Below are 55960 nucleotides of genomic sequence, written 5' to 3'. Positions count from 1 at the left end.
CGGCCTGTCACGCCGGGGGTCGCGGGTTCGAGTCCCGTCCACTCCGCCACTTATTCGAACACCTCGCCTAGTGCGAGGTTTTTTCGAATTTGAAGTAAGATAAAGTTTTAGGGGTGTAGCTCCAATTGGCAGAGCAGCGGATTCCAAATCCGCGTGTTGGGAGTTCGAATCTCTCCACCCCTGCCATATACGAAGCCTCAGCAGAAATGCTGGGGCTTTTTTGCATCTGTTGCTTCTACGAAGCAATGTTTGGATCTGGATCGCCAACCAGGTCGAATCTCCGGAGTGCCGGCTCATACCAATCTAAGTAAGAATGTGATCAAATTGAAACTTTCCAGCTCAACGTAATATTGCAATGGATAGCTTCAATAATATCGACTTCAAAAAAACTTGCTAACCAACAAAGATCCGTCCAAATGAAGAAGCGATTGCTAGCACTTGCTCACTTGAAAGACGGACATTCAATAACTCAAATAGCAAAGTTCCTTAAAGTAAACAGAACCAGTGTGAATAAATGGGTCAAGTTTTTCTCGATGAAGGACTCGAGGGGTTACAAGAAAAGCCTCGAACAGGGAGACCTGCATCTTTGACGCCTAGGCAAAAAGAACAATTAAGCCAATTTCATAAAAATGAGGCTGAAAATCCGTCTGGAGGTCGACTGACCGGCCATGATATTCAGACATATATCGTCCAGGAATTTGGTAAACACTACCACCCTGACTCTATCTATTATTTGCTAAGTCATATAGGATTTTCATGGATAACATCGCGTTCGAAACACCCTGATGAAATCCAAGAGGATTTTAAAAGATTCAAAATAGAAACGATCCTTAAGGCCCCGGCCACATTGGGCTGGAGTATGTTGATATCTGGTTTCAGGACGAGGCTAGATTTGGGCAACAGAATACAACTACTCGCTTGTGGGCTGAAGCAGGAACACGCCAAAGGGTGATAAACAGAAGCAATTTTGTTCGGCTCCGTTTGTCTTAGTAAAGGAGTTGGAGAATCTATGGTTGTACCTAGGGTCAATAAGGACATTATGACTGAGCACTTAAAAAATAACCGAGATCACAGACGAAGGAAGACACGCAGTGGTAGTTATGGATGGTGCTGGCTGACACACAGATGATATCGCTAACGGGTTTAATAACGTCAGTATCATCAAGCTTCCTCCATACTAACCAGAGCTCAACCCAATAGAACAAGTTTGGAGTTGGGGTGCGGCAACGCTGTCTAGCGAACCAAAGTTTCGAAGACTATGATGATATCGTTTCCAAAATATGTGTCGTATGGAATGGGTTCTGGAAGTGCCAGAAAGGGTCTCGAAGGTGTGTTCAAGAGGATGGATAGACCTGAACAGTTAATTTTCCAGGTTGGTATTAGAAAGCTATGCTTGGAATAGCAGGGCTTTTTACGTTTCTAGGCTACCCCCGTCCTTAAATGTGTTTATAGATTGAAGACTCATTATGACAATTCCAAAACATACCCTACGTTAAGCGCATTCTGCGTAATGATTAAGCCTCGCTTCAAATAGCGAGTCGTTGTTCTATCTCCGTGTTGGTTTTGTCTAGAATCTGAACTCCATAGCCATAAATTCCTTTCTTTAGTCTTGAACAATATAGGATGTTATCTAGGGTAAACTGCAGATACAAAAAAGCCGATGCTTGGCATCGGCTTAATGTTAAGTGTATTTTCTTAAGCTGGCTGAACTAGAGCGAGTGCCTTACGAGAAACTTCGTGAGCTGCTTTGGTCAGGTTCTGCTTCTCTAGTGCATCAGATAGGTATCCGTAATCTGAAACATTAGAGCGAAGTGCTAGTGCTTTCTCGAAGTGACTTTGCGCTTCAGCCCATTTTTGCCCTCTTAGGTAGAACTGGGCTAATGCGCTGTGCGCTTCTGCATTGTTATCATTTTTACTGATAGCGCGCTCTAACATTACGACAGCTGGGTGGTTGTCGGCAAGGTTAAGCTCAGGGAGCAACATGTAGAGCTCATTTGAACCACTCTTCGCAATGTTCTCTTTGATCACTGTGAAGGCTTCTGAGTCAGCTTTACGAGCGATAAGTTGCTTCACAAAGCAGGATACAAGATGCGAACTTTGTTTCTGCTTTCTTGAAAGCTTGTTCCAATGGCTGATTAAACCTTCGCTACCTTGTTGTTGAGCCACATCATGAAGCAGTCCACATTGTGCTTTCTGTTCTAATTCACGTTGCTCATCAGCTGTTAGAAGCTTGTTCTTAACTAATTTAGGCGTTAACTCTAGCAATGGCTGCCATAACTTCAGTTGCAAGTAAGTGGCTTTTAACAGGCTAAGTACCGCTGTGTTGTTAGGGTATGTGCCTTTTAAAGTAGAAAGCGTATCGAATGCAGCTTCGTAGTTTGACTCACTGATTTGCTGTTTCGCTTTGGTTAGTTCAACAGCCAGTAGAGAGTCCTCTTGTTGACTAGCAAGTTCGATGTACTTATCTCGCTCTGCAGTATTGCCTTGTTCATGCGCGGCTTGAGAAGCCACTAGGTAACAAAGTAGAGGCATGTCGTGATGGTTAGCCCAACGAGTTACCTTCTTCTCTGCGCCTTTCCAATCACCTTCAAGAAGTTTGATGATGCCTTCATTGGTATAACGACGAGAGTGTTTCAGTTTACGAACGCTGAACCAGTTCCAAGTGGTTGAGCTCGCGTAAATAAGCTTTTTAAATAGGTATTCCAAGCCAAACAGTGCAGCTAAAAGGGCAATCACAAAGATAGCCATTGTTGTCACACTCATTTCAATCGTCTTATTAGCAATTGAGATGAGTACATAACCTTGTTGGCCAGAGAACTGTGTACCGACAAACAAACCTACACCTAGAATGAGAAAAAGAAAAATCAAACGAATCATTATTTCTCCTCCGAGGTCATTACCGTCACCTCACGGCGTAGACGTTCGCGAATCACATCAGATAGCTCATTTTGAGACTCAAGTTTTACCGGGTATTTAACCGAGATGTTCTGCTCACTTAATTGCTTAATCGCCTTCTCAAATTCAATGACCGAATGGTTATCTTGGTTTAGGTATGATTTCGACCACTCGTTAGCTGTTTGCAGTGCTGCACTGTAGATATCGCCTTGTTCTTTATAGACTGCGCGAATGGCTGTCTCTAGTTTACCTTTGATATTTTCACGTAGGTAGAAGTGCTGTTCTGGTGATAGTAGAGGGATAACTTCGCCATCACGACTGCGGAATGTGATGAAGTTTTCTGAGAAGTCTTTCATCGACGTCATCAGGTTGTTCTGCCAATCATTAATATCTTGCGATACTGCTTTTTTCTCAACAACCGCAGTTTCTGGAAGAATCGCATTGGCAAGCGGCAGTGTATCGACTTGCTGTTGCAGACTTGTGATGCGTAGAACTAATCCGTCACGGTCGATCAGAGGAATAGTGCGAAGCTTAGTAATGTCATTGGTGATTGATTGACGAAGTGACACTAAGCTCGGGTCATTCAGTGCTGCAATACGTTGATCGGCGCTTTCCATTAACTTGGTGGCGCTAACGGCATCATGCTCTAGGAACAGTTTACGTCCTGCTAGTTTCACAAGGTAATCGGCTTCGGCAAGTAGCCAGTCGTTCGGGCGACGACCTTTCACGTCAGCCACTGCTAACTGCAGGCTTTGAATGCTCTTCTGCTGTTGAGACTGCACGACCTGAGTTTTCTCCACCACGAGTGACGCTTCTTGGATAGTCTCTTGCTTAATGGTTTGTAGGTCTTTATTTACTGCAGATTGGGTGTTTTGCAGTTGTGCTTGAAGAGCGGCGATTTGAGCCGAGTACTCGGCACTCTTTTGCTGCATTTGAAATGCGATACCGCCACTGAAGATAATAGAAATAGCGATCGCAATAGCGCCTAGTTTGACACCGCGCTTACCTTGCTTTTCGGCTTTCTCTATTTGCTCTTTATGTTCAGCTTGAGGCTGCTCACTTTTAACGGTATTTGAAGCAGAGGCATCAAGCTTCTGTTCAGGTTGTTTGGTCTCTGTAGTTTCAGCTTTTTCGTCTTCAACAACGACTGGCTGAGTGTCTTGTTTCTGTTCAGGTTCAATATGCTCATTATTTTTTTTGCTTGTCATGCTTATTTCCTGTTTCTAGCTAAGGCCGGAGAGCAGCCAGTAATATTTGGTTCGTAGCACTTTGAGTATTAACCACATTGGAGAACCCGAGCTGTTGTGCTCGTTCTGCTATGCGCTGACTTGGGACAAATAGTTGTCTTGTTGAAAGCCAAGCCAAATACTCGTCAGGAGTTATTGAGCAGAGGTACTCCAATTGTTCCTGACTAGTGATGACAACTTTAGATGTTTTTTTGTTGACCCATGTTTGATAGGTATTGTGGTCGTTAATAGGAATATATTCTCTACGGTAGGTCTCACAATAAGAGACTTGTGCACCTCTCTTGATTAAAGAATCCCTAATAAGCTCCCGCCCACTATTGCCACGCAATATCAAAATGGATTTATTATTTACGCTATTAAGTTCAGCCAGTTTAAGAAGGTGTTCACTATCACTCACCTGAGGGTAGTTTACTTTTTGTTTGCAAGACTTGCTTAAAATATGCGCGGTTTTTTGACCGACGCCAAGATAAAGCGGCGAAGTTGGCCAAATAGATGAGGTTTTCGAAAGGATGCTCTGGGCAGCAGTCACGGCATGGTGACTGACTGCAATAATGATATCGCTACTATTAAGCTGGGTACTTAAATCCACTGAGTCTGGATTATCAACGATACGAATAAGCGGATGATGGATTGCTTGAATCCCTTCATCCGCGAGTTGTTGGCAAAGCGATTGCCCCTCAGTCCCGGGGCGAGTTACCAACACGGTCATGATTATTCTTGGTCTGCGTAGAGCTTGGTTAAGATTTCTCTCGCACCGTCATCCAGCAATTGATTTGCTAGAGTAGTGCCCAGAGCTTCAGCATCTTTACGAGAGCCTGAGATCTCGCCGCGAACCATTTTAGAGCCATCAGGTTCACCAACTAATGCACGTAGCCAAATGTTGTCGCCATCCAATAGTGAGTAGCTACCGATAGGAACCTGGCAACCACCTTCCAGAGTCAGGTTCATTGCACGTTCGCATAGCACACGATCAGCGGTGTCTTTGTCATTAAGTGGTTCAAGAAGTTTAATCAGTCGTTCATCATCAAGACGACACTCGATCCCTACCGCACCTTGTCCAACGGCAGGTAAAGATTGTTCTGGTGCGATGAAGCTGCGGATGCGTTCTTCTAGTTTTAGGCGTTTAAGACCAGCCGCTGCCAGTACGATAGCGTCATATTGTCCATTATCAAGTTTACCTAAACGAGTCCCCACGTTACCACGCAGTTCTTTAATGATTATATCAGGACGGTATTCGAGTAATTGACACTGGCGACGCAGGCTACATGTACCAACGATAGCACCTTGTGGTAGTTCATCGATGTTGTTGTAGGTATTTGAAACGAAAGCATCACGAGGATCTTCACGTTCACAAATTGTCACCAAACCTAGACCTTCAGGAAAGTCGACAGGGACATCTTTCATGGAATGAACGGCTAGGTCAGCACGACCCTCTAGCATTGCCACTTCGAGTTCTTTTACGAACAGCCCTTTACCACCGACTTTAGCAAGCGGGGTATCGAGGATGACGTCACCTTTGGTCACCATAGTTACCAACTCAACCTCTAAACCAGGGTGAGCAGCTTGAAGAGCATCCCTTACAAAGTATGCCTGCCAAAGGGCAAGAGGGCTTTTTCTGGTGGCGATACGGATTGGTGCTGAATTTGTCATGGTGTTTCCGGTATAGGTTCTTTAATTGCTCAATCCTATCATTGTGAAAAGAAAATTTTTACTGTTTGATCATCCCATGCTTTGATAGCTGACGGATTTTCATTAGTTCACCAAAATAGTGTGATTAGTGTCTCATTTGAAACATGGGCTATTATTAGAAATAGTCAATAAAGAGGACACTACGGCGCCGTGAGTTTTACTTATTGTCATTAAGGAATTGATAGGCGAGACTGGTTCCTTTGCTTTACCATTAAAGGTAAAAGTGTTAAATTGATCACGTTTTGTTGCTTGTATCGTTTAGTAACTAAACAGATGTGCATTTATCTTAAACCAAGGACTTACCTTGCAGGCTTACACTCAGACTTTGATTCAACGATTGGACAATCTAAACCAACAGCGCATTGATCGAGCGTTGGCGTTGATGAATTTGCAAGGCCAGCAAGTTTTCAACCTAATACCTGCACTGCTTCATTTTAATCATCCCATGATGCCTGGTTATTACGACGAGCAAGTTCCTTTTGGAATACGAAGCTTCACCTTAAACTCATTCCAAAAGCAATTTGTCTCTGATACTGAATTAACGCTGGGTGGTAAACTCACCGAGGCTACTGAGCCTGCTATCTTGGGTTTGTACACTATGGGTAGCACTTCTTCTATTGGCCAAAGCACCTCTAGTGACCTCGATATTTGGGTCTGTGTTTCGTCGGATATGGATGGCGCGTCACGTGATAGCCTGACGAATAAATGTCTGCTTATTACGGACTGGGCTGAAACCTTAGGCATTGAAGCTAACTTCTTCCTGATGGACGAAGAGCGTTTCCGTTCGAATCATTCTGAAGAGATGACTGGAGATAATTGTGGCTCGTCTCAGCACCTATTATTACTTGATGAATTTTATCGTTCTGCGGTTCGTTTGGCTGGTCAACGCCTGTTATGGCAAATCATTCCGCCAGAAATGGAGGAGTGCTATGACGAGTATGTTCAAGGCTTATGTCAGGGTGGGGCTCTTGATTGTTCGCAGTGGATTGATTTCGGTAAGTTGAATAGCATCCCTGCTGAAGAGTATTTTGGGTCCAACTTGTGGCAACTGTATAAGAGTATCGACTCACCGTATAAATCGGTGTTGAAGGCGATCTTGTTAGAAGCTTATTCTTGGGAATATCCAAATACACAACTTCTAAGTATTGATACCAAGCGTCGCTTTTTTACGGATGAACCTGATCTCTATGGTATGGACAGTTACTATCTGATGCTCGAGAAGGTGACTCGTTACCTAGAGCGGATAAACGATCATATTCGATTGGATCTAGTGAGGCGCTGTTTCTACCTGAAAACCCATGAGAAACTGTCACGTGAAGCGGGTATGGGGTCTGTGGCCTGGCGTCGTGAAGCTTTGACTGAGATGACAACATCTTGGAATTGGGGGAATGAAATCATTGCAGAGCTCGATAACCGCCGTAACTGGAAGGTTGAGCAGGTTAAAGTTGTGCACCATGCACTGCTTGATGCATTGATGCTGAGCTATCGTAACCTGATTCAGTTTGCTCGTCGTAATAACATTACTTCAGCGATTAGCCCACAAGATATCAGTATCCTAGCTCGTAAGCTTTATGCGGCTTTTGAAGTGTTACCAGGTAAAGTGACGTTATTGAACCCACAAATCTCACCGGATCTTCATGAGCCGGATTTGAGCTTTATTGAGGTTCGCCAAGGCCAAGCTAACAAGGCCGGTTGGTATCTGTATAAACAACCACTGGTTGCCCATCGAATCCTTGGTCAGCCATCGCTCGAGCACCATGAGTACTTGAGTAAGTTGGTGGCTTGGTCATTCTTTAATGGTTTAATTACGGAATCAACTCGTTTGCATTCTGTCGTTCGTGATGCTCATATTGATATTGATAAGTTCTATCAAATGGTGAGTGATCTGCGTAATACGTTTTCTTTGCGTAAGCGTCGTCCAAGTATGCAAGCGCTCGCGAGTCCGTGTGAGATAAGCCAACTGGCGATGTTCATCAACTTCGAAAACGACCCGACTTCGGAGTTAACGGGTCGTGCATTGAAAGTGGATGTGAAGAACGCTGATATTTTCAGTTTTGGAGAAGAAGGCAAGAGCTTAGTCGGCAGTGTTGATTTGGTTTATCGAAACTCTTGGCATGAAGTGCGTACACTTCATTTCCAAGGTGATACTGCAATGCTAGATGCTTTGAAGACGGTACTTGGAAAAATGCACCAAGATGCTTTACCTCCAGAGTCTGTTGATGTTTTCTGCTACAGCAAAAACTTGCGCGGTGTGATGCGTAACATGGTTTATCAATTACTGGCTGAGTGTATTGATTTACGCTTGAAACCGATCGAACCAGAGAAACGTCGTCGCTTTAAGGCTATCCGCTTAGCGAACAAGATGTTCGGTCTGTTCTTCGAACGCCGTGGAGTATCGGTACAAATGCTCGAAAATTCGGTTGATTTCTATCGTAGTATTTCAACAAATAAGTTGAAGGGCTCACCACTATTGATGCTCGATAAAGAACAAGAATACCAACTACCAGAAGTGGTGGATGGTTTTGCGAGTGAAGGTTTAATTCAATTTTTCTTTGAAGATACGGATAAAGGTTTCAATATTTACGTATTGGATGAATCTAATCAAATTGAGGCTTACCACCAATACAATGGTGAGAAAGATGAGATGATTGCGAGCGTGAACTCTTTCTATACCTCGGTAAAAGATGAGACAAAGGTGTCATCTAAGTTGATTAATTTCAATCTACCTCAGTATTACCAAATTGTTCATCCGGAAGAAGGCAGCTCTTATGTTGTGCCTTATCGCAATGATGCTATTTTGTCTTCGCGGAGTTCAAAGATAGTAAATATTTAGGTTTATCTCAGCGGGTAGATATTAAAAAGGAGTGATTGATTCACTCCTTTTAGTTTTTCTTACAAATGATTAAACCCAATCAATTTCTTCACCTGCGTGCTTCACGCACTCTTCTTTAACCATCTCAAACAGTTCCATACCAGTCTTTGAGCATGTCCACTTGTCGCCAACTAACTTGAAGTGAAAGCCTCCAGATTTCGACGCTAACCAGACCTCATGCATTGGTTCCTGGCGATTGATGATGATCTGGCTGCGGTCTTCAAATTCCAGCGTCATCACGTTGCCTGTCACTTCGTAATCAACATCTGCCTCTGATTCATCGATGGCTTCTTCGATGTTTTGCATCTGTATATCGACCAGTTGATGAAATTCAGTATCGTTCATCCTTTCTATCCTATTGCTTTTCCTGAGTGTGGTGCGATTATAGGGGGCATTGAGTTAATAATCACGATATGCAAAATGAAAAAATTAATTACCGCTCTGTTTATGGTGTCCGTTATTGGACTTTCTGGTTGTGGTCAAACAGGTCCGTTGTACGATCCTGATGAAGTACAACAGGCAGAACAATCAGAATAAGTGAAACACGCAGAAATCGTTATTTATAAGGGATAAGAACTTTGGATTACTTCAACTATCAGGAAGATGGCCAGCTTTGGGCTGAGGACGTCGCACTTTCACAACTCGCAGAGCAATATGGTACACCGCTGTATGTATATTCTCGCGCAACATTAGAACGCCACTGGAACGCGTTCGATTCATCAGTTGGTGAGCATCCGCACTTGGTGTGTTATGCCGTTAAAGCTAACTCAAACCTTGGTGTATTGAATACTTTAGCTCGCTTGGGCTCAGGTTTTGATATCGTTTCTGGCGGTGAGTTAGAGCGTGTGATTGCTGCCGGTGGCGATCCGGCAAAGGTTGTGTTCTCTGGTGTCGGTAAAACAGCCGCTGAAATGAAGCGTGCGCTTGAGTTGAACATTAAGTGTTTCAACGTAGAGTCTGAACCAGAACTCGAACGGTTAAATAAAGTGGCGGGCGAATTGGGTGTTAAAGCGCCTATTTCACTGCGTATCAACCCAGATGTTGATGCCAACACTCACCCTTATATTTCTACTGGTTTACGTGATAACAAATTTGGCATTGCTTTCGATCGTGCTCCTGCAGTGTACGCTTTTGCACAAACACTCGATAACTTATCTATCCATGGTATCGATTGTCATATTGGTTCTCAGTTAACGGATCTCGAACCATTCATCGATGCAACAGACCGTCTGCTTGCACTTATTGATCAACTGCGAACTGATGGTATTAATATCAAGCACCTCGATGTAGGTGGTGGTTTGGGTGTGGTTTATCGCGATGAATTGCCACCACAACCTTCCGATTATGCGAAAGCTCTGCTTGCTCGATTAGAAAATCATTCTGATCTGGAGCTGATTTTTGAACCAGGAAGAGCGATTGCGGCGAACGCTGGTGTATTATTAACAAAAGTCGAGTTCCTGAAGCCAACAGAACATAAGAATTTTGCCATCATAGATGCAGCAATGAATGATTTGATGCGTCCCGCGCTTTATCAAGCATGGCAGGATATTGTGCCAGTGAGCCCACGTCAGGGTGAGTCTGTGACCTATGATTTGGTTGGCCCTATCTGTGAAACGGGTGACTTCCTAGGTAAAGATCGTGACCTTGTTCTTGAAGAAGGTGACCTACTAGCAGTTCGCTCCGCTGGTGCTTATGGCTTCGCGATGTCATCTAACTACAACACTCGTTCGCGTGCGGCTGAAGTGATGGTGGATGGCGATAAAACTCATTTGGTTCGTCAGCGTGAAGAGCTTACGAGTCTGTGGGAACTTGAAAACATTCTTCCGGAGTAATTTTAAGCGTTATGCACTTCCACTTTTCTAAAATGCATGGTTTGGGCAATGATTTCATGGTCGTGGACTGCATTACTCAAAATATCTTCTTTTCTCCAGATTTGATCCGTCGTTTGGCGGATCGTCACACTGGTGTGGGCTTTGATCAACTGCTTGTCGTTGAGGCTCCTTATGATCCAGAAACTGATTTCCATTACCGTATCTTTAATGCGGATGGTAGTGAAGTGGAACAGTGTGGTAATGGCGCTCGTTGTTTTGCACGATTCGTTCGAATGAAAGGTTTAACGAATAGATACAGCATCAACGTGAGCACCAAGAAAGGTAAAATGGTTCTTAAGATTGAGGATAATGATCAGATCACCGTCAATATGGGGGTGCCTGAGTTAGAACCTAGCAAGATTCCCTTTAAGGCAAAGCAGTCAGAGAAGACGTATATCCTAAGAACGGACGAGCACACTTTATTCTGTGGCGCCGTGAGCATGGGTAACCCACATGTCGTCACGGTTGTTGATGATGTGGATACTGCTGATGTTGAAACGCTAGGTCCACTTCTTGAATCACATGAACGTTTCCCTGAGCGTGTGAATGCTGGCTTTATGCAAGTGGTTAACCGTGAAGAGGTTCGCTTGCGTGTTTACGAACGTGGTGCAGGTGAAACTCAAGCATGTGGCAGCGGAGCATGTGGCGCGGTTGCGGTTGGTATTATTCAAGGCTTGCTGGCTGAGAATGTGAAGGTTCGTTTACCTGGCGGTGACTTACACATTAGTTGGCAAGGCCCGGGTAAGCCTCTGTTTATGACAGGCCCTGCAACACATGTGTTTGATGGTCAACTTTCTTGTTAATAACGATTCATCACTAATAGATTCATAAAACATAAAGGATAGGTTTTGTCTTACGTTGAAGCCGATGCACTCACCGCAGAAGTGGTCGCGGAATATTTACGTGATAACCCAGATTTTTTTCAAGATAGGAAAGGTTTGGTTGATCGCCTTGCTATCAATAATATTGAGCAGGGCGCTGTTTCCTTAGTTGAAGTCCAGCTAAAACGACAACGTCATAGAATTGAAGAGCTCGAAGAAGAGATCACTGGCTTGATGTCGCTGGCGGCGAATAACGATAAAACTTTCTATGAGTTTATGGATCTTCAAGTCCAAGTACTGAAGTGCAACGACTTTATGCAGGTGATAAAAGCCGTTGAACAAAAAGCGTTAGATCTTGGGCTTAAGGCTCATGTTCGAATTCTTTCGCAATCTGGCTTTTATCAGTTGAGTGCTGAGGGTTACTCTAAGTTTTCGCTTAACCACTTCAACGGCAAAGATGCTTATCTAGGGCGCTTGAGAAAAGCCGACAGACACGATTTGTTTGGTGATTATCCAGTTCCAGAGCTAGGCTCTTATGTAGTACTACCACTTACTAAGCAGTCTCCGTTGGGGTTGCTCACCTTTTCTAGTGAAGATGGTGGTCATTTCCAACCGTATATGGATACGCTATTTTTACGCCATTTAGCGCTTGTCGTTGCGCATTTGGCGGACACCTTACCTTGGCAGATAAATGATGAGCCTAGAGCCCAAAGCACCTCTTCCTAATCGTCTTCAAACTCCACTTTCTCGCTTTTATGAGTACCTTAGAAGCGAGAAGGGGCTTAGCCTACACACTCAACGTAATTACAAACAACAGCTTGAAACTATGGCCGCACACTTGGTCACCCTCGGGCTGAAAGATTGGGGGCAAGTGGACGCGGCGTGGGTAAGACAACTTGCTAGCAAAGGCATGCGTGAAGGTATGAAAGCGAGCAGTATTGCAACACGCTTGTCTTCACTGCGTAGCTTCTTTGATTTCCTTGTGTTGCGTGGCGAAATGACCGCCAACCCTGCCAAAGGGGTCTCGGCACCTCGCAAGCAGCGTCCTTTACCTAAAAACCTCGATGTCGACGAGGTTGGTCAGTTGCTTGAAGTAAGTGGAGATGACCCATTATCGATTCGTGACCGAGCTATGATGGAAGTAATGTATGGTGCGGGGTTACGATTGGCGGAGTTGGTCAGCATCAATCTAAAAGATGTGTTGGGTCGACAGGGTGAAATTCGCGTGGTTGGTAAAGGCGACAAAGAACGCAAAGCGCCTTTTTCTGGTTTGGCTAAAGAGTGGGTCGATAAATGGCTAAAAGTACGCGGTGACTTAGCTTCACCGGGTGAAAACGCTTTGTTTGTCTCTAAGTTAGGAACGCGCATCTCTCACCGTAGTGTACAAAAACGTATGGAAGATTGGGGTAAGAAGCAATCTGTGGCGAGCCACATAAGCCCTCATAAACTTCGCCACTCGTTTGCAACGCATGTGCTTGAGTCTAGCCAGAACCTTAGAGCTGTCCAAGAACTGTTGGGGCACGAAAATATCTCGACTACTCAAGTGTATACCCACTTAGACTTCCAACACTTAGCCCAAGCGTACGATCAAGCTCACCCAAGAGCACGTAAGAAGAACAAAGGTTAGATAAGGGTTTACTATGCGAATTTATCGAGGGTTAAAGACCATCAAAGCGATGACCTTTGACTTGGATGACACCTTGTATGATAACTGGCCTGTGATAATGAAAGTAGAAAAAGAGATGGCGCAATGGTTGAATCAAAAACATCCGGTGTCGGCTTCTTTATCACAAGAAGAGTGGCAGGGGGTGAAACAACAGGTCGCTGCTGAAAACCCCAATTTAAAGCACGATGTCACCGTATGGCGCGAGACTCAGATTAAGGTCGGCTTACTGCAGTTGGGTTATTCACAGCAGCAAGCAGAGCAAGCTGCCCGTGAAGGAATAGAGCATGCTTTATGGTTACGTAATCAAGTCGATGTCCCTCAAGAAACGCATCGAGTGAGGAAAGAACTCAGCCAACGCATTCCTTTAGTTGCGATTACTAATGGTAATGTGGATCCTCATCAAATTGGTTTGGGGCAGTACTTTCAACTAATCCTTAAAGCTGGCCCAGATGGCAGAGCAAAACCCTACCCAGATATGTTTGATAAAGCCCAGCGAGACTTAGCGTGTGATGCTGAGAACATTCTTCATGTTGGCGATCATCTTAGAACCGACGTCTACGGTGCGAAGCGAAGTGGTTTCCAAGCATGCTGGTTTAATGACATTGGTTCCAGTTTATACCTATCTCCTAAGGCAAGAGTGCTACCTGATGTTGAAATAGACCAACTTAGCGATCTCGTGCGACTGATTTAACCGCTACTGTAAGCTCATTACGCCGCATTTATAATATGAATAGCTAGATTAGTCGCTATTCAAACTTGGTTTAGACTAGGATTATTGGTACGGCGTTATTCGCGATTCATTTCAGTCATAGCAGGTTATTCACTTTACTCGATTTTGAACAAGGTTCGGCATGCAAACATTTACATTTCTCGCACATACTGAGGAGTTATTCAAATCTCAATTCGATCAGCGAGAGTGGTGTGACAATAAACAATACCTTATTCAACTTTTCTCAGATCAATCCTCGGATGTCGCTCGTCGGATTGCGAGTATCGCCTTAAATCATTTAAACCGTGCCACTTTAATCGGGCAGAGTGCTCGTCATGTGATCTGTGATAACACTCTCAAGAGTGCATGTACCTTAGTCATTATCAGTGAATTTAATGAAACAAGTTTAACCTCTACCGTTCAGCCTTTTACGGGCAATCCCTTTCATGACAGCCAAGTACTGTCTTCCCAGTTGGGTCTATCTAAAGATACCAAAGCAGTGATAAGTCTGTGCGATCAGATTGAAGGTCGTGATTACCCTATCTATAGTGCCTTTGAAAACTTACCTTACGTATTACCTATTGCTGGTGGATTGTGTCAGGAAAACGAATTTGGCCGTTGGGTTTTACATAACGAGCAGACCTACCAACACGCTTGCGTAGCAGTGGCTTTGACTAACCCTAAACTGAAAGTGTGGTCGGATGCGTACTCTGAGTGGAATCCGATTGGGGTTAAATTTAGAGTGACTCACGCGGTGGGAAACCGTTTATATTCGCTGAATGATAAACCCGCGATCGATGTATTCAAATATTACCTTGCTGACGGCAAAGATCTCCCTTTCAGTCAGTTGATGAGTTTTCCGCTCTATCGAGAGTTAGGCAGAAAGAAGGAGATCTCGACACCGCGGCACATTCATGATGATGGCAGTATTGAGTTTGATAGCCCTTGGCATACCGGAGAGGAAGCGCAGTTTTGTTATAATCACCCATCTTTGAGCGCAGAAAAAGTTCGTCATGGCGCGAAGGTGCTTGCTATGCATCAACCTGAATCTGTGATCATTTATAACTGTGTCTCTCGGCTGGAATTTATTGATAGTAAGCTTGAGTTGAAGCCATTTGAGGGGATAGTGGATGCGTGCGGTGCATACTGTATGGGGGAGTTATATCGTAATGAAGATCGCCAAGAGATACTTCACCACAGCCTCACCTACATTGCGATGCGCGAGTCGGACGAAATCAAAGAGTTTCACAGTGAAGATTTTCAGTGTGGCTCAACGGTGTCGCCACTGCTTAATCTTGTCAGAAATGCAGTCGCCGATCTCGGTAAAGTGAACACTCAGATGGAGAAAAAACTTCACCTACAGGCTCGAAAATTAACGGAAAGCTATCGGATTGATTCTCGTACTGGCTTACCGAATCGTATTGTATTAAAAGAACGTCTCAATACGATTACTCTCACTGAACATTTGCTGACACTCAAGTTAACCAACTTTCATCAGGTTAACGAAAAATATGGTTACCAAGTTGGGGACCAGTTGTTACTCGATTTGTCCAATCACTTTGTTGAGCGATTGCAGCTTCGTGTGGGGAAGGAGTCTCAATTAAAAGTAGAACTTTTCAGTATTGGTGTTGGCGAATGGGCGATCATCTTTAACGCGAGCGTTGATAGCGTAAAGATAGAGCAAGGTTTCATTGAGTTTGCTGATGATATTGAACACATTAATTTTGAGCCGTATGGATTAACCGATATTGATTACCTGTCAGTTTCTCTGTGTGGTGGCTTCGCCAGTCGTTGCGACTTCTTTACCGACACGGGCGATGAGATTTTGTTAAAAGCGATTGAGGCTCGACGTTATGGGGTGCGTAACAATACTCATATTACTAACGCCAAAGACATTCAAGTTAGTGAAGAGGATCGTAAGGAACAACTCGGTTGGTTGAGTTGCGTAAGCCGAGCGATCTTAGATCAGAATATTATCACTTACTCACAACCTATTGTGGCATCGGGCACTCACGAAATGATTGGCCAAGAGTGTTTGGTAAGAATCATGGAATCAGATGGTACTATTGTCCCACCAGGTAAGTTCCTACCTATGATTGCTGATACGCATCTCTATACTCGACTTAGCCGACACATGATTAAGAACACAATAGGTTATATGGCGGATAAGCAGAGCCCGTTCTCGATCAACCTTTCCCCACAAGACTTGTTGAGTGATAAGACTCTTGAGATTCTCGAGGCTGCCATCTGTGGCATCAACGATCCCACGAGACTTGGTATAGAAGTTATCGAGTCAGAACAGATTAAAGATTATGGCCGAATGATTGAGGTGTGTGATCACTTCCGTGCTCTTGGGGCGAGAATCATTGTTGATGATTTTGGTTCTGGCTATTCCAACATTGATGAGATCATCAAGCTTGAACCACAGATTATTAAGCTCGACGGTAGCCTGATTCGTAATATAGACAAAGACCAAAAGCAAAGAAGTATTGCTTCTCAGTTGGTTCGGTTATGCCAAGTGTTTAATGCCAAAACGGTGGCTGAATTCGTCCATAATCAGCAAGTTTGTGAGATAGCTGAGCAAATGGGTGTCGACTACCTACAAGGTTATTACTTTGGTGAGCCTCAACGTTTGTTCTAATAGAGCGTTTCACGTGAAACACAAATTGGTTCAATAGATTAAAGTACGATGTAAAAAAGGGTGAGCTTATGGCTCACCCTTTTGGATTACGCTATTTATCTCAAACCTCTGTACTTAACTATTTGAGTGAGTGCCCACATTTATCCGCTTGGAATACTTTGAGATAATGTTGATAGTAATCGTCAATCAGTCTTGCAGGCTCTTCTTCACCTAATGCTTTGAATAGTTCGACACCCACCTCACAGGTACACAGATGACCACTGTCTTGATTGCGGCGTAGGGTATAGGAAGATTCACTCGTAATATCGAGATGAACCTGAGGAATGTTTTTTAACCACGGGCTCTTGTTGATCATCTTCTTCGCTTCTTGCCATGTGCCATCCAAGATGATGAACAACGGTTTTCGGTCATTCGTTTCGTTCAATACCGCTTGCTGACACTCCATACTCTTTTCACTTGGGAACAACAGAAAAGGTTGTAGCGTGTTATCGTCAAGCAATGATATTAAATCAGCTGGCGGTGTTTTCCTTTGCCATACGAATGACTCGCACTGCTCAAGCGATTGTTGCAGCAGCTTCCCGGTATTGGTGTCGCGTGATAGTTCATTCTCATGAGTGAGCAGTACCAGAGCGATTTGGCTTTCAACACTAGGTATCAGGTGACAAATACATTGGTGAGTGAAGCCACAACTAGGGCAAGCTTGTTGGTTACTCATGTTTACAGCTTGACTCCACTTTGTGCGGGTGAGACGCCATCAGCAAATAACACCACGTCGCTGATATTAGCATCATCGGCGACTGGCGCGACGCTTGGGTTGAGTGGGTAGCTAACCCCAGTGTAAGACAGTACATGTTTTGCAGGTGTTGCTCCGCCGCCGCTGACATTGAAGATCAGATCCTGCCAGCCGTGATTTTGAGTCTTACCTAAGCGTATATCGCCCTTAACCAATGTTACTCGGCTATTGAAGCGCCACTTGTCTTGGTGATTTTCAAAGATAAGCAGTGTACAGCCACCTGAACCACACCAATCGAGTTGAGCAAACAGTTCTTTTTTGCCATCACCGTTGAGGTCATAGGTAAGCCAACGGTACTTAGTGTTGCCCGGTGAGGTCTTGTTGATCTTAAAATACTCTCGGATCGCTTGGTCGACTTTTGGATCAAGTTGATCGCTCGAGTTTATCTCCTTTGCAGCTAGATCAACGTTTGTGGTCGCGTTCACTTGCGCCTGCTTGCTCTTGGCTTCAAACAATACCAACCCACCATTGGCAATCGGGTAGACGACATTGCCTACTTTCTCTTTCTCAGCGGTCAGCTTACCGTTATCGAGCGTAAAGATACGCTCAGAGATTAGGTATTGCTGCTGGTGGCGAGTCATCACAACTTGAACCTGATTTTGGTTGAGTTGCTGCCAGAAGCCTTGTTCAACAATCGAAGGGTCTCCATTGCTGTATGAGTAGGTCGTGATTGCGCTGTGGTCATCGTTGAGTTCTAGGTTGATAGAGAACCCTGAGTTTTGGGTTGAGCTTGCGAAGTAGAGTCCGCTCCAGTCTAGCGTAGGATCTTGGTTAGATACTGTTGCACAGCCGTTGTACTTGCTGTCATTAAGATTGAGTTTCGCTTCCCAGCCATAGATAGAGTCGCTCATGCCGTCGCTACAACTCTCTTTCGTCAGGTTGAGCTCGCCTTGCGCTGATTGACCTTCTAGTTGGTAGTCACGAGTGCTTGGTGTAGTGCGGCTTGATTCGATATTGAGTCGCTGTGGCTGTTCGCCCATTTTGGTGTATTTGAGTTGGTCTTTATCAAAGGTCGCAGACCAGAATGGTTCATTGCCGAACACATGAGTAGAGCGCAAGGGTTGGTCACAGCGATCAGGGTTCTCTGCGGTTAGGATATTGACTTGGTCAACCACGAAGCGCGCGGTGAAGTCGGCATTATATCCAGTTTGGCTTGGTACCGTTAGGTGGCCGATGAGCTCACCATACAAGGCTTGATAAGGTCTGGTTGCTAAGCCTTGCGCTTCAAGTGCCAACTCTGGCGATAAATCTAACCAGTATTGTTGCTGGCTACCGCAAGGGGTGAAGGTTCGGCTCTCATGGCCAACCACAACCTGACCACGCATGATGAAGGTTTGCGGTTGAATGCTGAGTGGCTCATCCAAGGTTGCTGGTGGAACTTCAGGTTGTTGCGGCGTATCTGGCGCCGTTACACAACCTTGTAGCGCGAATGCGACTAGCCATGTCACTGGGTTTTTCATTACCTTCATGTTATATCTTCCTCGAAGCAACCGTTAATTGGATTTATTATGGCATATTGGTTATTTAAAACAGAACCCGACACCTTTTCTATTCAAACTCTTAGGGTACAAAAAACCTCTTGTTGGGAGGGGGTACGCAACTATCAGGCTCGAAACATGATGCGAGATGACGTCAAACTTGGAGATCTGGTGATGATATACCATTCATCATGTAAAAAAGTTGGCGTAGCGGGGATCGCGAAAGTAACCAGAGAAGCCTACCCAGACCATTTTCAATTCGAGCCTGAGAGTGATTACTACGATCCTAAATCTTCACCAGACAACCCGCGCTGGATTATGGTGGATGTCGAGTTTGTGCGAGTAACCGAGCGATTGATTCCTTTAGCAACATTGAAAGCCATGCCAGAACTATCAGAGATGCCATTGGTTAAACGAGGTAATCGCTTGTCCATCATGCCTGTTACCGAGCAGGAGTGGCAGACTATTTTAAGTAAAGAAGTTCTCAGTTCTCGTTAACGTTAGAGGAAGGTTTTAGCGTAAGGTTCAAAAAAGCAGCCAGTGGCTGCTTTTTTATTTACTCAGATGGCTTCGATTAGACCTGTCTAGATTAAAGCAGGTGTTTTTCTAAGTAGTGAGCAACCGCATCGTCTGCGTTGCTGCCAATCACTTCATTGTCTGGCAGGGCTTTCATCACTTTCTCATGCGATGTGCCCATGATCAGGCCTTTACCTGCCATAGCCAGCATCTCAGCATCATTCATACCATCACCAAAGGCAATGCAGTTATCAAGTGTCAGGTTCAGAGATTTCGCGACAGCGTCTAACGCATGGCCTTTAGATACTTCTGCTGCCATCACTTCTAGACACCAAGGCGTTGAAAAAGCGATGTTCAGTTTGTCGCCAAACGTATCTCTTAGCTTTTGCTCAAACGTTACTAGGTATTCATGGTCTTGCTCTGGGTGTGTGAAGAAGACTTTCGCAATGCCGTCACTTGGTGCGTTGTCCGCTTCGAAGCGCTTGTAGCTAAAGCCAGACTCACTGTGAAATTTAGCGAGCATCTTATCTTCACGATCCAGCAACCAATCTTCATCCTGGTACATGTGAACAAAGATGTTTGGATCTTGGCGAACAATATCAATAACCGGTTGTACTAATTCCTGAGGCACGTTCTGGCTATACATTAGTTGATCATTCTGGTCGTGCACACGTGCACCGTTTGAAGTGATCATATAGGCCGGAATCCCAGCTATCTCACGAATACCTGCCACATCGACATGGTGGCGACCTGTTGCGAAGATAAAGGTATAACCTTGGTCGTGTAACTTCGTGAGTGTTTGTTTAGTAAAATCGCTGAGCTGATGATCAGGTGCTAGTAGCGTACCATCTAAATCAGAGGCAACGATTTTCACGGAATCTTTTAGTGCAGGAATAGTCATTTAACCCTCATTGCAAAATGTTTAGCTGATATCGACACTAGCTAGTGCTAGCGTCCTCTAAAGTACAATATCTCTATGCAGAAATTGTATGCCAAATCTGCGCAAGAAAAGAGGGCAAAGCTCACTTACTTCTCTTCCTCTTTAGCGCTTATCTTAGTTGTAATTAATCTCTCTTGGTGTGCTGAGCTAAACAAAAAACTGAATAATGGCATCCAGAGTTTGGTTACGGTATTTATCTTGTTCAAATAACACCTCATGCCTAGAGCCTTCAATGACTTTTAATTGGCAAACGGGGTTGGTTTTTCTTAGCTTATTGATGAACTTTATTTGAGCATAGTTACTGACAATCTTCTCTTCCCCAGCCTGAATCAACAGCAACGGAATTTTGATTTGACGAGTTTGCTGGATTGACTGTTTTGCCGCCATTAACCCTTGCCATACCCAACGGGTACTCGCTCCGCCTACTTGTAATGCGGGAGACTCTTCATATAAGTTTCGGAACCATTGATAACGTACCTGACTGTGGCTTAGCAGGTTAGTTTCAAATGGCTTTGAGTTGTACGCTTGTTGACCTGGAGCATAGACAGGCTTGATATGGTAGGCGGTGAGTACTTGTCCAACAACCATCGCGATCGGCTTAAGATACCACTCGGTATTGATACCAAACATCGGAGCGCACAGGGTGACTTTGTCAAACGGCTGTTCGGGGTGTGTTTGCAAGTAGCGTGTAGCAATAGTGCTGCCCATTGAGTGAGCCAACAAGTAACGATTGTCATACTTGCTAAGGTCAAAACTGTCAATGATGTCAGACATGTCGGATACATAATCATCAAACTCATGAATGTGACCAATGTCAGAGTCTGTTACCATTCGTTCTGACTGACCTTGACCTTGGTGGTCAAATGAATAAACGTCATAACCTTGCTGGTAGAGATCATAAAAGAGTTCTTGGTATTTTAAGCAACATTCGATACGACCATTGGCAATCACAATGGCTTTGGTGTGTGTTGATGAGGTTAAGCTACACCAATACAGTTTCTTTTTACCAGATGATGTTATATACCCTTCTTTTCGTTGTTGCCAAAGGGTAGGGATCAGGTGTCTAATCGCTTGCTCGAACTGAGGTTCTTGCGTGTAAGAAAACGGGGTGACACTGTGGTTTTCCATGGGAAGTTACCTGAGCTAATACGTGTGAGAGCTTTATTACTACTAATGTTATTAGATTAAAGAACTAGTAAGGAAATGCAAATGGATACTCATGTTTGGCTTGCTTATGTCGTTACTGCGATTTTGTTTAGCTTGGCTCCGGGCTCCGGCACCGTGAATTCGATCAGTAATGGGCTAAGTTATGGCACCAAGAAGTCACTCGCATCGATCGCAGGCTTACAGCTTGGCCTTGCATTTCACATCATGCTGGTGGGAGCAGGTATTGGAGCATTAGTGGCTCAATCTGCATTGGCGTTCACCATCATCAAATGGGTGGGCGTGGTGTATCTACTTTGGTTGGGCATCCAAAAGTGGCGCGACAACTCTAGCTTAGTGGCTTCTGAAGAGAGCTCAACGCTATCAAGTGGCAAACTGCTGAGAAATGCTGTGCTTATCAACCTTACCAACCCAAAATCTATCGTGTTTTTGGTGGCTCTGTTTCCTCAGTTTATCGACCCGACACAACCGCAAGAACCGCAACTGTTAGTGTTAGGTGTTACGACGGTATTTATTGATAGTGTTGTTATGTTGGGTTACACCTCATTAGCTTCACAAATGGGGCGTTTTATCCGTTCAGATCGCATAATGGGTAAGATAAATAAAATATTTGGTGGTATGTTCATGGGCTGCGGTGCCTTGCTGGCTGCTGCCAAAGCATAGTGAAAGCAATAGAGTTCTCGTTAAACCAATTAGAGTTATCAATAAATGACCGTTACGTACGTTGCTCGACAACCTATCTTAAATCGTAATAAGAACACGCTTGGTTATGAACTGTTGTTTCGCGATGGAGAAAGGAATGCCTATCCAGCGCATATTGAGTCCAATCGAGCAACGTATCGTCTGATTGTTGAGAACTTCTTGTCGGTTGGACTCAACCCTTCGATTCCGTCTTCACGTTGCTTTGTTAATTTTCCGTACCAGAGCCTGATTCGTCGGCTTCCTTTAAGCTTGCCTAAAGACAAGGTCGTGGTGGAAATTCTTGAAACCTGTACACCGACCGATGAGCTCTTAGAGGCCGTTAAAGAGCTCTATCAAGCGGGTTATATGATTGCCCTTGATGATTTCACCTCAACACCTGAGTGGGAACGTTTTCTCAGGTACACGCATATTGTTAAGCTCGATATTATGCAGATGGGTTTGGATGAGGCGTGCGATTTGGTGAAGGATCATCAAGGGAAGAAGTTTAGCTTTCTTGCTGAAAGAGTCGAAACCGAGCAAGAATTCCAGCAAGCAAAAGAGGCCGGTTTTAAGTTCTTCCAAGGCTATTTCTTTAGTAAGCCAGAAATTATCAAGACTAAGTACATTAGCCCAGAGCAAGTGATTGCCATGGAGCTATTCCAGGAAGTGTGTAAGCCTGACGTTGACTTCCAGCGTGTCGAAAGCATCGTAGCTAAAGATATCGCTTTGTCCTATAAGCTGTTGCGTTTTGTGAACACTATGTCTCCACGACTTGAAGTTACCATTTCTTCATTCCGTCAGGCCTTGGTTTACCTGGGGCAAGATAAGCTGAAAATGTTTGTTTCGTTGGCGGTGGCCTCTTATGTCTCTGATAAAAAACCAAAAGAGCTATACGGTTTGTCTTTGCAGCGCGCACAATTTTGCCAGCGTATGTCTCGCTACCAAGCATTTGAAGGGCACCAAGAGCAAGCCTTTATGATTGGTTTGTTTTCGTTGTTGGATGCGCTGCTCGACCTGTCGCTAGAGAACCTTGTCGAGCAGTTACCGTTATGTAAAAGCATCAAAGTCGCTCTGCTTCGTAGAGAGGGGCCTTATGGCACATTATTGGCGCTTGAAGAGAGTTTTGAACATGCAGATTGGCAACAGATCGATGAGCATTGCGCAAATCTAGGGCTGAACGTGGAGCAGGTTAAAACAGAGCTCACTGAGGCTCGACGCTGGAGCCATACGATCACCAACCAGCTTTGATTTATCTTTGTTAAACTTTAATGACAATTGAAACGCACGCCTTGACGTGCGTTTTTTTATAACTAGTATATATGTATATCCATATATGAGTATGTTTTTATGCTTCCTCACCAATTTTTTAAATTACTGTCCGATGAAACGCGAGTGCGTTGCTTAATGTTGATAGTTCGCAATGAGTGCTTATCGGTTGGTGAGTTGACTCAGGCATTGCAAGAAAGTCAGCCAAAGGTTTCACGCCATCTTGCGCAGTTGCGTTCAAATGGCATTTTGACTGACGTTCGCCAAGGGCAATGGGTGTTTTATCGCTTGTCACAAGATTTACCGGGTTGGATGCTAAAGTTAATTGATGACCTTATCGTATCGAACTGTTTGAAAACTGAATATCAACAAGACATTGAACGACTAGAAGCCATGACTTCACGCCCTCAATGTTGCGTTTAAGTACATTAAAACTTATTGCCGAAATAGTTGGAGTTGCAGCTAGGCGACAAGTGAACTTATCCCTATGAGCATAGATGTCCTATGTGATTAGGGTAAGTGAACGTAATCAACAACGCTGCGGCTTCAAAATATGAAGGCAATTAACTGAGAGAATAGAAAATGACAGTCAAAGTAGGTATTAATGGTTTTGGTCGTATCGGCCGTCTAGCACTTCGCGCAGCATTCGATTGGGATGAGCTAGAATTTGTTCAAATTAACGATGTTGCTGGCGACACAGCAACGCTGGCTCACCTTCTTGAGTTCGATTCGGTTCAAGGTCGTTGGAACCATGAAGTGGCTGTTGAAGGCGATGAGATGATCATCAACGGTCAACGCATCAAAACCACCAAAGAGCACGACATCGACGCGATCGATTGGTCTGGCTGTGATGTCGTTATCGAAGCGACCGGTGTTCACCGTAAGACATCTTTCCTAAACAAATACCTAGAGCAGGGCGTGAAACGTGTTGTGGTATCAGCGCCAGTGAAAGAAGAAGGCATCGCAAACATCGTTGTTGGTGTGAACGACAACATCTTCGACCCGGCAGTGCACCAAATCGTAACCGCAGCGTCGTGTACAACAAACTGCATCGCGCCAGTGGTTAAAGTGATCAATGAGAAGCTTGGTATCGAGAATGCCTCTTTCACGACCATTCATGATCTAACCAACACGCAAACTATTCTTGATGCGCCCCACAAGGACTTACGACGTGCACGTGCATGTGGCATGAGCCTTATCCCAACCACAACGGGCAGCGCTAAAGCGATTGTTGAGATCTTCCCAGAGCTGGAGAATCGTATTAACGGCCACGCAGTTCGTGTACCACTAGCGAACGCTTCTCTGACAGACATCATCTTCGAAGTGAAGCAAGACACAACAGCAGAAGAAGTTAACGCGATGCTGAAAGAAGCGTCTGAGAACGAACTGAAAGGCATTCTTGGTTTTGAAGAGCGCCCACTGGTTTCTATCGATTACAAAGGCGACCAACGTTCAACTATCGTAGATGCACTATCAACCATGTTGGTAGGTAAGCGCATGGTTAAGATCTACGCTTGGTACGACAACGAGATGGGCTACGCGACACGTACCGCTGAGCTTGTACGTACAGTCGGCCTTGCATAATACTCTCCATACTTGAAGCTGCAGCGTTGTTAACTGCGTAAGTTCACCCTAATCACATAGAGCCCCTATGCTCATAGGGCTGAACTTCATTCCTTTTTAGGGAAAAGGCTGCCTACCTGCAACTCCAATTATTTTGAGTATTGGTTCTATAAGAATTTAAGAGATTACACAATGACACATCCAACATGGCAACTAGATTTAGAAACTGGTGCGTTAGTGCTTACTCCGTGCCCAGGTACCAAAGAAGCTGACCTAGATGCATCTCTGGCTCAACTTAAAGCGCAAGGTGTAGAAGCGATTGTGACAGCTTTAGACAGTCAAGAACTGGCGAGCAAGAATGTTTCTGAGCTAGGTGACAAAGCGCAAGCATTAGGCATGCAGTGGTTCCAGATCGAGATTGAAGACGATTGTGCGCCAGGCACTGATTTTGCTGCGAAATGGCAGGCGGCGAGCCCTGCGTTACACCAAGTGGTGGATAACGGCGGTAAGGTTGCGATGCATTGCATGGGCGGCTCAGGCCGTACTGGTTTGTTGGCCGCACACTTGTTGTTAGAAAAGAGCTGGGATCTGAGCAAGATTGTTCAAGAAGTACAGTCACTTCGCCCGGGTGCCTTCACTAAACCAATCCAGGTTGAGTATATTAATGGCGTAGCGAACAGCTAATAAGCCATCATTGTTATCCAAGGAGCTTTTGGTATCTGAAGTGTTGAACTTATCATGATCCAAAAGCTCTTTTTGTTTAGATCGTAGAGATAGCATTATGTTTTCAAATCTAAGTAAGAGCGTTCGCCAATATATGTTGGTGACTTTCAACTACTGGAACTTCACCATTACTGATGGTGCACTTCGTATGCTGGTAGTTCTGTATTTTTACGACCTTGGCTACAGTTCACTAGAAATCGCCTCACTGTTCCTTTTCTATGAATTCTTTGGTGTGGTCACTAATCTAATCGGTGGCTGGTTAGGGGCTCGTCTTGGACTTAATAAGACGATGAACATCGGCTTAGGGATGCAAGTCGTCGCCTTGGGGATGCTCGCGGTGCCAACCGCAATGTTGACCATTCCGTGGGTGATGACGGCGCAAGCCTTATCTGGTATTGCTAAAGATCTCAATAAGATGAGTGCAAAGAGCTCGATTAAGACTTTGGTGCCTGATGAGCAACAAGGTGCTTTGTATAAGTGGATCGCTATTCTGACTGGTTCTAAAAATGCGCTTAAAGGTGCAGGTTTCTTTATTGGTGGCTTGTTGCTTTCTACAATTGGCTTCCAATACGCTGTGTTGGCGATGGCGGCTGTACTGACCTTGGTTTTCATTGGTAGTGTGGTGAGCTTAGAAGCGGACATGGGTAAAGCGAAAACAAAACCTAAGTTCAAACAGATTTTCTCTAAATCTGAATCCATCAACATCTTGTCTGCGGCACGCATGTTCCTGTTTGGTGCTCGTGATGTGTGGTTTGTGATTGCTCTACCTATTTATCTAGGCAGCGTGTTTGGTTGGGATCATTCATGGGTTGGTGGCTTCTTAGCGGCTTGGACCATCGCTTACGGCTTGGTGCAGGGCATAGCACCGAAGATTACCGGTAAAGCACAAGGCAAGGTGCCTGATGGTCATGCTGCGCTATTGTGGGCGGGCGCATTGGCTATTGTGACGGCTGGAATTGCGTATGCGGTACAGATAGGCTGGCAACCAGAGTTAGCTATCATTGGTGGCTTGATGGTTTTTGGCGCTATCTTCGCGGTAAACTCATCACTCCACTCCTACCTTATTGTGAGTTATGCGAAAGGCGATGGTGTGTCGCTTGATGTTGGTTTCTATTATATGGCGAATGCGATGGGCCGTCTGATTGGCACCATTCTGTCGGGTTTGGTATTTCAAATGGCCGGTTTGTCTGCGTGTTTGTGGGTATCGTTTGTGTTCTTAGCGATAACAACGGTGATTTCTTTGCGCCTACCTAAGGTACCGCAAACATCAGCCGCATGATCCTCATTCGCAAGAGCTTCATTCACAAGAGCTAAAGTCTCATAATCTAAAGTCGAATGATCTTAATTCGCGATATGCTTCTCCTTTAACAATAAGCTGACCTGGTATTTATTCCGGTCAGCTTTTTTATTGCTATAGTAGAATGATTGAATATTAATCAGGCATTTACATGAAGCAGCGAATTCTCTTTTTTGATTTAGCACGATGTGTCGCGGCCGTAGCGGTTATCGCGATTCATGTTTTGGCGCCTTATCGCAACGAGCTAGGCACCATTCCTTTCGGCGAATGGTTAACAGCAATCACCGTCAATGGATTCAGCCGTTGGGCTGTGCCTGTGTTCATCTTGATTACTGGCGCACTGATGCTCAGTGATCAACGCCCGTTTGACGCCAAATACTACCTCAAGCGTCGTCTGGGCAAGGTACTGATACCTTTTATTGTCTGGTCGCTTTTCTATACCTACCTGTCGGGTTGGTCGGCAATGGGCTTTGATGCCGACGTCAGTTGGGACGTGTTGCTCAATAGCTACCATCATTACACCTATTACCACCTTGGTTTCTTCTATTACTTCATCCCGCTCTACTTTGTGATTCCGTTCTTGCAGATCATGGTTAGAAAGTACGGTGATAGATCGGTCTATGCCTTTACGGCGGTATGGTTGTTCACAACATTGCTGTTCTTACTGAAAATCGATGGCCCTTGGAGTCACGAGTTGTGGTTGTACACTGGTTACTTACCATTGGGTTACTTGCTGTATAAGACTGTGCCACTTAACAAGATGACAGTTGGTGTGAGTGTGTTACTGGGTGGGCTAGCGTTATTAACCACGGTTTACATGGTGGTTGATGCGAGTCTAATCGCTGAGGAGTACACGGTTGGCCGTTGGTTATCTTACAAGACGCTGAATACCGTATTGGCAGCAAGCATGGTGTTTATGCTGTGTCGCTATTTTGGAGAAGGGTTATCTGAAAAAAGTAATCAAGTGGTTGGTTTTATCAGTAAGCACAGTTTGGGTATCTATCTGCTGCACCCTATCTTTTTATGGCCAATGAAAGCGTTCGGTTGGTATCAAGGGCATCCTGTTTGGGTCATTCCGTTATGGATTGTGATTAGTGGTGCAGGGGCTTTATGGATGAGTTGGTTGGTATCTAAGTCCGAAAAAACACGCTGGTTATTGCCGTAGAAGTAAGTCTAATAATTGTTTGAGACAGCTTACGATTAGCGTTTCAACGCAAAGTGCAAGAATTTATCACCTTGATAGGTTAGGGTTCCTTTATCTCCTGGATTAAGCGCGTGAAAGTAGTGGATGCCGACTTGGAATTCTCGTTTCGGACCAACGACACCTCGTTGAACGTAAATCCAGTACTCTTGATCTTCTTGGCCTGGCTCTACGTCGGGAAGGTCGATGGACTGTTTATCTAGTACCGTGACGTTCACTTTCTTTTCTGGTGCATTTTCGCCTTGCATGTGTTTTCGGTAGAAAACAAGAAATGCCCAAGCCGCTAGAACTGCGAGTGCAAAGATAGAAAAAAAGAGTGAATTGGGCATATAACCTCCATATTGTTGAGGTGGTTATTCTAGTCTTTCGGCAATCGATATGTGTGTTGAAAGCCACTATTCGTGAACTGTTGTAAGCTAAGCTGATTATTTTTCGGTAGACTTCACATTTAATAGCCAGTTTGGTTTAAAGCATTGTTATTTATTGTCTCTTTCTCTCGTAAATAACAGTGATTTTGTATAAGAATAAGGAAATGCTCGACTAGAATTATAGTGTGGAGCGGGAGGCCAAGATGACCGACATTGAAAAAGTGGTGACAAGAGTTCGCAATATAGAAAAATTATTGAGACTACACTATCACGCTGAAGGCGAAGGCCTGCATGAGCTTGTAACAAGCTGTGAAGAAAGGCTACCGCACGATATGATAATCAAGCTGCGTTATATCGCAACATGTCGTAATAAGGTAGTGAATGAGCATGATGCTCAATTGGAAGATCAACATCAATTTATAATGATGTGTAACGAGTGTGAGAAGGAACTGACGCCACGTAGTGGTCGTTTTATTTGGCGAGTTGCGATATTACTTATGATGGTAATGACTTTAGCTGCTGCTGGTTTCTATTATGCGAATTGGGATGTATTAAAGTTGCACCTGTTTTCTAAGTGAAAAATTGAACAAAAAAGGGACGCTATAAGCGTCCCTTTTTTTATTTGTAACTTGCTTTAGTACATCATCGGTAGCGTCATGAGGCCTACAACTACCGCGATCATTACAAGTCCTTGCTTTTGCGAAGATGAAATCATAACACTACTCCTAAATTTGGTTGTCTTTCGCTATGTTTTAAAGAATAGCATTACTTATGGGTTTAGATCAATAATTACTTTCTAAGGCTTTAAAAGTGATAGAGAACTGTTGCTTTTTATCTTGTTTTTCTATGTTTAACTGTGTTTTTTGGTGTGTTCTTATTTTGGTCGTTGTGGTTTATGTTTGCTCTGTTTTATTTTAAGTTACTGTTTTTTAATGGTTGGTTTTTGTGATTTATATTGTTAAAGGTTGTTAAACTGTATTAATGAGGGTTGGTTGTGCCTATGTTTGATTTTTGTTTTATTTTTTCATTTTTGGTTTCGTTTTGGTGGTGATTTTTACAAAGAGTTTGGAGGCGGCTGACAAATATGGGGATAAAAAAACAAGTTACTTACTTTAAGAGTTAACTCCTGTCTGTAATTATCATTTGTCAGTTAATTTTGTTTTTTTATAATCTAATATTATGTATTTATTAGGTTTTAATGGAGGTTCTTTTATTTTTTAAGTATGAATATTAGCGAAAATCGCTGGTTTACTATGATTTCGATAAGCTAGAAATGACCAAAATCGAATGCTGAAGGTTGTAATGTACTTTTAGGCGGGTTTTCCGATAAATCGCTTTAATGTTAAACCAGTAATCATGATCGTAGTGATAATTGTTACGACTTCAATCTAAAGATGTTCTTTTTAGTGGAAGCGTAATCAAGATCCAATTTTGAAGGGCTGAGGCTTTACATCAACACTCGTGTGCCTAGACTGGCGACGATTTAAAGCAATAGGGCAAATGGTATGTGGAGTTGGTTAGCGGTTTCCTTGTCTGGTATTGGAGCAATAGCAGGAACGAAACATGGACATATCGGTCAGGCTTTATCGTATAAGGTCTTTACCTTTGTATTATTGGCGGTCATTGCTTTAACTCAGTCTGTCGTCGCTGATTTTACCTATTGGTTGGTGGCAGGGTTGGTTGTCTCTGCGATTGCCGATGTCCTTCACTCTCTCACTCAAAAACGTACTCTGTATTTTGTTTGTTTTTTGGTGGCTCAACTCTGTTACAGCAAAGCATTTTGGTTACAGCTGTCGGGAGAAATGGTCTGGTGGTTGTTCGCACTGCTATTGGCGGCATGTATCGTCGCTTTCTTCTTATTATTACCCCGTTTAGACAAACTTGTCTTTCCTGTGGTTATCATGGGTATGGTGCTTATTCAGCTGGCATGGGCTGCTGGTGAGGTCTGGTTGCTGGATCCTCAACTGTCGCATGCGGTTGGTTTTGTTGGTTGTAGCGTATTGCTGATTTCCGCATTGGCGTATGCTTTAAATTGTTATCGTAGCCCAATCAAGGGGGCCTACTTTTGGGTAACAGGCAGTTACTTTCTCGCACATGCTCTTATTGTTGCTTCCCTTACCATTTAGGGTAAACGTATCTCTATAAATACTCTTCTGGCTGTATAAATTACCGAGTTTGCTACTGTGTTCGAAAATCAATGTTGAGGCTGCTATACTTCCGCGCACTTACGTTTTTCGAGATAAACTTATGGAAATATTATCTGCAGCCACCATGCTGTTTCTCATTATGGATCCGCTTGGCAACTTGCCAATCGTACTCTCTATCCTTAAGCATCTCGATCCAAAACGTCGTCGTATTGTTCTTATTCGTGAGTTGATGTTCGCACTCGTCATCTTGTTGCTGTTTTTGTTTGCAGGTCAAAGCATTATGAATTTCCTGCATGTACAGCCTGAAACTTTAAGTATATCTGGCGGTATAATTCTGTTTATTATCGCGATTAAGATGATTTTCCCAAGTGCTGGCAGCATTACTGGCCTAGCGGCCGGTGAAGAGCCGTTCATTGTACCGATGGCGATCCCTATGATTGCTGGGCCATCAGTGATTGCGGCATTGATTCTGCTTTCTACACAGCACCCTGACAACATGTTAGAGCTTTCTGCTGCTGTGCTACTGGCATGGGGAGCCTCTTTCTTCATTCTTATGTTTAATGGCTTCTTTTTGCGAGTGCTGGGTGAGAGAGGCCTTAAAGCTGTCGAACGCTTGATGGGCTTGCTGCTAGTTATGCTCTCGACTCAAATGTTCTTGGATGGTGTGAAGAGTTACATGGGCTAGTATTGCTACTATCGTTCAATAAAAAACGCCGCTTAACTGAGCGGCGTTTTTGTCTCTACTGTTTCGCAAGGATGTTGTCTGTATCTAAGCTTTGTAAATTTGATCCTTAAGCTCGATTACATCATGTGTTTACGACGGATATCGAGTAGGGCGAAGATTCCAAAAATCAGAATTGACCATTTCTCCCAACGCGACATTTCAATTTTATCGCCGAAGGCACCGATAAAGATCAGCATCTGTAGGCCATGCATGAAGAACAAGAATGCCGTCATGATATAAAGTGCAATCGCCGCATTACCCGGGAACGGGTGAAAAATATTGACGATTAAGACAAACCAAACAAAGGCGATGGCTGCTTTTGCTAGTGGAAGCAAGATATTCATTCAATAACTCCTATTCTTAAGTCGTTCGATTGAACAGTCGGTAACTAGACTGGCCAGTCGTCTTATCGCGATGCAATTTCCAGTTTTCTGGCATAGCTTCGAGTTGCAGCTCTTTCTCTGTCTCGACGTAAATAATGGCGTTCTCTGCGAGCCAACCGTTACTCTCAAGCAGTTGTACTGTTTCTGCCAGTAAGCCTTTACGAAATGGCGGATCGAGAAAAACCATATCGTAAGGAGTGCCCGGTTTCTTAAGGAAAGAGATAGCATCAGTATTCACGACATTGATGTTGTCTGCTTTGAGTTCTTTAGCATTATCAGAAAGCTGCTTGGCGGCCTTTTGATTCATTTCGAGCAGTGTCACCATTTTTGCTTGGCGAGACGCTGCTTCAAAACCTAGGCCACCAGAACCGGCAAATACATCCAAGCACGTCGAGTGTGGGATATCTTGTGCAACCCAGTTAAAGAGTGTTTCTTTTACTCGGTCAATGGTTGGGCGTAAGCCTTCTAAATCATGAACAGGCAGTTTTCTTCCTCTCCATGAGCCACTAATAATTCGAACAAAGCCCCCGGATGGCTTTTTTTGTGATGTGTTTTGCTGGCGACGTCTTACCATAGATTTTTTGACCGCTAATAAAGTGATACTATACCGAGCCCAATTTAAGTGGGTTCGAGTATTAAATAAATTTGCAATGACAAAGTGTATCAAGCTAAAAGCAAACTTATCACTGCTTTGTCATTTTTCTTTACTATTCGTTTGTACAAGATTGTATTGTATAACAATAGCAAAGAGTCGACGTGCATTAAGTCAATACAGTTAATTAGTAGATCTAGGGAACTCCTCGGATGACGGAAAAAAAGAAGCGCGGATTATTATCGTGGCTTGGTTTTGGTGAAGAAGAACAAAGCCCAAAAACGCAGAATGAAGCGAACGTAGAAAACGTTGAAGAGCAAACTGAAGTTGAATCACCTGTCGAGGCTGAACAGGTCGCGCCTGAAACTGAAGTCGCTAAGCCAGTGGAACCTAAGCCAGTTGAATCAGAGCAAGCGCTTGAAGAGACTCAAGAAGAGCAGCAACCTGTCCGCGCAGAAGCAGAAGCAGAAGCAGAAGCAGAAGCTGAACAGGAAGAAGTAGCTCTTCAAGTTAAGGTTGAAGAAGTGCAAGAGAAGCCAACAGAAAGCTTCTTTGCTCGCCTTAAGCGCAGCCTTAGTCGTACTAAAGCAAACATTGGTGCTGGCTTCTTTGGCTTGTTCAAAGGCAAGCAAATCGATGAAGAGCTATTTGAAGAGCTAGAAGAGCAACTTCTGATCGCTGATGTGGGGATGAATACCACCGTTAAGATCATTGAAAATCTGACAGAAAAAGCATCTCGCAATGACCTAAAAGACGGTGAGGCGCTTTATGGTCTGCTCAAAGAAGAGATGGCAGATATCTTAAGCCAAGTTGAACAGCCATTGGTTGTTGATACGACTAAAACGCCTTACGTTATTTTAATGGTCGGTGTGAATGGTGTGGGTAAGACAACCACCATCGGTAAGCTGGCGAAACAGTTCCAGAGTGAAGGCAAGAAAGTGATGTTAGCGGCGGGTGATACATTCCGTGCAGCAGCCGTTGAACAGCTTCAGGTTTGGGGGCAGCGTAACGATGTGCCGGTTATCGCTCAGCACACAGGTGCGGACAGCGCGTCTGTTATCTACGATGCGATTGAAGCCGCGAAAGCGCGTGGTGTCGATGTTGTGATTGCTGATACAGCAGGTCGTTTGCAGAACAAGAGCAACTTGATGGAAGAGCTACGCAAGATTGTTCGTGTAATGAAGAAGATTGATGACTCTGCACCGCACGAAATCATGCTAACACTTGATGCAGGGACTGGTCAGAATGCTATCAGCCAAGCAAAACTATTCAGTGAAGTCGCACCGGTAACGGGGATTACGCTCACTAAGCTAGATGGTACGGCGAAAGGTGGTGTGATTTTCTCAATTGCAGACCAGTTCCAGATTCCAATTCGTTATATTGGTGTCGGTGAAGGTATCGACGACTTACGTCCATTTGAGTCGAAAGACTTCATTGAAGCACTATTTAGTCGTGAAGAATAACGCGTGTGGCAGGTGGTTTATTCTTAACCGGCTACCGTTTTAAATTTGATATGAGTGATCGTAAGAGGAATTTTCGGTGATCAAATTTCAGCAAGTGAGTAAAGCCTACCGAGGCGGACGACAAGCGCTCCAAAAAGTGGACTTTCATCTTAAACGTGGAGAGATGGCTTTTTTGGGTGGGCACTCTGGAGCTGGTAAAAGTACCTTGCTGAAGTTGATATGTGCGATAGAGCGTCCAACCGATGGGCGCGTGTGGTTTAACGATCACGATATCACTCGTATCCCAGCCAAAGACATTCCGTTTTTACGTCGTAATATAGGAATTGTCTTTCAAGACCACCGCCTACTGATGGATCGTTCTATTTTCGATAACGTCGCCCTGCCGATGCGTATTGAGTCTATTTCTGAAAATGAAGTAAAACGCCGAGTCAGTGCTGCACTAGATAAAACCGGGCTACTAGACAAGGCCCGTTGTTTGCCAAGCCAGCTTTCTGGTGGTGAACAACAACGCGTGGGTATTGCTCGCGCCGTGGTTAATCGTCCTACTCTACTGTTAGCGGATGAGCCAACAGGTAATCTAGACCCTGAGTTATCGAATCGTGTGTTGAGATTGTTTGAAGAGTTCAACCGCGCGGGTGTCTCTATTATCCTAGCAACGCACGATATCGGGTTAGTGAATACTCGCCCTCAATACCGTCATCTGGAGTTAAACCAAGGTTTTTTGAGCGAGGTTGAAGATTATGGCCGCGAATAAGCGTATCAAGAAACCTCAATCCAACCGAGCTAAAACCCGCACTTCAAGTGACGGATTTTTTGTTGTTCACTGGAAGCAAGCCAAGTCATCGTTTTCACAAATGTGGCAACGTCCGCTGGGTAATTTGCTTACGTTAGCGGTGATCTCAATGGCGCTGACAATGCCTGCTTGCTTATATTTGTTAGGCAAAAACGTTAGTGAAGTAGCTCAAGACGTCACAAGCCCGTCACAAATTAGTGCTTATGTGGAGGATGGTATCCCTGAGCCTAGGGTGATGGTACTTAAAGATGAAATAGAAAATTGGGATCAAGTTGAGCTGGTGGAATACATTTCTCCACAGCAAGGACTTGAAGATCTTAGCCAATACTCTGGTTTTGAAGATGCTCTGACTATCCTAGACGACTATTCATTGCCAGGCGTGTTGGTGATTACTCCAAATGTGCACAGCGATACCTTAATTAAGGGGTTGGCAAGTACCGTTAAAGAACAAGAGTTAGTGACCGATGTCCGTTTAGACGAAGATTGGCTAGCTAGATTAGATGCTATTAAAGCCTTAGCGGCTGTCATTGTTATTACCTTAACAGTCTTGATGTTAGGCGCAGTATTTCTGATTATTGGTAATACACTACGATTTAATGTGTTGGCACATAAAGAAGAGATTCAAACCATGAAGCTGATTGGTGCTACCGATAGCTACATTCTTCGACCATACCTGTACGCTGGCATGTGGTTTGGTGTATTAGGTGCGATTAGCGCTTGGGTCATGACGGCATTGATTACTGTATTGCTGAACAGTGCCGTTGACGATTTAGCGCAGCTTTATGATAGCCACTTTAGGTTAATAGGCCTGAGTTGGGATGAGTCTTTATTGCTTTTGATCGTTGGAACCTTGCTTGGTAGTGTGGCTGCGAAGCTCTCTGCGCAGCGTCACCTAAAAGAAATTGAACCAGTTTAGGAAAATAGAGTCATAATTAGACGAAAAATAGGCACTTCTTAACCAGACTTTGCCTTGTATAGAAGAATTGATTATGCATAATTACTTCCCCCGCCTTGAAACCTGTTCATTTTAGGTTCAAGATTGTTGGGTTTTAATAGATGTATTACTCCAGATCAGAGATTGATGAGGAACCGAATGGCAAACCAAGCGTATCAAATGGCTTTAGTCACACAAGATAGTTTAGATAGCTATATCCGATCAGCGAACAGCTACCCAATGCTGACGCCTGAAGAGGAACGTGGACTTGCAGAGCGATTACATTACAAAGGTGAGATCGATGCTGCGAAAGGTTTAATCCTTTCCCACTTACGATTCGTGGTACACGTTGCAAGAGGCTACTCAGGCTACGGGCTGCCAATGGCCGATCTCGTTCAAGAAGGTAACATCGGCTTGATGAAGGCTGTTAAGCGCTTCAACCCAGAAGTTGGTGTTCGACTGGTCTCTTTTGCTGTTCACTGGATCAAAGCTGAGATTCATGAATACGTGTTGCGTAATTGGCGTATCGTTAAAATCGCAACCACTAAAGCACAGCGTAAATTGTTCTTTAACCTTCGTAAGTCTAAAAAGCGCTTAGGTTGGTTCAATAACGGTGAAGTTGAGACGGTTGCTCGTGAATTGGGAGTTGAGCCTTCAGAGGTTCGAGAAATGGAATCTCGATTAGCGGCCCAAGATGCTACGTTTGAAGCGCCAATGGACGACGACGACGGTGGCTCTGCTTACACTGCCCCTGTTTACTACCTAGAAGATAAAGCGTCAGACGTTGCTGAAACGGTTGAAGCGGCTAACTGGGAATCACACACCAACAATCGTTTAGGGCTAGCATTGGCAAGCTTAGATGAGCGTAGTCAGCATATTGTGCGCTCACGTTGGTTAGATGATAACAAAGCAACACTGCAAGATTTAGCGGATACCTACAGTATCTCTGCAGAGCGTGTTCGCCAGTTAGAAAAAAATGCTATGAAGAAGTTGAAACAAGCCGTTGGCGATTTCTAATAGTATCTAGCTTCTATCTAATAGTAGAGCTAGCAAACTAAATTTTGAAAAGGCCGGGATCGAGAGATCTCGGCCTTTTTTGTTTCGGATCGATTTCTCAAATTTTGCGATCGAAATTTGCAAAATGATTTTGTGGATAACTCTGTGAAAAGTTTATTCGTCAACTGTCTAAAAGCAGGGTGTAGTAAGGCTTTGAAGGGGTTTTAGTGGTGGGGATATGTTTCAACTAACCCACAGTTAGATCAGGATCATTACTACATGTTGTGGATCTATTTTTTAAAAAACACTTTATTCACGCAATCCACAGGTTTATCCACAAACGGTGTAAAAGTGATCGTTGGTGGATAACCTTATTAAGTGGATGTGATTGTTGGCCTTGGGATAGGTTACAATGGCAGCAAAGTAAATCAGCATAAAAGAGAGAGTCATGGACCAGTTTAAACATATCGACGTTAAAGGCGCTCAAGCCCTCATTGAACAAGGCGAAGCTCGACTTGTCGATATACGTGACCCGCAGTCATTTGCGGTTGCTCACTCAAAAACCGCTTACCATCTTACGAACGATACGATGGTGTCTTTTATGGATGAAGTCGAGTTCGAACAGCCTATTTTGGTGATGTGTTACCACGGTATTAGTAGCCAAGGTGCCGCACAATATTTAGTGAACCAAGGCTTTGAAGAGGTATATAGTGTTGATGGTGGCTTTGAAGCTTGGCATCGTTCTGAACTTCCAGTGATCGCTGGGTTATAGCCTTTAGTACTTTAACCACTTTAAGCGTCTCTAAAGCATGAATAGGAAATAACAATGATTAGATTGATGGTGTTAGACAATCCGCGTCTTGCTCAAGCATTTATTGATTACATGGCTTCTCGCCAGATCCCTATTCAAATGTTTCCTGAAGGTGAGGGGCGTTTTTCTCTTTGGCTGACAGATAGCCAGCATCAGGTTGAAACAGAGTCAGAGCTCAATCGTTTCCTATCAGAGCCAAACCATAAGCGCTACCAAGCGGCATCTTGGGATATGGTGGAAACCAGAAAGAGTAGCTTTCATTATCATACCCCTAGCTTCATGGGCATGATAAAAGCCAAAGCTGGCCCAGTGACACTCGGTATCATGTTGCTATGTGTGGTTATTTTTGCTCTGCAGCAGATAGGCTTCGGTCAGACGATTTTCAATGCCTTACATTTCCCAGCGCTTGATGGCCAACAATGGCAGTTGTGGCGTTGGTTGAGTCATGCTGTTTTGCACTTCTCTGTTATGCACATCGCATTTAATATTTTGTGGTGGTGGCAGTTAGGAGGAGACATAGAGAAAAAGTTAGGCGGCTTCAAGTTACTTCAGATCTTTGCTGTCTCTTCTGCGCTTTCTGGCGCTGGGCAATATTGGGTTGAAGGTGCGAACTTCGGTGGCCTGTCTGGTGTGGTATATGCTTTGGTTGGTTATCTCTGGGTTGTTGGTGCGAAGGCTCCACAATTTGGTTTGGGTATCCCAAGACAGATCGTCGGCTTTATGTTGGTGTGGTTGGTGCTTGGGTACATGCAGCCGTTCATGGCGATCGCAAATACTGCTCACTTAGCAGGTTTAGTCGCAGGTGTGATTATCGGTTTAGTTGATTCCATGAAAGCGCCTAGTTCAGCAAGGAGCGAGTGATTAGTTACCGACAACTGATAGATACCAAAAAGCGGCCAGGTGAGCCGCTTTTTTATTGGGATTCGTTTTTACATCATTACTGATAAAGATATTTGGTAAACAGTAAGTCAGCAATGAGGGTTTTCCCCGTCTCAGGAAGTAAAATCTTGTTAAGATGTTCAACCAAGGTTTTTCTTAAATCTTCCCTACCTGATAGCGATTTTATGGTTTCTTCATTCTGCTTGCCGAGTAACTCAATAACAGCATCACGGATTAACGGCTGATGATGTTCAATGGTCGCTAAGTCATGACTATCGGCCACCATGATGTCGAGGCGTACTTGGATATAGCCCAGTTTTTTACCTTTAGTATAAAAGTTGGTTGTCAGGTCTGGTTCTAGCGTGAAGTAAGCGAGTTTAGATATAGACTCCTCTTCAGCAAAACTTGATGCTGAAAAGAGCAGGCTAATCGCAAGAAATACTTGGGCTACATAACGTTTGTGCATATTTGTGACTTTTCTTTAGTTTATTCGCGATATTCGAAACGCGTTTGTCTTGTTACAATGAGCGGTCTAAATCTAAATACATTTACAATTCAACAGCGCTTTGAGTTTGTTCGAAAATTGAAGCTTTATTGTACGTGTAAAGTCACCTATTGAATACTAGTATGAATCAGCCAATATCGCTGTATCTTAATTCGTTAATGAATGTAGATTGGCAAAACACAGAAATATTTGATTTTCCTAATGAAACCGCCAAAGAGTGGCTTATGGAGCAAGGATCTCTTTCTCGCAAATTAGGAAGGAGCTGCCAGCACTTATCGGTTGAGTTGCTTCATAATCAAGTTGTAGAGCGATCAATGCTGCAACCCGATGAGGAACAGCTTTTATCATCGTTTGATTGCTTACTACGTAAAGTAATTTTAAAAGGTGATGACGCGCCGTGGGTACTAGGTCGAACCTTAATTCCCAGAGTGACGTTAGAAGATAAACACTCAGACTTATCTCAACAAGGGAACGTCCCGCTCGGTCTCACCGTGTTTAATGCCGAAAACGTAAAGCGAGATGCGTTGCAAGTTGGTTGGGTTATTGTAGGCGAAGAGCGATTGCTCGCTCGTCGTTCTCGTTTATGGATGAATCACAAGCCTATGCTCGTCGCAGAACTGTTTTTGCCAACATCCCCCATTTACTCTAAGGAGAGTGTGTAAATGCTTGCTACCAAAGCGAAGGCGTACTGGCAATTAACACGAATGAATCGCCCAATTGGTACTTTGTTACTTCTTTGGCCGACCTTGTGGTCGTTGATTATCGCCGCGCAAGGCATGCCTGACCTTGATGTTTTGATTGTTTTCGTATTAGGTGTGGTGCTGATGCGCTCAGCTGGTTGTGTGATTAATGATTTTGCTGATCGCAAAGTAGATGGCCACGTAAAACGAACCAAGCAGCGTCCATTACCTTCAGGTTTGGTTTCCAGTAGAGAAGCCATATTACTTTTTTTAGCACTGGCTGTGGTCTCATTCTTGTTGGTGCTAACTATGAACCCTCTTACTATCAAATTGTCTTTTATCGGAGTTGGCTTAGCTTTCATTTATCCGTTCATGAAGCGCTTTACCCATCTTCCACAATTGTTCCTTGGGCTGGCTTTCAGCTGGGCAATACCAATGGCTTGGGCGGCACAAACCAATGATCTACCAAGTGTTGTTTGGTTTATTTTTATAATGAATGCATTTTGGACGATTGCCTACGACACACAATATGCCATGGTCGACCGCGATGATGACCTTAAGATTGGCATTAAGTCGACAGCTATTTTGTTTGGCCGATTCGATAAGCTTATCGTTGGCTTTTTGCAGTTAGTAACACTGACGATGTTGATTGCAGTGGGCATGCATTACCATTTGGGTGATATCTTTTACTGGGCTTTGTTAGCGGTAGGGGGCTTGTTTGTGTACCAACAGCACTTGATGCGTCATCGCGACCGAGACCTATGCTTCCAAGCCTTCCTCAACAACAACTATGTTGGGATGGCAGTAACTGTCGGTTTGTTCATTACCTTCTGGTAGAACTTAGCTTTTTGAGTTGCTTGACTCAAAATGAAAAGGCACCTATTTGGTGCCTTTTTTGATCGTTTCAGTCTAGTGATTAAAGCGAATATTAGCTGAAAGATTACTCTACTTGGTGGATGCTCTCTTGAATCGTAATACGCACTTCTGGGTAAAGCATAGAGTAAAGAAGCTTAGCGAATTGCTGAGTCTTTTCTAAATCACAGTTACCATCGTTGTCTAGGTATTGCTGCTGTTTCAGTGTCGCGAACATCGATGCGAATACACCTTTGTCGAAGAACTCTGGAGCGTTGATACCATGTAAGCGACCAAGGCGCTGTGCAATGTCTTGGCTCTTTGTTTCCAGATCAGATTTATCCAGTTCAGGGTTTTCTGCCAATAGGTTTAGAGCAATAGAGTAGCGCTGCAGCGTTTCTGTAATCGTACGACCTAATAGCATCAGTGCTTGGCTGTTTGATTGGTTGATGGTGACTTCGTTGTTTGACACAACAAGCATACCTTGGCTGACTAGCTCTTCAATGATGTTTGAAACTACACCTTCAAGCTTGTCTTCGTCGTAGCTTAGGAACAACTCTTTCTTCAAGAACGGGTAGAGTGCCGCAACATTCTGTTGAATAGCTTCAATCGATAGACCACGTTGACGAATCGTCATTTGAGCAATTAACGACGGTAGAGCGAACAAGTGAATGATGTTGTTACGGTAGTACGTCATCAGAATGGATTGGTGACGATCGAGTGAAACTATATCGCCCATTGAATCTGATTCGATCAGGAACTTGTTTAGTGATTCAGCGTGTTTGACCAGATCTTCAGCGCTCTCTTTTGGTACCGTGAATGTATTAGAATAAGGTACATTTTTCAGTAAAGACAGGTAACAGTTGATCTGAGAAACCAAAGAGTCACGAGATAATGCACGTTGTCGTGAAGCGAGTAGAGCGGTTGCACAAAGAGTTAGAGCGTTGGTCGCTGCTGCATCATTAATATGCGTCATCATCTTAGTTGCCAAACCATTAACCACAGGGTTCATCCATTGTGGTTTACCAGCCCCCATTGGGTCTATATCTTTGGTCCACTCAGGTGCGTGTTCGTTTAGATATTGGTTCAGTTGGATCGGCTCACCGAAGTTGACATAACCTTTACCAAAGTTGCGCAGTTTACGCAGAGTTCGAATCACAAGGCTCGCGTTTTCTTTCTCTTTGCGCTTACCACGAAGCTCTTTGGCGTAGGTCGCTACTTCCATAACGTGTTCGTAGCCGATGTACACAGGAACCAAAGTAACTGGGCGGTTCATACCACGCAGCATGGCTTGGATTGTCATTGCTAACATGCCGGTTTTCGCTTGCAATAGACGGCCCGTACGAGAACGGCCACCTTCACTGAAGTATTCTACCGAGTAACCTTTTGCAAATAGCTCTGCTAGGTATTCACGGAAAATAGTTGAGTACAGCTTGTTGCCTTTGAAGCTACGACGAATAAAGAACGCACCACCATGGCGGAAAATAGGGCCAGCAGGGAAGAAGTTCAAGTTGATGCCCGCTGCGATGTGTGGAGGCACCATGCCTTCATGATATAAAACATAAGACAACAGTAGGTAGTCCATATGGCTACGGTGACAAGGTACATAAACGATTTCGTGGCCATCTTGAGCCAGCTTACGAACCGTTGAAGCGTTGCTGATATGCAGGCCTTGGTACAACTTATTCCATAGCCAACCAAGCACTTTCTCTCCACGCTTAATCAGTGAGTAAGAGAAATTAGCGGCAATCTCATCCATGATGTCTTGAGCTTCTTTGCTCGCTTTCTCGACCGAGATGTTCTTTGATTTGGCTTCATCTTCAATTGCCTTCTTGATCGCTTCTGACTTCAGTAGGCGGTTAAAAAGAGCTTGGCGGCTGGGTAGGTTCGGTCCTGATGCTGCTAACTTTTGGCGAGAGAAGTGAATACGCGCCACGCGCGCTAATTTATGCGCGATGGTGCTGTCGGTACCGTGAGAGTTAGCCATGTAACGTAAAGAAACCACAGGGCTAAATCGAACTAGGCAGTCACGGCCTGCCAGTAATACAGCTTTTGACTTCTCTAAGCCATTCATTGCTTGTAGGTAAGGCTTCTGGTTATTCTCTTTACCGGGTTTACGTCCCCACAGCACAGTGGCAGGGATAACTTGAACATCAAGCTCAGAGTCGTCGGCATGCAGTGAAAGCAGCTCCGAGAAAACTTCAATTGAAGAGCTTGGTACATAATCATCGTCTTGCAGTAAAGTTTTGCGAGAAGAGATAAAAACGTAGCGTTGCAGTGATTTACCGTTGATTTCAAGCTTGCTCAACGGATCAGGTAGTCCCAGTTCAAGTGCATGTTTTTGCAATGTAAGCATGTCTACACTTGAGCGAAACGGTAAGGCGTATACAATCGGTTTGCCTAAATCAATGTTCAAATCCTCAACTGGGTTTGAAGGGATTGATGTGCCTTTTACCAATAAGGATAAAGGTAGCTTCATTAATGAACGTGAAAAAGATTGTCCAGAAGACATATAGGTTCACTGCCTCAATAGTTATTTCAATGTGCTTAAGCGTATCGCTATTTCTATGATGAAAGGATAAATCCTATGAGTGAAATAGGGGGAAGCCTAGGCGTAAATTTAATCGATGCAAGAATACCAGAAACTGGTCTAACCTTTTAATGGAAATAGTCATATTGACGTTAAGTTTGTGGAAAATCATTCATCGACTGATTGAGTATAGAGTTAAAAATGACAAAGAAATCAAGTACAGGATTCAAACGTATCATCAAAGCTGCAGGCTTTTCATGGCAGGGCATCACGAGTTCGTTTAAAAACGAAGCTGCATTTCGACAAGAAGTGTTGCTGGCAGCTGTACTCATCCCACTGGCGTTTTACCTAGACGTAAGTCAGGTTGAGCGAATCTTGATGATCTCTGCCATCGTATTGGTGATGGTTGTCGAGCTAATAAATACTGCGATTGAAGCGGTCGTTGATCGGATTGGCAGTGAACATCATGAGTTATCTGGAATGGCAAAAGATGTCGGTTCGGCAGCGGTTTTTATCTGTTTAATGTTAGCGGGTTACGTCTGGCTAGAGGTATTGTTTTTGTAATTCGCTAAAAATGAACTAAAAACAACCAATTGCTTTGCTTTTGTTCAGTTACTGGATATACTCACAGTCAACTGTATAAAAAGACAGGTGAATCATGAAGCCGTTAACGCCCCGCCAGCAACAAGTCTTTAACCTTATCAAAAGTAAGATCGAAGATTCCGGAATGCCACCGACGCGTGCAGAAATTGCACGTGAATTAGGCTTCCGTTCTGCTAATGCAGCAGAAGAACATTTGAAAGCTCTTGCTCGTAAAGAAGCGATTGAGATTATCCCGGGTGCGTCTCGCGGTATTCGTATTTTGCTTGAAGATGCAGCAAACGAAGAACAAGGTTTACCACTCATCGGTCAGGTTGCCGCTGGTGAGCCTATTTTGGCTCAAGAGCATGTAGAAATGCATTACCAAGTTGACCCTGGCATGTTTAAACCACAAGCTGACTTCTTACTTCGTGTAAATGGCGAAAGTATGAAAGACATCGGTATTATGGATGGTGATTTATTAGCTGTTCATAAAACACAAGATGTACGCGATGGTCAGGTTGTCGTGGCTCGTGTCGATGATGATGTAACGGTAAAGCGCTTAGAACGTAAAGGTGCAACGGTTCTGTTACATGCTGAAAATGAAGAGTTTTCTCCAATCCATGTCGATCTAGAGTCTCAACACTTATCTATTGAAGGGCTTGCGGTTGGTATCATTCGCAACACCGACTGGATGTAATCAATGCAAATATCTTATTGATATTTATTCTCAATAACTTGTTATTGTAATTGATATTCATTATCATCTTCTTTGTCGAGATACAAGGAAGATGATGATGCCAAATCCAACCAAACCTCAAATTAAGCCGCTTATTCGTAAGCCGCGCTCCTTTGATCAAAAGGCTTATTCTGATCAAGGGTTTGCACATCAAGAATTTCAAGTTCCGACGAATCTCGTTCAACATCTTTGGTTTCGCAGCCGCGAAAGTCTTGCCGATGATGGTTTGGTTTATGATCCTATCGGAGCGCAAGCCTGTAAGCGTTGCCAATTGGCACCAGAATGTCTTACCGGTGAACTCGACCAACAACAACTCCTTTATGCGACGCTGACTCAACTTTGTGACTCTCAAGTTCAACAGTTCTTATCTCACAATCCAGATGCTTGGATTATTAACGTGGGAGCGGGGCTTGATACGCGTTTCTACCGTTTAGATAATGGCCGCTGTCATTGGGTAGAATTGGATGTAACTGAAAATCTAGTTTGGCGGCAACGCTTGTTCCACAAAAATGAACGCTATCGCTTGGAGTGTGGTTCTGTCGATGACCTAACTTGGTTGGATGAACTTAATATTCCAGAACAAGCCTCGGTGATGGTGGTGTGTGAACATGCTCTGCTCGATTGCAATGAACAGCAGGCGGCGAACTTCATTCAGTCTTTGAGCCGCTACTTTACTCATGCACATGCGTGTTTAGTGTTAGCTGGAGATAAAAGCTCAAGTACGTTGGGACAAAAGCTTGGTTCAGGAAAGTATGCTCATGGGTTGTCTTCACCAATAGACAGCGTTCTTAATTGGCTGCCATGGGCACAATGGGTAAAAGCGTTTTCTCCCCTAGACCAACAATGCAATCGTTGGAAATTGTGGCAGCGGCTTCTTTGTAAAATCTCTCAGGTCAAAAAGCGTTTAACGCCACAGTTAGTGCTCGTGAAATGGTAACCCTAGCGGTTCTGTATTTCGAGTAACTGAGCACATAGCCGGTATAAGTAAAATTCCACAACATAGTGAAAGCCCACCCACTAGGTTAAACTATCGCCTCTAATCTAAGAGGTGATCGTGAAGCTATTTAATCCCCAAACTATTTTTCAAACGCTATCCAATCAGGCGATGCACAAAAAAGTGTTGTTGCTCGCGATCCCGATGGTTCTCTCTAATATTACTGTTCCACTGCTGGGCTTAGTCGATGCGGCGGTTATCGGTCACCTCGAGCACTCTTGGTATTTAGGTGGTGTGGCGCTGGGCGGCACAATGATCAGCGTGACCTTTTGGTTGCTTGGTTTCCTGCGTATGTCGACAACAGGGCTAGCTGCACAATCTTATGGTGCGAATGATGGCAAGAAACTTGGTTTAGTCTTCGTTCAAGGCGTGACCATGGCCTTAGGGTTTGCTGGTGTCTTTTTGCTTTTACACAGTCTAGTCGCCGATTTAGTTTTCTCATTGAGTAGCGCCAGTGATCAAGTTAAGCACTATGGTCAGCAATATTTTTCAATCCGCGCCTGGAGTGCACCAGCCGCGCTGACTAACTTTGTGATTCTAGGTTGGCTGCTCGGGACTCAAAATGCCAAAGCGCCAATGTGGATGGTGATCATTACCAATATCACCAATATCGTTTTGGATATCGTTTTTGTTATCGGTTTAGGGTGTCAAGTGGAAGGTGCAGCATTGGCATCTGTAATGGCCGATTATGCCGGTCTAACATTTGGCTTGATTTGTGTTTACCGAATCTGGGCGAAGAAACAGTTACCATCGCCATGGGATCTGCTTAAGAAAACCAGCCAAGGTTTGAGTCGCTTCGTAAAACTGAATCGCGATATCTTCCTTCGTTCACTATGCCTACAAGCGACTTTCACTTTCATGACCTTCCAAGGTGCAAGCTTTGGCGATGATGTTGTTGCGGCCAATGCCGTGTTGATGAGTTTCTTGATGATCATCTCTTATGGGATGGATGGCTTTGCCTATGCAATGGAAGCGATGGTAGGTAAGTCGATAGGCGCGAAAGACAAAGATGAACTGAACCAGTCATTGATTGGTACTTTCTTCTGGAGCTTCAATATTTGTTTGGTACTGACCATAGCGTTCGCACTCGCTGGCTCGAGTTTGATTAATATGATCACTACCATTCCTGACGTGAAGAGCCAAGCCGAGGTGTATTTACCATGGTTAATCGCAATGCCATTGGTGTCTATGTGGTGCTTCTTGTTGGATGGTATTTTTGTTGGAGCAACCAAGGGCAAGGATATGCGCAATAGTATGTTTGTTGCGACCTGCAGTTTCTTCGCGATTTTCTATTTAGCATCAGGTTTAGAGAACCATGCACTGTGGTTAGCGATGCTGAGCTTTATGGCAATGCGCGGAATTGGTCTTGGTGTGTTGTTTGTTTCTCAGTGGAAGAAGGGGGAGTTTCTCGCTTAGCTCTGAGGGCTCTGTTTGTGGAGAGTAAATGAGGTTGTACAGGTAAAGGGGTATTTAGAACATCATGATCTAATTACGATCAATACCTTACTATTCAATACCTTAAATAAAAACAGCAAGCGCATGGCTTGCTGTTTATGTATTTGGCCTATGAGTGGTCAAATACTCCTATTGGTTCTTTATCTAGAATAAACGGTTGAGCCCGTTGAGTGCTGCAACACGATAAGCTTCCGCCATCGTTGGATAGTTAAAGGTCGTATTCACAAAGTACTCGATGGTATTTGCTTCACCTTTCTGTTCCATAATCGCTTGTCCGATATGGATGATTTCAGCGGCACGCTCACCAAACACGTGGATGCCTAAAATCTCTTTGGTTTCGCGATGGAACAGAATCTTCAAGCTACCAATGTCTTTACCCGCAATTTGAGCGCGAGCTAAGTGTTTGAATGAAGAGCGTCCCACTTCGTACGGCACTTTTGCAGCGGTTAACTCTTGCTCGGTTTTACCCACAGAGCTGATCTCAGGGATGGTGTAGATCCCTGTTGGGATGTCTTCAATCAGGTGGTGTTCTGCTTCACCTTTGACGATCGCTTGTGCGACAAATCGACCTTGGTCGTAAGCAGCACTCGCTAAGCTGGGGTAACCAATCACATCACCTACCGCGTAAACATGGTCAACGCTGGTTTGGTAATTGGTGTTTATGGATACTTGTCCACGAGAATCGGCTTCTAAGCCAACCGCACTAAGGTTCAGTTTATCGGTATTACCTGTTCGACCGTTGGCATACAGTAGGCAATCCGCACGCATTTTCTTGCCAGACTCTAGGTGAATGATAACGCCATCGTCCGTACCTTCAATTTTCTCAAAGGTTTCATCGTTACGAATCACAACACCGCTGTTCCAGAAGTGGTAAGAAAGCGCATCAGACGTTTCATTGTCTAGGAATGAGAGTAGGCGGTCACGAGTATTGATGAGATCGGTTTTTACACCTAAACCGCGGAAGATTGAGGCGTATTCACAGCCAATAACACCAGCGCCATAAATAATGATGTGTTGCGGGTCGTGCTTAAGAGAAAGAATCGAGTCGCTGTCATAGATACGTTCATGCAAGAAATCAACATTATCTGGCTGATAAGGTCGCGAACCCGTTGCGATTACAAACTTGTCAGCACTGTAATGTTCTTCTGTCCCATCGCTTTGCATGACAGAGATAGTGTTGGTATCGATAAAACGTGCAGAACCAAACACCAATGTACATTGGTTGCGATCATAAAAGCCCTGGCGCAGTCGAGTCTGTTTATCGATGACTGATTTAGCATGGCCCAGAATACTGGAGAAGGTAGAGTGGATGCTTTTGTTATTTTGACAAAACAGCGGGTTGCTGTTGAATTCAATAATACGACTTACAGCATGACGTAGTGCTTTGGAAGGAATGGTTCCCCAATGGGTGCAACCACCACCAACGCTGCTCTCTTTCTCAATGATCGCAACATTCAACCCTGCTTTGGTTAATCCCATCGCTGCCCCTTCTCCTCCGGGGCCACTACCAATTACGATTACATCAAAGTGGTTGGAGTGCGGCATAGATATCTTCCTTGTTATATTTAATTAACATTGCTTTAGTGAGATTTTAACTGATTCTGTTCTTGGGTACATGAAAAGGACATCAGAGAGTCGGTGGGATCACGCAGTGTTCTCAAAAAAATAACATTTGGTATGTTGTATGTCTCCAAATCACAGTGTGGAGATTGAAATTTTTTGTTCGAGCGTATTTACTTCGGTACGTGAACAAAGAGGTATGTTGAGTGCCTTATATAAATAAGTGATTCGCGTTATATTGAAGAGAGTATTAGACATGCCTGTTTAGGCTGTAAAAGAAGAATTTGATAAAGTATGAAACCAATGGGCATTCGCGCACAGCAAAAAGAAAAAACTCGTCGTAGCTTAATTGATGCAGCATTTAGCCAACTCAGCGCCGATCGTAGTTTTTCCAACCTAAGCTTGAGAGAAGTTGCTCGTGAGGCTGGAATAGCCCCAACTTCCTTTTATCGTCATTTCAAAGACATGGATGAGCTTGGCTTAACCATGGTTGATGAAGGTGGCTTACTGTTGCGTCAATTAATGCGTCAAGCTCGTCAGCGTATAGTAAAAGAAGGCAGTGTGATTCGCACATCGGTTGAAACCTTTATGGAATTCATTGAAAGCAGTCCAAACGTATTCAGACTGTTATTACGAGAGCGCTCAGGAACTTCATTTGAGTTTCGTGCTGCAGTAGCTCGTGAAATACAGCACTTCTCTGCTGAGTTAACCGAATATTTGATTACGACTGGCATGACAAGAGATGAAGCTTTTACTCAAGCTGAAGCCTCCGTCATATTGGTTTTTAACTCAGGGGCAGAAGCACTAGATTTAGATCGACGTCAGCGAGATGAATTGGCTGATCGCTTGATCATGCAATTGCGAATGATGGCCAAAGGGGCTTTTTGGTATCGTAAAGAACGTGAACGTAACCGATTAAAAGGCGGGATTGAATAATGTCGAATGAAAATAATACTGTAAACCGTGGTTCTGAAAGAAAAACACTCGTACTAGCTGTTGTTGCCGGTGTGTGTGGTGATGCGCTGTTATCTTGGGTCACAATGAGCGAAGTGGGCTTCTCTATTTTCCCGCTTATTGCTTTAGTGTTGACTGTACAAGCACTTTACCAGGAGTATCTAACTAACCCAGTCTCTGAAGATATTCCATTGGTAGGTTTAGCTTGCTTCTTTGTTGGTGCATTTGGCCACTCGGCTTTTGTCAAAGCACAACATCCTGATGCGGGCTCAAACTTTTTTGCGATTATTGTTGCGATGTTGCTGTTAGCTTGGGTAGGAAAAAAGCTCGGTTTTATCGGCAAAGCGACTTAAGCTGAATAACCTCAGCACTTCGCTTGGTAAATAGTGAAGGAAAGGCTTGGCTTTATCGTCAGGCCTTTTTTGTAGCTGGTGGTTAAGTCTTGCGGCACCGAGTTTGGTTTGTATTTAATCCCCTCATTCCCGCTTCGACCAACTCTCGGGGGCTTTCGATACGCCTGCGATACGTGATACATCTGAAATTGTTGCCATTGGTACTTCCTAAATACTTATAACCAAGTGTGACATAAAGAGTCTTAACAGTAACGGTTAACCGTTTTGAAAAGAACAATGTAGAACTAGAAGCCCACTGAAAGGAAAGGCTTTATTTACAATTAGATATCACGATTTAGCCCAGTAGTTTACTTATCCATTGTGATTTTTTTGTACGTAATGTTACCTATACTAGGGGAGTGTGCGTGTTACAAGGAGAAGCTGCATGATAGAGATAAAGGCCATTGACCATATTGTATTGCGGACTTCAAACCGTGAGGCGATGCTCTATTTTTACCAGCAGGTGCTGGGTTGTCTTATTGAAAGGGAATTGCCAGACTTAGGGTTGACGCAATTAAGGGCGGGGGAGTCAATCATTGACTTAGTCGTCGTCGATAGTGAGCTAGGAAAACTTGGCGGCAAGGCGCCGCAACAAGACGGGAGAAACCTCGACCATTTTTGTCTGCAAATAGCGGCTTTTGATGATCGAGAGTTGATCAATTATCTGCACAAACACGATATTAAAGTTAGCGAGTTTGCAGAGCGCTATGGTGCTCAAGGTTTTGGTTATTCTGCCTATATAGAAGATCCAGAAGGCAATGTGGTGGAGCTCAAACCACGGACTTGAAATTGGCGGTATAGCGATATCAAAAAAAAGCGCTCATCACGAGCGCTTAGAGGTTTGAATCATGATTTACGCTTTGCGTTCCAACATCACGCCCGCTTCCATATGGTGGGTGTAAGGGAACTGGTCGAACAGAGCAAAACGAGTAATGTCGTGTGTTTCGCTTAGAATGTCTAGGTTCTCTTTCAATGTCTCAGGGTTACAAGAGATGTACATGATGCGCTCGTAGCCTTGCACCATCTTACAAGTATCAACATCCATACCTGAACGCGGTGGATCAACAAAGATAGTGTTGCAGTTGTAGCTCTTAAGATCGATGTTCGCCTGTTGCAGACGGCGGAATTCACGCTTACCTTCCATTGCTACGGTAAAATCTTCCGCAGACATACGAATGATCTGAACATTATCAATCTTGTTCGCCGCAATGTTGTACTGAGCAGATTCAACAGATGGCTTCGCTAGTTCAGTTGCTAGTACACGCTCAAAGTTTTGTGCCAGTGCTAATGAGAAGTTACCGTTACCACAGTAAAGTTCTAGCAAGTCACCTTTGCTGTCTTGAGTACAGTCGACAGCCCATTCCAGCATTTTCTCTGCTACTTTACCGTTTGGTTGAGTAAAGCTGTTTTCTACTTGTTGGTAGATGTAGCTGTCACCATTCACGTCTAGCTTTTCAATTACGTAGTCGCGGTCTAGTACGATTTTCATCTTACGCGCACGGCCAATCAGGTTTAGGTTAAAACCTTCATCGTTCAATTGCTGTTTTAGCGCTTTAGCATCTTGAATCCATTGCTCACCCAACTGACGGTGGTAAAGCAGTGACACCAAAATCTCACCGCTTAACGTAGAAAGGAAGTCTACTTGGAATAGCTTGTGGCGTAGAGAGTGGTTGCTCTTCATTGCATCCGTTAATAGAGGCATTAGATCGTTGATAAGACGACTAGCCGCAGGAAACTGGTCTACGCGGTATTTTTCTTTGGTTTCTTGATTGAACATGACGTAATACATATCGTCACCTTCATGCCACACGCGGAATTCAGCACGCATGCGGTAGTGTTGTTCTGGAGATTCATACACTTCCAGCTCAGGCACATCATATTGTGAGAACATTTCAGTAAGACGTTCAGTCTTTTCTGCGAGCTGTTCTTGGTAGCGTTGCGGGTTTACATCTAAATTCGCCATTGTTATGCCTTTTGCTGTCGTGCTTTTAAATCAAGAGCGCAGATTTTATTCAATCACAGGCGCTTGTCCAGTGTTGAGAGCTATTCAATATAAAATCGACCTTGAAAACTATAGCTTATAACTATCTTAGACTAGACAAATGATTCATAGGTTAATACTATCTCCGACAAGCTGGTGCCATTTGGATGTATAGATGGCTGAAGAGGGAATCTGGTGTGAATCCAGAACTGACGCGCAGCGGTAAAAGAGAACGAATATTCATAAGACACTGCAAATAGCTTTTTGTGGGAAGTCGAATATTAGGTAACCATAAGGTTGTGCTCTTGAGTCCGAATACCTGCCAGCGGCTAAGCCACACAATGTGGTTTGGTAGGACTTTACGCGATTTAGGATCACAACATGAACAAATCCCTTTTAGCGGTTGCTGTAGCATCGCTGCTTTCACCTATCTCCCCGTTACACGCCCAAGAAGCCTCTGCCGATGAAACCATGGTGGTTACGGCTAACCGTTTTGAGCAACCTCTAAGTGATGTTATTGCTTCTACTACCGTTATTTCAAAACAAGAAATAGAAGAAACCCAAGCTAAATCTTTAGTGGATGTTTTGAAACGAGTACCTGGTGTTGAAGTTTCTCAAAATGGCGGACGTGGACACAGTGCCTCTGTTTTTATGCGCGGATATAATAGCGATCAAGTATTGTTTCTTGTCGATGGTGTTCGTATTGACTCTGCAGCGGGCGGTATTAGCTTCAATCACATCCCTGTAGGTATTATTGAGAGAGTAGAAGTGATTCGTGGCTCTGGTGGTGCTTTATATGGATCAGATGCGATAGCGGGTGTGATTAACGTTATTACTGAGTCTGCTCATTCGACTGAATCGACAATGATAGCGGTTGGAGCTGGCAGTGATGCTCAAAAGGAAGCTAATTTCTCAACGACTCGAAAATTGTCGAACGGCGGAACATTGAAACTCGCTGGCGGTTTTGATGGGACTGAAGGTTACGATATTAAAGACCCGGCCACTGGTCTTAATTATGGCTATGAAAGCCAAAATCTTTTTGCGTCATACTCACAGCCGATCAATGAGGCCTTTACTGGCACAGCATCTGTACGTTGGTTTGATAGTCTAACTGAGTATGACTCGGGTGGTAAGAACTACGGCTACTCTGAGAACTTGAGCGTGACAGCCGCTGTTGATTATAAAGGTGATAACTTAAGTTCTACCTTTAGAGCTAATCAGCAGGCAATCGAAAACCTAGACTATTCACAAGCTCAAGGTAAAGACAATGCTGGTACAAAGAAGAAAATAGATCTGACGAACCTGCAGTTCTTAAATCAGTATTACTTTAATGAGAACGTATCTGTTGGTGCTGGTGCCGACTGGCGTAGAGAAAAACTTGATGATGATGCTCTGTCATATGGCTTTCCAGATGCACTAGCAGGAGAATCTCGTGATACGACGGGCGTCTACGTTTCTTCTGAACTTCGATTTGGTGATGTTCAAATTGTAGGTAGTGTACGTAACGATAAACACGACACATACGACAACCACACTACATGGTCTTTAGGTACTCGCTATTACCTAACAGAAAATCACTCACTTAGAGCGGCTGCTGGTACATCATTTAAAGCTCCGAGCTATTCTGATCTGACAACAAACTCAGACCTGAAGCCTGAAGAAGCCGAAAATCGCGAAATTGGATACACCGGTGAATTCGATTTATTCAAGCTGGATGTGACTGCATACGATAATGAAGTCTATAACTTAATTATTTGGTATGAAGGTAGCCCATCTTGGTATCCTCAAAACGTAGATGCAAAACTTAAAGGTTTAGAAATCACAGGTAATTTTGACACGTGGTTTATCCATCACACGGTTGTTGCTGAGTTTAAAGATCATAAAGACTCTGCGGGCAACAAATTAGCGAAGCGTGCTGATGAAAACTACAAGTGGTTGATGGATGCTTCATATGAAGATTTTGATGTGAACCTTACTTATACATACACGGGTGATAGAGCGGGTAATCCAAAAGAAACAACCGATCCAGATAATATTTTGCCATCAGTGAGCTTGTGGGATGTTTCTGTGGGGTACTGGATCTCCCCTGAGCTAGTTGTCCGTGGTCGAGTTGATAACTTAACTAATGAGAAATACCAAACAACGCTAGGATATAACGCTCCTGAACGCAGGTACTTTGCTAATCTAGCTTACCAATTCTAATTTACACCTAAACCGCCTCCGGGCGGTTTTTTCTTATTGGGTATATCAATGAAAAAGAAAGTCGTCATAAGTTGGTCGTCAGGTAAAGACTCGACATTAACGTTAGAGCGTCTACTTGAAAGCTCCGAATATGAAGTTGTTGCTCTCTATACGACGTATGTTGGAGATGAAGTTCCTTTCCAAGTAACTCCAATCGAGGTTGTCGAAATGCAGGCAACATTGATTGGGGTGCCATTAATCACGATTGAGCTTCCAGAAGTGTTTCCTAGTAATGAGATTTATCAAAGTACTATTGTCTCCGCACTTAAAGGTTCTGGTTTATCAATTGATGCAGTCGCGTTTGGAGACATGTTCTGTAATGGCATTGCCGATTATCGAAGAAGCTATATAGAACCAGCGGGTTGGGAGTGTGTATTTCCTCTAATGGGAGAGAGCAATCAGGCACTTGCGAGTGAAATAATAGACAGAGGAATCGAAACCTTTCTCGTCACAGTCGATAACGATGCATTGGACATGGGCTATTGCGGGAAAGAATACACGCTTGAGCTAATAGACAGCTTACCGAGTTATGTCGATCCATGTGGCGAAGATGGCGAGTTCCATACCTTAGTAACGTCAGCGCCATGCTTTAAAGGAAAGCTTAAGATAGAGCTAGAAAATGTAGAGCAGGGTGAGCGCTTTGTGCATCAACGCTACCGAGCTTGCATTATGTAGAGTGATGATTGGCGAAAACTAAGTGAAGAGGTATCATTGCTGCGGAACTTATTACAGGTAATGGTTGTGTCGGAAAGCATACAAAAAAACATATTGGTCTTTGATTCTGGAGTTGGCGGTCTGTCTGTATATAAAGAGATAAGCCAGTTACTACCCGATCACAACTATATCTATGTATTCGATAACGAGGCTTACCCATACGGTGAGCTTGATCAACAAGTACTTATTAGCAGAGTTCAAAGTATCGTTACCAGTTTTGTGGCTAGCCACGCGATTGATATTGTGGTGATAGCTTGTAATACAGCAAGTACGATTGTATTACCTACACTTCGTGCTAGTAACCTAATCCCTATTGTTGGGGTTGTTCCGGCAATCAAGCCAGCCTCGTTACTTGCTAATAAAGCGGTTGGCCTTATTGCGACACCCGCGACGATTACTCGTGAATACACACACGAGCTCATCGACAACTTCTCGAGTAATAAAAGAGTAGAGCTATTGGGTTCTACTCGGCTGGTGGATATGGCCGAAGATAAACTCAGAGGTGAGGAGGTTAGCCTTGAAGAGTTACAGCAGATCCTTCAACCGATGATCAATACCATTGATGTGGCTGTATTAGGGTGTACCCATTTCCCACTGATCAAATCAGAGATTCAACAAGTACTAGGTGAAAGTGTAGTGCTGATAGATTCTGGTAAAGCGATAGCTAAACGGGTTCAAGATTTGTTGGGTTTGGAAAGCATTACTAAAGAAGGGGGAATGCGTGAGGTTTTTTGTAGTGCACTTCCTAAAAAAGAAAGTGCACTAAATAGTATGTTAAAGCAGTTAGGGTTTAGCTCAGTTCAGATTCGTCCGCTTCAGGATGTTTAGGATCATTTGCAACGCGTACTTTTAAAGTTCGTTGCATGTAATCTTTATCGTTAAGTGCAGAGATTGCATGATTCACATCATTACTTGCCATAACAACAAATCCAAAGCCTCTTCTTTTACCAGTACGTTTGTCTTTCATTAAACGTACTGCAAATACTTCACCATGCTCAGAGAATAATTCACGTACATGTGATTCGTTCGCTTTGTATGGAAGGTTACCTACATAAAGTGTTTTGGTTGAAGCCTTAGGTTCTGAATCTGATTTTGAGTCGGTGCTTGAAAAGTTAACAACAAAAGCGGAAGCCAAGACACCAAGGATAAAGGTAATTGCAGGCGATATATCTACCTGAGAGAAAATAATGCCACCTAGAACAGCTAGTGCGACAATTAACAACATCGATTTTTTTGAGTTCATATCGGAATACTACATATTAATAAACGAAATAGACACATCTACTCTTAACAAAATAGATACATGAATCTTACGTTCATGGCTTCCATTTTTCCAATGTATTGCTGTGATACGTCTCAAATGTTTAGTTTTTATTCGAAAAATGCGGATCTGGTGGCTTTTTAGGCGAACAAAACTTTTATTTAAAAAAGCCCTTGTGCTCTATGTCGATCTCTCTATAATGCCGCCTCACCGACACGGAGTGAGACGAAAGTCACACAGTGAAATCGGTAGAGAAAGAAGAGTTTAAAATAACCCTTGACTCTCTAAGTGGTGCAGGTATAGTACGCACCCCTAGCGATTGAGATGTAAATCACAAAACGCTAGCGCTCTTTAACAATTTAAACCTATCAATCTGTGTGGGCACTCGTTGATGAATATC

At 43.9% G+C, this 55960-nt stretch carries 54 protein-coding genes, 1 tRNA gene, 1 pseudogene and 1 riboswitch; of the genes and pseudogenes, 39 read left to right on the top strand and 17 right to left on the bottom strand.

Going from position 1 to position 55960, the window contains the following annotated elements:
• The first annotated feature begins 109 nt into the window (after positions 1-109).
• Together ACED48_RS18395 and ACED48_RS18390 are read left to right on the top strand one after the other, a co-directional pair.
• Positions 110-186: transfer RNA gene (locus tag ACED48_RS18395), tRNA-Trp, on the top strand.
• Between the two features lie 230 nt (positions 187-416).
• Positions 417-1364, top strand: a pseudogene (locus ACED48_RS18390) (IS630 family transposase).
• Between the two features lie 331 nt (positions 1365-1695).
• Here ACED48_RS18390 and ACED48_RS18385 read toward each other — a convergent pair.
• The 4 genes from ACED48_RS18385 to hemC are packed head-to-tail and all read right to left on the bottom strand — an operon-like array spanning position 1696 to position 5792.
• Positions 1696-2877 carry a heme biosynthesis protein HemY gene (locus ACED48_RS18385; protein WP_017055552.1) on the bottom strand — a complete coding sequence of 394 codons (1182 nt, stop codon included), beginning with the start codon at positions 2875-2877 and terminating at the stop codon, positions 1696-1698.
• Positions 2877-4103, bottom strand: coding sequence for a uroporphyrinogen-III C-methyltransferase (locus tag ACED48_RS18380; RefSeq protein ID WP_017055551.1), 1227 nt, complete (start codon positions 4101-4103; stop codon positions 2877-2879). The genes ACED48_RS18385 and ACED48_RS18380 overlap by 1 nt, the downstream gene beginning before the upstream one ends.
• A gap of 19 nt (positions 4104-4122) precedes the next feature.
• Positions 4123-4851: a uroporphyrinogen-III synthase gene (locus tag ACED48_RS18375; protein WP_017055550.1), complete on the bottom strand. Its 729-nt coding sequence runs from the start codon at positions 4849-4851 to the stop codon at positions 4123-4125.
• A 2-nt stretch (positions 4852-4853) separates the two neighbouring features.
• The gene (gene hemC / locus ACED48_RS18370; RefSeq protein ID WP_017055549.1) at positions 4854-5792 is read right to left on the bottom strand and encodes a hydroxymethylbilane synthase; all 939 of its coding nucleotides are present in this window, start codon (positions 5790-5792) and stop codon (positions 4854-4856) included.
• Between the two features lie 343 nt (positions 5793-6135).
• Between hemC and ACED48_RS18365 the strand changes: the two genes are divergently transcribed.
• Positions 6136-8664, top strand: coding sequence for a class I adenylate cyclase (locus tag ACED48_RS18365; protein ID WP_017055548.1), 2529 nt, complete (start codon positions 6136-6138; stop codon positions 8662-8664).
• Between the two features lie 69 nt (positions 8665-8733).
• Here ACED48_RS18365 and cyaY read toward each other — a convergent pair whose 3' ends face one another.
• A complete protein-coding gene (cyaY, locus tag ACED48_RS18360) occupies positions 8734-9048 on the bottom strand; it encodes an iron donor protein CyaY (RefSeq protein ID WP_017055547.1) in 315 nt (104 codons plus the stop codon).
• On the opposite strand from cyaY, the gene ACED48_RS18355 reads away from it, so the two are divergent.
• The 7 genes from ACED48_RS18355 (at position 9028) to ACED48_RS18325 (ending at position 16411) form a co-directional block, all read left to right on the top strand.
• Positions 9028-9240, top strand: a complete 213-nt coding sequence (locus tag ACED48_RS18355; protein ID WP_017055546.1) for a lipoprotein — start codon at positions 9028-9030, stop codon at positions 9238-9240. The genes cyaY and ACED48_RS18355 overlap by 21 nt on opposite strands.
• A 41-nt stretch (positions 9241-9281) precedes the next feature.
• Positions 9282-10535 (top strand): diaminopimelate decarboxylase, encoded by a 1254-nt coding sequence (gene lysA, locus ACED48_RS18350; RefSeq protein ID WP_017055545.1) that lies wholly within the window; start codon positions 9282-9284, stop codon positions 10533-10535.
• 11 nt (positions 10536-10546) lie between these two features.
• Positions 10547-11377 (top strand): diaminopimelate epimerase, encoded by an 831-nt coding sequence (dapF, locus tag ACED48_RS18345; protein WP_017055544.1) that lies wholly within the window; start codon positions 10547-10549, stop codon positions 11375-11377.
• Between the two features lie 45 nt (positions 11378-11422).
• Positions 11423-12121, top strand: coding sequence for a DUF484 family protein (locus tag ACED48_RS18340; RefSeq protein ID WP_017055543.1), 699 nt, complete (start codon positions 11423-11425; stop codon positions 12119-12121).
• Positions 12090-13022 carry a tyrosine recombinase XerC gene (gene xerC, locus ACED48_RS18335; protein ID WP_029626866.1) on the top strand — a complete coding sequence of 311 codons (933 nt, stop codon included), beginning with the start codon at positions 12090-12092 and terminating at the stop codon, positions 13020-13022. Before ACED48_RS18340 ends, xerC begins: the two co-directional genes overlap by 32 nt.
• A gap of 13 nt (positions 13023-13035) precedes the next feature.
• Complete coding sequence (gene yigB, locus ACED48_RS18330) at positions 13036-13752, top strand: 5-amino-6-(5-phospho-D-ribitylamino)uracil phosphatase YigB (protein ID WP_017055541.1); 717 nt, start codon at positions 13036-13038, stop codon at positions 13750-13752.
• A gap of 160 nt (positions 13753-13912) precedes the next feature.
• Positions 13913-16411: an EAL domain-containing protein gene (locus ACED48_RS18325; protein ID WP_017055540.1), complete on the top strand. Its 2499-nt coding sequence runs from the start codon at positions 13913-13915 to the stop codon at positions 16409-16411.
• Positions 16412-16529: 118 nt separating this feature from the next.
• Here ACED48_RS18325 and ACED48_RS18320 read toward each other — a convergent pair whose 3' ends face one another.
• Both ACED48_RS18320 and ACED48_RS18315 read right to left on the bottom strand, forming a co-directional pair.
• Positions 16530-17126: a tRNA-uridine aminocarboxypropyltransferase gene (locus ACED48_RS18320; RefSeq protein ID WP_017055539.1), complete on the bottom strand. Its 597-nt coding sequence runs from the start codon at positions 17124-17126 to the stop codon at positions 16530-16532.
• Positions 17127-17128: 2 nt separating this feature from the next.
• Positions 17129-18673 (bottom strand): COG3650 family protein, encoded by a 1545-nt coding sequence (locus tag ACED48_RS18315; RefSeq protein WP_017055538.1) that lies wholly within the window; start codon positions 18671-18673, stop codon positions 17129-17131.
• A gap of 39 nt (positions 18674-18712) precedes the next feature.
• Between ACED48_RS18315 and ACED48_RS18310 the strand changes: the two genes are divergently transcribed.
• Positions 18713-19180 (top strand): EVE domain-containing protein, encoded by a 468-nt coding sequence (locus ACED48_RS18310; protein WP_017055537.1) that lies wholly within the window; start codon positions 18713-18715, stop codon positions 19178-19180.
• A gap of 91 nt (positions 19181-19271) precedes the next feature.
• Here ACED48_RS18310 and ACED48_RS18305 read toward each other — a convergent pair whose 3' ends face one another.
• Positions 19272-20099 carry a Cof-type HAD-IIB family hydrolase gene (locus ACED48_RS18305; protein WP_017055536.1) on the bottom strand — a complete coding sequence of 276 codons (828 nt, stop codon included), beginning with the start codon at positions 20097-20099 and terminating at the stop codon, positions 19272-19274.
• Between the two features lie 186 nt (positions 20100-20285).
• The gene (locus ACED48_RS18300) at positions 20286-21266 is read right to left on the bottom strand and encodes an alpha/beta fold hydrolase (RefSeq protein ID WP_017055535.1); all 981 of its coding nucleotides are present in this window, start codon (positions 21264-21266) and stop codon (positions 20286-20288) included.
• An 81-nt stretch (positions 21267-21347) separates the two neighbouring features.
• Here ACED48_RS18300 and rhtB point away from each other — a divergent pair, with 81 nt between their 5' ends.
• The 7 genes from rhtB to ACED48_RS18265 all read left to right on the top strand — a co-directional run bounded on the left by rhtB (position 21348) and on the right by ACED48_RS18265 (position 27997).
• The gene (gene rhtB, locus ACED48_RS18295; protein ID WP_017055534.1) at positions 21348-21965 is read left to right on the top strand and encodes a homoserine/homoserine lactone efflux protein; all 618 of its coding nucleotides are present in this window, start codon (positions 21348-21350) and stop codon (positions 21963-21965) included.
• Between the two features lie 45 nt (positions 21966-22010).
• Positions 22011-23231: an EAL and HDOD domain-containing protein gene (locus tag ACED48_RS18290; protein WP_017055533.1), complete on the top strand. Its 1221-nt coding sequence runs from the start codon at positions 22011-22013 to the stop codon at positions 23229-23231.
• 99 nt (positions 23232-23330) lie between these two features.
• Positions 23331-23672, top strand: coding sequence for a metalloregulator ArsR/SmtB family transcription factor (locus tag ACED48_RS18285; protein WP_017055532.1), 342 nt, complete (start codon positions 23331-23333; stop codon positions 23670-23672).
• A gap of 159 nt (positions 23673-23831) precedes the next feature.
• Complete coding sequence (locus ACED48_RS18280) at positions 23832-24833, top strand: ArsJ-associated glyceraldehyde-3-phosphate dehydrogenase (protein ID WP_017055531.1); 1002 nt, start codon at positions 23832-23834, stop codon at positions 24831-24833.
• 171 nt (positions 24834-25004) lie between these two features.
• A complete protein-coding gene (locus ACED48_RS18275; RefSeq protein ID WP_017055530.1) occupies positions 25005-25496 on the top strand; it encodes a cyclin-dependent kinase inhibitor 3 family protein in 492 nt (163 codons plus the stop codon).
• A gap of 97 nt (positions 25497-25593) precedes the next feature.
• Positions 25594-26814 carry an organoarsenical effux MFS transporter ArsJ gene (gene arsJ / locus ACED48_RS18270; protein WP_029626864.1) on the top strand — a complete coding sequence of 407 codons (1221 nt, stop codon included), beginning with the start codon at positions 25594-25596 and terminating at the stop codon, positions 26812-26814.
• Positions 26815-26983: 169 nt separating this feature from the next.
• A complete protein-coding gene (locus tag ACED48_RS18265) occupies positions 26984-27997 on the top strand; it encodes an acyltransferase (RefSeq protein WP_017055528.1) in 1014 nt (337 codons plus the stop codon).
• Positions 27998-28032: 35 nt separating this feature from the next.
• On the opposite strand, the gene ACED48_RS18260 is transcribed toward ACED48_RS18265, so the two are convergent.
• Complete coding sequence (locus ACED48_RS18260; RefSeq protein ID WP_017055527.1) at positions 28033-28362, bottom strand: DUF2500 domain-containing protein; 330 nt, start codon at positions 28360-28362, stop codon at positions 28033-28035.
• 242 nt (positions 28363-28604) lie between these two features.
• Here ACED48_RS18260 and ACED48_RS18255 point away from each other — a divergent pair, with 242 nt between their 5' ends.
• From ACED48_RS18255 to ACED48_RS18245, 3 genes are all read left to right on the top strand, one after another.
• Positions 28605-28979, top strand: coding sequence for a hypothetical protein (locus ACED48_RS18255; RefSeq protein ID WP_017055526.1), 375 nt, complete (start codon positions 28605-28607; stop codon positions 28977-28979).
• Between the two features lie 927 nt (positions 28980-29906).
• A complete protein-coding gene (locus ACED48_RS18250; RefSeq protein ID WP_017055525.1) occupies positions 29907-30527 on the top strand; it encodes a lysoplasmalogenase in 621 nt (206 codons plus the stop codon).
• Positions 30528-30648: 121 nt separating this feature from the next.
• Entirely contained in the window at positions 30649-31233 is a 585-nt protein-coding gene (locus tag ACED48_RS18245) for a YhgN family NAAT transporter (RefSeq protein ID WP_029626862.1), read from the top strand.
• A gap of 116 nt (positions 31234-31349) precedes the next feature.
• On the opposite strand, the gene ACED48_RS18240 is transcribed toward ACED48_RS18245, so the two are convergent.
• Positions 31350-31616 (bottom strand): DUF1145 domain-containing protein, encoded by a 267-nt coding sequence (locus tag ACED48_RS18240; RefSeq protein ID WP_017055523.1) that lies wholly within the window; start codon positions 31614-31616, stop codon positions 31350-31352.
• Between the two features lie 16 nt (positions 31617-31632).
• The gene (gene rsmD / locus ACED48_RS18235; protein WP_017055522.1) at positions 31633-32229 is read right to left on the bottom strand and encodes a 16S rRNA (guanine(966)-N(2))-methyltransferase RsmD; all 597 of its coding nucleotides are present in this window, start codon (positions 32227-32229) and stop codon (positions 31633-31635) included.
• Positions 32230-32459: 230 nt separating this feature from the next.
• Between rsmD and ftsY the strand changes: the two genes are divergently transcribed.
• From ftsY to glpG, 6 genes are all read left to right on the top strand, one after another.
• Positions 32460-33710, top strand: coding sequence for a signal recognition particle-docking protein FtsY (gene ftsY / locus ACED48_RS18230; protein WP_017055521.1), 1251 nt, complete (start codon positions 32460-32462; stop codon positions 33708-33710).
• A 76-nt stretch (positions 33711-33786) separates the two neighbouring features.
• The gene (gene ftsE, locus ACED48_RS18225; RefSeq protein ID WP_017055520.1) at positions 33787-34464 is read left to right on the top strand and encodes a cell division ATP-binding protein FtsE; all 678 of its coding nucleotides are present in this window, start codon (positions 33787-33789) and stop codon (positions 34462-34464) included.
• On the top strand, positions 34451-35419 hold the full coding sequence (gene ftsX / locus ACED48_RS18220) for a permease-like cell division protein FtsX (RefSeq protein WP_017055519.1): 969 nt from the start codon (positions 34451-34453) through the stop codon (positions 35417-35419). The genes ftsE and ftsX overlap by 14 nt, the downstream gene beginning before the upstream one ends.
• 177 nt (positions 35420-35596) lie before the next feature.
• Complete coding sequence (rpoH, locus tag ACED48_RS18215) at positions 35597-36454, top strand: RNA polymerase sigma factor RpoH (RefSeq protein WP_017055518.1); 858 nt, start codon at positions 35597-35599, stop codon at positions 36452-36454.
• Between the two features lie 427 nt (positions 36455-36881).
• Entirely contained in the window at positions 36882-37205 is a 324-nt protein-coding gene (glpE, locus tag ACED48_RS18210; RefSeq protein ID WP_017055517.1) for a thiosulfate sulfurtransferase GlpE, read from the top strand.
• Between the two features lie 54 nt (positions 37206-37259).
• A complete protein-coding gene (glpG, locus tag ACED48_RS18205; protein ID WP_017055516.1) occupies positions 37260-38105 on the top strand; it encodes a rhomboid family intramembrane serine protease GlpG in 846 nt (281 codons plus the stop codon).
• A gap of 76 nt (positions 38106-38181) precedes the next feature.
• Here glpG and ACED48_RS18200 read toward each other — a convergent pair whose 3' ends face one another.
• On the bottom strand, positions 38182-38589 hold the full coding sequence (locus tag ACED48_RS18200; RefSeq protein ID WP_017055515.1) for a flagellar basal body-associated protein FliL: 408 nt from the start codon (positions 38587-38589) through the stop codon (positions 38182-38184).
• 161 nt (positions 38590-38750) lie between these two features.
• Between ACED48_RS18200 and ACED48_RS18195 the strand changes: the two genes are divergently transcribed.
• Together ACED48_RS18195 and ubiA are read left to right on the top strand one after the other, a co-directional pair.
• The gene (locus ACED48_RS18195; RefSeq protein WP_170960287.1) at positions 38751-39290 is read left to right on the top strand and encodes a chorismate lyase; all 540 of its coding nucleotides are present in this window, start codon (positions 38751-38753) and stop codon (positions 39288-39290) included.
• Entirely contained in the window at positions 39291-40145 is an 855-nt protein-coding gene (gene ubiA, locus ACED48_RS18190) for a 4-hydroxybenzoate octaprenyltransferase (RefSeq protein ID WP_017055513.1), read from the top strand.
• A 103-nt stretch (positions 40146-40248) separates the two neighbouring features.
• Here ubiA and plsB read toward each other — a convergent pair whose 3' ends face one another.
• On the bottom strand, positions 40249-42672 hold the full coding sequence (gene plsB, locus ACED48_RS18185; RefSeq protein ID WP_017055512.1) for a glycerol-3-phosphate 1-O-acyltransferase PlsB: 2424 nt from the start codon (positions 42670-42672) through the stop codon (positions 40249-40251).
• Positions 42673-42891: 219 nt separating this feature from the next.
• On the opposite strand from plsB, the gene ACED48_RS18180 reads away from it, so the two are divergent.
• From ACED48_RS18180 to dinF, 4 genes are all read left to right on the top strand, one after another.
• Positions 42892-43254 carry a diacylglycerol kinase gene (locus tag ACED48_RS18180; RefSeq protein WP_017055511.1) on the top strand — a complete coding sequence of 121 codons (363 nt, stop codon included), beginning with the start codon at positions 42892-42894 and terminating at the stop codon, positions 43252-43254.
• 94 nt (positions 43255-43348) lie between these two features.
• Positions 43349-43969 carry a transcriptional repressor LexA gene (gene lexA / locus ACED48_RS18175; protein WP_029626861.1) on the top strand — a complete coding sequence of 207 codons (621 nt, stop codon included), beginning with the start codon at positions 43349-43351 and terminating at the stop codon, positions 43967-43969.
• A gap of 97 nt (positions 43970-44066) precedes the next feature.
• Positions 44067-44945 carry a class I SAM-dependent methyltransferase gene (locus ACED48_RS18170; protein ID WP_017055510.1) on the top strand — a complete coding sequence of 293 codons (879 nt, stop codon included), beginning with the start codon at positions 44067-44069 and terminating at the stop codon, positions 44943-44945.
• A 117-nt stretch (positions 44946-45062) separates the two neighbouring features.
• A complete protein-coding gene (gene dinF / locus ACED48_RS18165) occupies positions 45063-46418 on the top strand; it encodes an MATE family efflux transporter DinF (RefSeq protein WP_017055509.1) in 1356 nt (451 codons plus the stop codon).
• A gap of 183 nt (positions 46419-46601) precedes the next feature.
• Here dinF and sthA read toward each other — a convergent pair whose 3' ends face one another.
• Positions 46602-48002: a Si-specific NAD(P)(+) transhydrogenase gene (gene sthA / locus ACED48_RS18160; protein WP_017055508.1), complete on the bottom strand. Its 1401-nt coding sequence runs from the start codon at positions 48000-48002 to the stop codon at positions 46602-46604.
• A gap of 309 nt (positions 48003-48311) precedes the next feature.
• Here sthA and fabR point away from each other — a divergent pair, with 309 nt between their 5' ends.
• The 3 genes from fabR to ACED48_RS18145 all read left to right on the top strand — a co-directional run bounded on the left by fabR (position 48312) and on the right by ACED48_RS18145 (position 50150).
• Positions 48312-48953, top strand: coding sequence for an HTH-type transcriptional repressor FabR (fabR, locus tag ACED48_RS18155; RefSeq protein ID WP_004736697.1), 642 nt, complete (start codon positions 48312-48314; stop codon positions 48951-48953).
• On the top strand, positions 48953-49324 hold the full coding sequence (locus tag ACED48_RS18150) for a YijD family membrane protein (protein ID WP_017055507.1): 372 nt from the start codon (positions 48953-48955) through the stop codon (positions 49322-49324). Before fabR ends, ACED48_RS18150 begins: the two co-directional genes overlap by 1 nt.
• 424 nt (positions 49325-49748) lie before the next feature.
• Positions 49749-50150, top strand: a complete 402-nt coding sequence (locus ACED48_RS18145; RefSeq protein WP_017055506.1) for a VOC family protein — start codon at positions 49749-49751, stop codon at positions 50148-50150.
• 66 nt (positions 50151-50216) lie between these two features.
• Here the strand turns inward: ACED48_RS18145 and trmA are convergent, their stop codons facing one another.
• Positions 50217-51326 carry a tRNA (uridine(54)-C5)-methyltransferase TrmA gene (gene trmA / locus ACED48_RS18140; protein WP_017055505.1) on the bottom strand — a complete coding sequence of 370 codons (1110 nt, stop codon included), beginning with the start codon at positions 51324-51326 and terminating at the stop codon, positions 50217-50219.
• Between the two features lie 155 nt (positions 51327-51481).
• Positions 51482-51686, top strand: a riboswitch (cobalamin riboswitch).
• 39 nt (positions 51687-51725) lie between these two features.
• On the opposite strand from trmA, the gene ACED48_RS18135 reads away from it, so the two are divergent.
• Genes ACED48_RS18135 through murI form a run of 3 tightly spaced genes read left to right on the top strand, consistent with a single transcriptional unit; the run spans position 51726 to position 55127 of the window.
• Positions 51726-53546, top strand: a complete 1821-nt coding sequence (locus tag ACED48_RS18135) for a TonB-dependent receptor domain-containing protein (RefSeq protein ID WP_017055504.1) — start codon at positions 51726-51728, stop codon at positions 53544-53546.
• A gap of 48 nt (positions 53547-53594) precedes the next feature.
• Entirely contained in the window at positions 53595-54260 is a 666-nt protein-coding gene (locus ACED48_RS18130; protein WP_017055503.1) for an ATPase, read from the top strand.
• Positions 54261-54320: 60 nt separating this feature from the next.
• Positions 54321-55127: a glutamate racemase gene (gene murI, locus ACED48_RS18125; RefSeq protein WP_017055502.1), complete on the top strand. Its 807-nt coding sequence runs from the start codon at positions 54321-54323 to the stop codon at positions 55125-55127.
• Here murI and ACED48_RS18120 read toward each other — a convergent pair.
• Positions 55090-55542, bottom strand: coding sequence for an RNA-binding protein (locus tag ACED48_RS18120; protein WP_017055501.1), 453 nt, complete (start codon positions 55540-55542; stop codon positions 55090-55092). The genes murI and ACED48_RS18120 overlap by 38 nt on opposite strands.
• Positions 55543-55960 lie beyond the last annotated feature (418 nt).

It is taken from the genome of Vibrio sp. 5S239 (genome assembly GCF_041439575.1).
GTDB lineage: Bacteria > Pseudomonadota > Gammaproteobacteria > Enterobacterales > Vibrionaceae > Vibrio > Vibrio kanaloae.
This window is presented reverse-complemented; position numbering and strand designations above follow the sequence as displayed.

Coding starts and splice junctions, on each gene's coding strand:
- ACED48_RS18385 (WP_017055552.1), bottom strand. CDS start 2,877: ATGATTCGTTTGATTTTTCTTTTTCTCATTCTAGGTGTAGGTTTGTTT.
- ACED48_RS18380 (WP_017055551.1), bottom strand. CDS start 4,103: ATGACAAGCAAAAAAAATAATGAGCATATTGAACCTGAACAGAAACAA.
- ACED48_RS18375 (WP_017055550.1), bottom strand. CDS start 4,851: ATGACCGTGTTGGTAACTCGCCCCGGGACTGAGGGGCAATCGCTTTGC.
- hemC (WP_017055549.1), bottom strand. CDS start 5,792: ATGACAAATTCAGCACCAATCCGTATCGCCACCAGAAAAAGCCCTCTT.
- ACED48_RS18355 (WP_017055546.1), top strand. CDS start 9,028: ATGAAATTCAGTATCGTTCATCCTTTCTATCCTATTGCTTTTCCTGAG.
- cyaY (WP_017055547.1), bottom strand. CDS start 9,048: ATGAACGATACTGAATTTCATCAACTGGTCGATATACAGATGCAAAAC.
- dapF (WP_017055544.1), top strand. CDS start 10,547: ATGCACTTCCACTTTTCTAAAATGCATGGTTTGGGCAATGATTTCATG.
- xerC (WP_029626866.1), top strand. CDS start 12,090: ATGAGCCTAGAGCCCAAAGCACCTCTTCCTAATCGTCTTCAAACTCCA.
- yigB (WP_017055541.1), top strand. CDS start 13,036: ATGCGAATTTATCGAGGGTTAAAGACCATCAAAGCGATGACCTTTGAC.
- ACED48_RS18325 (WP_017055540.1), top strand. CDS start 13,913: ATGCAAACATTTACATTTCTCGCACATACTGAGGAGTTATTCAAATCT.
- ACED48_RS18320 (WP_017055539.1), bottom strand. CDS start 17,126: ATGAGTAACCAACAAGCTTGCCCTAGTTGTGGCTTCACTCACCAATGT.
- ACED48_RS18315 (WP_017055538.1), bottom strand. CDS start 18,673: ATGAAGGTAATGAAAAACCCAGTGACATGGCTAGTCGCATTCGCGCTA.
- ACED48_RS18310 (WP_017055537.1), top strand. CDS start 18,713: ATGGCATATTGGTTATTTAAAACAGAACCCGACACCTTTTCTATTCAA.
- ACED48_RS18305 (WP_017055536.1), bottom strand. CDS start 20,099: ATGACTATTCCTGCACTAAAAGATTCCGTGAAAATCGTTGCCTCTGAT.
- ACED48_RS18300 (WP_017055535.1), bottom strand. CDS start 21,266: ATGGAAAACCACAGTGTCACCCCGTTTTCTTACACGCAAGAACCTCAG.
- rhtB (WP_017055534.1), top strand. CDS start 21,348: ATGGATACTCATGTTTGGCTTGCTTATGTCGTTACTGCGATTTTGTTT.
- ACED48_RS18290 (WP_017055533.1), top strand. CDS start 22,011: ATGACCGTTACGTACGTTGCTCGACAACCTATCTTAAATCGTAATAAG.
- ACED48_RS18285 (WP_017055532.1), top strand. CDS start 23,331: ATGCTTCCTCACCAATTTTTTAAATTACTGTCCGATGAAACGCGAGTG.
- ACED48_RS18280 (WP_017055531.1), top strand. CDS start 23,832: ATGACAGTCAAAGTAGGTATTAATGGTTTTGGTCGTATCGGCCGTCTA.
- ACED48_RS18275 (WP_017055530.1), top strand. CDS start 25,005: ATGACACATCCAACATGGCAACTAGATTTAGAAACTGGTGCGTTAGTG.
- arsJ (WP_029626864.1), top strand. CDS start 25,594: ATGTTTTCAAATCTAAGTAAGAGCGTTCGCCAATATATGTTGGTGACT.
- ACED48_RS18265 (WP_017055528.1), top strand. CDS start 26,984: ATGAAGCAGCGAATTCTCTTTTTTGATTTAGCACGATGTGTCGCGGCC.
- ACED48_RS18260 (WP_017055527.1), bottom strand. CDS start 28,362: ATGCCCAATTCACTCTTTTTTTCTATCTTTGCACTCGCAGTTCTAGCG.
- ACED48_RS18255 (WP_017055526.1), top strand. CDS start 28,605: ATGACCGACATTGAAAAAGTGGTGACAAGAGTTCGCAATATAGAAAAA.
- ACED48_RS18250 (WP_017055525.1), top strand. CDS start 29,907: ATGTGGAGTTGGTTAGCGGTTTCCTTGTCTGGTATTGGAGCAATAGCA.
- ACED48_RS18245 (WP_029626862.1), top strand. CDS start 30,649: ATGGAAATATTATCTGCAGCCACCATGCTGTTTCTCATTATGGATCCG.
- ACED48_RS18240 (WP_017055523.1), bottom strand. CDS start 31,616: ATGAATATCTTGCTTCCACTAGCAAAAGCAGCCATCGCCTTTGTTTGG.
- rsmD (WP_017055522.1), bottom strand. CDS start 32,229: ATGGTAAGACGTCGCCAGCAAAACACATCACAAAAAAAGCCATCCGGG.
- ftsY (WP_017055521.1), top strand. CDS start 32,460: ATGACGGAAAAAAAGAAGCGCGGATTATTATCGTGGCTTGGTTTTGGT.
- ftsX (WP_017055519.1), top strand. CDS start 34,451: ATGGCCGCGAATAAGCGTATCAAGAAACCTCAATCCAACCGAGCTAAA.
- rpoH (WP_017055518.1), top strand. CDS start 35,597: ATGGCAAACCAAGCGTATCAAATGGCTTTAGTCACACAAGATAGTTTA.
- glpE (WP_017055517.1), top strand. CDS start 36,882: ATGGACCAGTTTAAACATATCGACGTTAAAGGCGCTCAAGCCCTCATT.
- glpG (WP_017055516.1), top strand. CDS start 37,260: ATGATTAGATTGATGGTGTTAGACAATCCGCGTCTTGCTCAAGCATTT.
- ACED48_RS18200 (WP_017055515.1), bottom strand. CDS start 38,589: ATGCACAAACGTTATGTAGCCCAAGTATTTCTTGCGATTAGCCTGCTC.
- ACED48_RS18195 (WP_170960287.1), top strand. CDS start 38,751: ATGAATCAGCCAATATCGCTGTATCTTAATTCGTTAATGAATGTAGAT.
- ubiA (WP_017055513.1), top strand. CDS start 39,291: ATGCTTGCTACCAAAGCGAAGGCGTACTGGCAATTAACACGAATGAAT.
- plsB (WP_017055512.1), bottom strand. CDS start 42,672: ATGTCTTCTGGACAATCTTTTTCACGTTCATTAATGAAGCTACCTTTA.
- ACED48_RS18180 (WP_017055511.1), top strand. CDS start 42,892: ATGACAAAGAAATCAAGTACAGGATTCAAACGTATCATCAAAGCTGCA.
- lexA (WP_029626861.1), top strand. CDS start 43,349: ATGAAGCCGTTAACGCCCCGCCAGCAACAAGTCTTTAACCTTATCAAA.
- ACED48_RS18170 (WP_017055510.1), top strand. CDS start 44,067: ATGCCAAATCCAACCAAACCTCAAATTAAGCCGCTTATTCGTAAGCCG.
- sthA (WP_017055508.1), bottom strand. CDS start 48,002: ATGCCGCACTCCAACCACTTTGATGTAATCGTAATTGGTAGTGGCCCC.
- fabR (WP_004736697.1), top strand. CDS start 48,312: ATGAAACCAATGGGCATTCGCGCACAGCAAAAAGAAAAAACTCGTCGT.
- ACED48_RS18150 (WP_017055507.1), top strand. CDS start 48,953: ATGTCGAATGAAAATAATACTGTAAACCGTGGTTCTGAAAGAAAAACA.
- ACED48_RS18145 (WP_017055506.1), top strand. CDS start 49,749: ATGATAGAGATAAAGGCCATTGACCATATTGTATTGCGGACTTCAAAC.
- trmA (WP_017055505.1), bottom strand. CDS start 51,326: ATGGCGAATTTAGATGTAAACCCGCAACGCTACCAAGAACAGCTCGCA.
- ACED48_RS18135 (WP_017055504.1), top strand. CDS start 51,726: ATGAACAAATCCCTTTTAGCGGTTGCTGTAGCATCGCTGCTTTCACCT.
- ACED48_RS18130 (WP_017055503.1), top strand. CDS start 53,595: ATGAAAAAGAAAGTCGTCATAAGTTGGTCGTCAGGTAAAGACTCGACA.
- murI (WP_017055502.1), top strand. CDS start 54,321: ATGGTTGTGTCGGAAAGCATACAAAAAAACATATTGGTCTTTGATTCT.
- ACED48_RS18120 (WP_017055501.1), bottom strand. CDS start 55,542: ATGAACTCAAAAAAATCGATGTTGTTAATTGTCGCACTAGCTGTTCTA.